Annotated in this window: 45 protein-coding genes, 1 pseudogene and 1 riboswitch (1 of these 47 cut by a window edge); of the genes and pseudogenes, 25 read left to right on the top strand and 21 right to left on the bottom strand. The window is 72.0% G+C overall.

All coding sequences use genetic code 11. The features are described from left to right. Positions 1–136 precede the first annotated feature (136 nt). Both ACWCRA_RS18330 and ACWCRA_RS18325 read left to right on the top strand, forming a co-directional pair. Complete coding sequence (locus ACWCRA_RS18330) at positions 137–1,543, top strand: SLC13 family permease (protein WP_451068052.1); 1,407 nt, start codon at positions 137–139, stop codon at positions 1,541–1,543. An 83-nt stretch (positions 1,544–1,626) separates the two neighbouring features. Beyond that, a complete protein-coding gene (locus ACWCRA_RS18325; protein ID WP_351552492.1) occupies positions 1,627–2,829 on the top strand; it encodes a glycerate kinase family protein in 1,203 nt (400 codons plus the stop codon). Here the strand turns inward: ACWCRA_RS18325 and ACWCRA_RS18320 are convergent. From ACWCRA_RS18320 to ctaE, 6 genes are all read right to left on the bottom strand, one after another. Then, the gene (locus tag ACWCRA_RS18320) at positions 2,781–4,154 is read right to left on the bottom strand and encodes an aminotransferase class V-fold PLP-dependent enzyme (RefSeq protein WP_351552495.1); all 1,374 of its coding nucleotides are present in this window, start codon (positions 4,152–4,154) and stop codon (positions 2,781–2,783) included. The two genes, ACWCRA_RS18325 and ACWCRA_RS18320, sit on opposite strands and share 49 nt — an antisense overlap. 210 nt (positions 4,155–4,364) lie before the next feature. Further along, a riboswitch (SAM riboswitch) is annotated at positions 4,365–4,482 on the bottom strand. Between the two features lie 306 nt (positions 4,483–4,788). After that, entirely contained in the window at positions 4,789–5,853 is a 1,065-nt protein-coding gene (gene trpD / locus ACWCRA_RS18315) for an anthranilate phosphoribosyltransferase (protein ID WP_451068051.1), read from the bottom strand. Between the two features lie 134 nt (positions 5,854–5,987). Beyond that, positions 5,988–7,622 (bottom strand): cytochrome bc1 complex cytochrome b subunit, encoded by a 1,635-nt coding sequence (qcrB, locus tag ACWCRA_RS18310; protein ID WP_351552501.1) that lies wholly within the window; start codon positions 7,620–7,622, stop codon positions 5,988–5,990. Continuing rightward, positions 7,619–8,698: a cytochrome bc1 complex Rieske iron-sulfur subunit gene (qcrA, locus tag ACWCRA_RS18305; protein WP_351552503.1), complete on the bottom strand. Its 1,080-nt coding sequence runs from the start codon at positions 8,696–8,698 to the stop codon at positions 7,619–7,621. The genes qcrB and qcrA overlap by 4 nt, the downstream gene beginning before the upstream one ends. Beyond that, complete coding sequence (gene qcrC, locus ACWCRA_RS18300; RefSeq protein ID WP_351552505.1) at positions 8,695–9,507, bottom strand: cytochrome bc1 complex diheme cytochrome c subunit; 813 nt, start codon at positions 9,505–9,507, stop codon at positions 8,695–8,697. The genes qcrA and qcrC overlap by 4 nt, the downstream gene beginning before the upstream one ends. A 76-nt stretch (positions 9,508–9,583) precedes the next feature. Then, complete coding sequence (gene ctaE, locus ACWCRA_RS18295; protein ID WP_351552508.1) at positions 9,584–10,201, bottom strand: aa3-type cytochrome oxidase subunit III; 618 nt, start codon at positions 10,199–10,201, stop codon at positions 9,584–9,586. 178 nt (positions 10,202–10,379) lie between these two features. Between ctaE and ACWCRA_RS18290 the strand changes: the two genes are divergently transcribed. Next, positions 10,380–10,781, top strand: a complete 402-nt coding sequence (locus ACWCRA_RS18290) for a DNA-binding transcriptional response regulator (RefSeq protein WP_351552511.1) — start codon at positions 10,380–10,382, stop codon at positions 10,779–10,781. A 35-nt stretch (positions 10,782–10,816) separates the two neighbouring features. Here ACWCRA_RS18290 and ACWCRA_RS18285 read toward each other — a convergent pair whose 3' ends face one another. The 4 genes from ACWCRA_RS18285 to ctaC all read right to left on the bottom strand — a co-directional run bounded on the left by ACWCRA_RS18285 (position 10,817) and on the right by ctaC (position 15,326). Then, positions 10,817–12,064 (bottom strand): L,D-transpeptidase, encoded by a 1,248-nt coding sequence (locus ACWCRA_RS18285; protein WP_351552514.1) that lies wholly within the window; start codon positions 12,062–12,064, stop codon positions 10,817–10,819. Positions 12,065–12,229: 165 nt separating this feature from the next. Continuing rightward, positions 12,230–12,628: a cytochrome c oxidase subunit 4 gene (locus ACWCRA_RS18280; protein ID WP_351552517.1), complete on the bottom strand. Its 399-nt coding sequence runs from the start codon at positions 12,626–12,628 to the stop codon at positions 12,230–12,232. Beyond that, positions 12,625–14,364, bottom strand: a complete 1,740-nt coding sequence (ctaD, locus tag ACWCRA_RS18275) for an aa3-type cytochrome oxidase subunit I (RefSeq protein WP_351552520.1) — start codon at positions 14,362–14,364, stop codon at positions 12,625–12,627. The genes ACWCRA_RS18280 and ctaD overlap by 4 nt, the downstream gene beginning before the upstream one ends. Continuing rightward, positions 14,361–15,326 carry an aa3-type cytochrome oxidase subunit II gene (gene ctaC, locus ACWCRA_RS18270; RefSeq protein WP_351552523.1) on the bottom strand — a complete coding sequence of 322 codons (966 nt, stop codon included), beginning with the start codon at positions 15,324–15,326 and terminating at the stop codon, positions 14,361–14,363. Before ctaC ends, ctaD begins: the two co-directional genes overlap by 4 nt. A 379-nt stretch (positions 15,327–15,705) precedes the next feature. Here ctaC and ACWCRA_RS18265 point away from each other — a divergent pair, with 379 nt between their 5' ends. Then, positions 15,706–17,067: an aminotransferase class V-fold PLP-dependent enzyme gene (locus ACWCRA_RS18265; RefSeq protein WP_451068050.1), complete on the top strand. Its 1,362-nt coding sequence runs from the start codon at positions 15,706–15,708 to the stop codon at positions 17,065–17,067. Between the two features lie 617 nt (positions 17,068–17,684). Here ACWCRA_RS18265 and ACWCRA_RS18260 read toward each other — a convergent pair. Further along, positions 17,685–18,659 (bottom strand): carbohydrate kinase family protein, encoded by a 975-nt coding sequence (locus tag ACWCRA_RS18260; RefSeq protein ID WP_351552529.1) that lies wholly within the window; start codon positions 18,657–18,659, stop codon positions 17,685–17,687. A gap of 131 nt (positions 18,660–18,790) precedes the next feature. Between ACWCRA_RS18260 and ACWCRA_RS18255 the strand changes: the two genes are divergently transcribed. After that, positions 18,791–18,997 carry a hypothetical protein gene (locus tag ACWCRA_RS18255; protein ID WP_451068049.1) on the top strand — a complete coding sequence of 69 codons (207 nt, stop codon included), beginning with the start codon at positions 18,791–18,793 and terminating at the stop codon, positions 18,995–18,997. Between the two features lie 115 nt (positions 18,998–19,112). Continuing rightward, a complete protein-coding gene (locus tag ACWCRA_RS18250) occupies positions 19,113–20,612 on the top strand; it encodes a hypothetical protein (RefSeq protein WP_351552535.1) in 1,500 nt (499 codons plus the stop codon). A 126-nt stretch (positions 20,613–20,738) separates the two neighbouring features. On the opposite strand, the gene ACWCRA_RS18245 is transcribed toward ACWCRA_RS18250, so the two are convergent. Further along, entirely contained in the window at positions 20,739–21,095 is a 357-nt protein-coding gene (locus ACWCRA_RS18245) for a HesB/IscA family protein (RefSeq protein WP_266703501.1), read from the bottom strand. A gap of 271 nt (positions 21,096–21,366) precedes the next feature. Between ACWCRA_RS18245 and nadA the strand changes: the two genes are divergently transcribed. Both nadA and ACWCRA_RS18235 read left to right on the top strand, forming a co-directional pair. After that, the gene (nadA, locus tag ACWCRA_RS18240) at positions 21,367–22,569 is read left to right on the top strand and encodes a quinolinate synthase NadA (protein WP_351552538.1); all 1,203 of its coding nucleotides are present in this window, start codon (positions 21,367–21,369) and stop codon (positions 22,567–22,569) included. Positions 22,570–22,838: 269 nt separating this feature from the next. Further along, a complete protein-coding gene (locus ACWCRA_RS18235) occupies positions 22,839–24,023 on the top strand; it encodes a multidrug effflux MFS transporter (protein ID WP_451068048.1) in 1,185 nt (394 codons plus the stop codon). A gap of 740 nt (positions 24,024–24,763) precedes the next feature. Here the strand turns inward: ACWCRA_RS18235 and ACWCRA_RS18230 are convergent. From ACWCRA_RS18230 to ACWCRA_RS18210, 5 genes and pseudogenes are all read right to left on the bottom strand, one after another. After that, positions 24,764–27,885, bottom strand: a pseudogene (locus ACWCRA_RS18230) (efflux RND transporter permease subunit). Between the two features lie 154 nt (positions 27,886–28,039). Continuing rightward, positions 28,040–28,726, bottom strand: a complete 687-nt coding sequence (locus ACWCRA_RS18225) for a response regulator transcription factor (protein WP_351552547.1) — start codon at positions 28,724–28,726, stop codon at positions 28,040–28,042. After that, on the bottom strand, positions 28,723–29,964 hold the full coding sequence (locus ACWCRA_RS18220; RefSeq protein WP_351552550.1) for a sensor histidine kinase: 1,242 nt from the start codon (positions 29,962–29,964) through the stop codon (positions 28,723–28,725). The genes ACWCRA_RS18225 and ACWCRA_RS18220 overlap by 4 nt, the downstream gene beginning before the upstream one ends. A gap of 219 nt (positions 29,965–30,183) precedes the next feature. Next, complete coding sequence (pspAA, locus tag ACWCRA_RS18215) at positions 30,184–30,471, bottom strand: PspA-associated protein PspAA (RefSeq protein ID WP_351552553.1); 288 nt, start codon at positions 30,469–30,471, stop codon at positions 30,184–30,186. Positions 30,472–30,577: 106 nt separating this feature from the next. Then, positions 30,578–31,381, bottom strand: coding sequence for a PspA/IM30 family protein (locus tag ACWCRA_RS18210; protein ID WP_351552556.1), 804 nt, complete (start codon positions 31,379–31,381; stop codon positions 30,578–30,580). A 327-nt stretch (positions 31,382–31,708) separates the two neighbouring features. Here ACWCRA_RS18210 and ACWCRA_RS18205 point away from each other — a divergent pair, with 327 nt between their 5' ends. The 4 genes from ACWCRA_RS18205 to ACWCRA_RS18190 all read left to right on the top strand — a co-directional run bounded on the left by ACWCRA_RS18205 (position 31,709) and on the right by ACWCRA_RS18190 (position 36,242). Beyond that, entirely contained in the window at positions 31,709–32,305 is a 597-nt protein-coding gene (locus tag ACWCRA_RS18205) for a DUF3043 domain-containing protein (RefSeq protein WP_351552558.1), read from the top strand. 137 nt (positions 32,306–32,442) lie between these two features. Next, positions 32,443–33,183, top strand: a complete 741-nt coding sequence (locus ACWCRA_RS18200; RefSeq protein WP_451068065.1) for a class I SAM-dependent methyltransferase — start codon at positions 32,443–32,445, stop codon at positions 33,181–33,183. Between the two features lie 120 nt (positions 33,184–33,303). After that, entirely contained in the window at positions 33,304–35,040 is a 1,737-nt protein-coding gene (locus tag ACWCRA_RS18195; protein WP_451068064.1) for an ABC transporter ATP-binding protein, read from the top strand. An 83-nt stretch (positions 35,041–35,123) separates the two neighbouring features. Continuing rightward, the gene (locus ACWCRA_RS18190; protein WP_351552560.1) at positions 35,124–36,242 is read left to right on the top strand and encodes a S1C family serine protease; all 1,119 of its coding nucleotides are present in this window, start codon (positions 35,124–35,126) and stop codon (positions 36,240–36,242) included. Positions 36,243–36,884: 642 nt separating this feature from the next. Here the strand turns inward: ACWCRA_RS18190 and ACWCRA_RS18185 are convergent. After that, positions 36,885–37,091, bottom strand: coding sequence for a hypothetical protein (locus tag ACWCRA_RS18185; protein ID WP_351552563.1), 207 nt, complete (start codon positions 37,089–37,091; stop codon positions 36,885–36,887). Positions 37,092–37,180: 89 nt separating this feature from the next. Here ACWCRA_RS18185 and ACWCRA_RS18180 point away from each other — a divergent pair, with 89 nt between their 5' ends. From ACWCRA_RS18180 to ACWCRA_RS18170, 3 genes are all read left to right on the top strand, one after another. Further along, complete coding sequence (locus tag ACWCRA_RS18180; protein WP_451068047.1) at positions 37,181–38,380, top strand: bifunctional adenosylcobinamide kinase/adenosylcobinamide-phosphate guanylyltransferase; 1,200 nt, start codon at positions 37,181–37,183, stop codon at positions 38,378–38,380. Between the two features lie 29 nt (positions 38,381–38,409). Then, positions 38,410–39,537 (top strand): nicotinate-nucleotide--dimethylbenzimidazole phosphoribosyltransferase, encoded by a 1,128-nt coding sequence (gene cobT / locus ACWCRA_RS18175; protein WP_351552569.1) that lies wholly within the window; start codon positions 38,410–38,412, stop codon positions 39,535–39,537. 112 nt (positions 39,538–39,649) lie between these two features. Continuing rightward, positions 39,650–41,461: a phosphatidylglycerol lysyltransferase domain-containing protein gene (locus ACWCRA_RS18170; RefSeq protein ID WP_451068046.1), complete on the top strand. Its 1,812-nt coding sequence runs from the start codon at positions 39,650–39,652 to the stop codon at positions 41,459–41,461. Here ACWCRA_RS18170 and ACWCRA_RS18165 read toward each other — a convergent pair. Next, positions 41,458–42,285, bottom strand: coding sequence for a hypothetical protein (locus ACWCRA_RS18165; RefSeq protein WP_451068045.1), 828 nt, complete (start codon positions 42,283–42,285; stop codon positions 41,458–41,460). The two genes, ACWCRA_RS18170 and ACWCRA_RS18165, sit on opposite strands and share 4 nt — an antisense overlap. Positions 42,286–42,323: 38 nt before the next feature. Between ACWCRA_RS18165 and ACWCRA_RS18160 the strand changes: the two genes are divergently transcribed. The 8 genes from ACWCRA_RS18160 to ACWCRA_RS18125 all read left to right on the top strand — a co-directional run bounded on the left by ACWCRA_RS18160 (position 42,324) and on the right by ACWCRA_RS18125 (position 54,679). Next, positions 42,324–43,139: an adenosylcobinamide-GDP ribazoletransferase gene (locus ACWCRA_RS18160; RefSeq protein WP_351552575.1), complete on the top strand. Its 816-nt coding sequence runs from the start codon at positions 42,324–42,326 to the stop codon at positions 43,137–43,139. A 190-nt stretch (positions 43,140–43,329) separates the two neighbouring features. Then, entirely contained in the window at positions 43,330–44,859 is a 1,530-nt protein-coding gene (locus tag ACWCRA_RS18155; RefSeq protein WP_351552578.1) for a leucyl aminopeptidase, read from the top strand. A gap of 515 nt (positions 44,860–45,374) precedes the next feature. Next, a complete protein-coding gene (gene lpdA, locus ACWCRA_RS18150; protein ID WP_351552581.1) occupies positions 45,375–46,763 on the top strand; it encodes a dihydrolipoyl dehydrogenase in 1,389 nt (462 codons plus the stop codon). Positions 46,764–46,852: 89 nt separating this feature from the next. Then, on the top strand, positions 46,853–48,739 hold the full coding sequence (sucB, locus tag ACWCRA_RS18145) for a 2-oxoglutarate dehydrogenase, E2 component, dihydrolipoamide succinyltransferase (protein WP_451068044.1): 1,887 nt from the start codon (positions 46,853–46,855) through the stop codon (positions 48,737–48,739). A gap of 128 nt (positions 48,740–48,867) precedes the next feature. After that, on the top strand, positions 48,868–49,491 hold the full coding sequence (locus ACWCRA_RS18140; protein ID WP_351552587.1) for a GntR family transcriptional regulator: 624 nt from the start codon (positions 48,868–48,870) through the stop codon (positions 49,489–49,491). Positions 49,492–49,888: 397 nt separating this feature from the next. Beyond that, on the top strand, positions 49,889–52,558 hold the full coding sequence (aceE, locus tag ACWCRA_RS18135) for a pyruvate dehydrogenase (acetyl-transferring), homodimeric type (RefSeq protein ID WP_351552590.1): 2,670 nt from the start codon (positions 49,889–49,891) through the stop codon (positions 52,556–52,558). A gap of 166 nt (positions 52,559–52,724) precedes the next feature. Continuing rightward, the gene (locus tag ACWCRA_RS18130; protein ID WP_351552593.1) at positions 52,725–53,549 is read left to right on the top strand and encodes a MerR family transcriptional regulator; all 825 of its coding nucleotides are present in this window, start codon (positions 52,725–52,727) and stop codon (positions 53,547–53,549) included. A gap of 32 nt (positions 53,550–53,581) precedes the next feature. Continuing rightward, positions 53,582–54,679: a helix-turn-helix transcriptional regulator gene (locus tag ACWCRA_RS18125; RefSeq protein WP_451068043.1), complete on the top strand. Its 1,098-nt coding sequence runs from the start codon at positions 53,582–53,584 to the stop codon at positions 54,677–54,679. Here the strand turns inward: ACWCRA_RS18125 and ACWCRA_RS18120 are convergent. Next, positions 54,676–55,596, bottom strand: a complete 921-nt coding sequence (locus ACWCRA_RS18120; protein ID WP_451068042.1) for an SDR family oxidoreductase — start codon at positions 55,594–55,596, stop codon at positions 54,676–54,678. The two genes, ACWCRA_RS18125 and ACWCRA_RS18120, sit on opposite strands and share 4 nt — an antisense overlap. Positions 55,597–55,727: 131 nt before the next feature. On the opposite strand from ACWCRA_RS18120, the gene ACWCRA_RS18115 reads away from it, so the two are divergent. Next, complete coding sequence (locus ACWCRA_RS18115; protein WP_351552643.1) at positions 55,728–56,249, top strand: DUF4240 domain-containing protein; 522 nt, start codon at positions 55,728–55,730, stop codon at positions 56,247–56,249. A 59-nt stretch (positions 56,250–56,308) separates the two neighbouring features. Here the strand turns inward: ACWCRA_RS18115 and ACWCRA_RS18110 are convergent, their stop codons facing one another. Further along, positions 56,309–56,800 carry a GNAT family N-acetyltransferase gene (locus tag ACWCRA_RS18110; RefSeq protein ID WP_351552601.1) on the bottom strand — a complete coding sequence of 164 codons (492 nt, stop codon included), beginning with the start codon at positions 56,798–56,800 and terminating at the stop codon, positions 56,309–56,311. A 43-nt stretch (positions 56,801–56,843) separates the two neighbouring features. Between ACWCRA_RS18110 and ACWCRA_RS18105 the strand changes: the two genes are divergently transcribed. Continuing rightward, positions 56,844–57,671: the 5' portion of a TIGR01777 family oxidoreductase gene (locus ACWCRA_RS18105; protein WP_351552604.1), read on the top strand. The gene runs 69 nt beyond the window's last position; only the first 828 of its 897 coding nucleotides appear in the window; the start codon lies at positions 56,844–56,846; its stop codon lies off the right edge, out of view.

Here is a 57,671-nt window from a genome sequence, read left to right as displayed (position 1 = left end):
GCTGTTCCGCCCGCTTCCGGCCCGGTACCGCCACATGAGCGGGACCGGGCCCGCCCGTCCCCCCGTCGCGTGAAGTTCCTTTCATGAAGTGCTCATGGAGCGCTCACCGCCCGGGTGAAGCCTTTCTCATGTGACCATGAACCTGCGACAAGCGGCGACCCTGTGCGTGGCCCTGAGCATCTGCGCACTGCTCATCGTCCCCGGGAACTTCCCGGGGCTGAGCGGGGACGCCCGTATCACCCTCGCCGTCTTCGCCCTGGCGACCTGCGCCTGGATCGGCACCCCGATCGACGACACCTATATCGCGCTGGGCGCGGGGCTCGCGCTCACCGCGACGGGTGTGATCAGCAGCGATGAGCTGTTCGGGACCCTCGGCGACGACACGGTGTGGCTGCTGATCTGCGCCTTCGTGCTGGCCGCCGCGGTGGCCAGGACCGGGCTCGCCGGGCGGGCCGCGGCCTTCCTCGTCGGCGGCGCCCGCACCGTACGGCAGTTGGTCCATCTGACCACCGCCGCGCTCGTGGTCACCGCCTTCGCCGTGCCGGCCACCTCGGGCCGGGCCGCGCTCGCCATGCCGGTCTTCCTCGCCCTGGCGAAGGCGCTCTCCGACCGCAAGCGGCTGGTCGTGATGCTGGCGCTGCTCTTCCCCACCGTCATCCTGCTCTCGGCGGTGGCGACCCTGATCGGCGCGGGCGCCCATCTGATCACCGTCTCGGTGCTCTGGGAGGCCGCGGGCGAGCGGATCGGATTCACCGAGTGGCTGCTCATCGGGCTGCCGCTGGCCGTGGTCTCCTCCCATCTGGCGGCGGAGGTGGTGCTGTTCACCACCACGGGACGGGAGGACCGCCGGGGTCCCGTGCACATCACCGCCGAACAGATCCAGGAGCACAGCGACAAGCCCGTCATCGGGCCCTGGGAGGCCGCCGAGACACGGTGCGCCCTGCTGCTGGCGACCGTGGTCGCGCTCTGGTGCAGCGAGCCCCTGCACCGGGTGCCGCCCGCCGTGGTCGCGCTGATCGGGGCCATAGTGGCGGCCTCCCCGGCGCTCGGCACCGTACGGCTCAAGGACGCGCTGAAGACCGTGCCGTGGGCGCTGCTGCTCTTCATGGCGGCGACCATGGCGATGGGCGTGGCGCTCGCCGACTCCGGGGCCGCGAAGTGGCTGGTGGGCGGGGTGCCGCTGGATCTGCCGCCGTGGCTGTTCCTCGGGGTGGTGGTCGCGGTCTCCACCGTGGCGCACCTGGTGCTCCAGTCCCGCTCGGCGAGATCCTCCGTCCTGGTGCCGCTGGTGGTCGCCGCGGCCGTGGGCGCCGGGGTGAACCCGGTGGCCGCCGCCCTCGCCTCCACCGCCGCCGCCGGCTTCTGCCACACCCTGCCCGCCTCCGCGAAGCCGGTCACGCTCTTCGCCGAGATCCCCGGTGTCCCCACCTACACCCCGCGCGATCTGCTGCGGCTCTCCGCCGTGCTGGCGCCGCTGACGGCGGCGCTGGTGCTGCTCTTCGCGATCGCCGTCTGGCCGCTGCTCGGGATTCCCGTCAGCTGACGCGAAGCCCCCCGCCCAACGGCGCGCCGTGCCCGCGCCCCGGCTCCCTCACACCCTCTCTTTCTCTGTCAGGAGTTCTCACGATGCTGACCCGATTCGCCATCGCCCCCAGCGGTTTCAAGGAGTCCCTGTCCGCGCAGTGCGCCGCCGAGGCCATCGCCGAAGGGGTGCGCAGGGTGATCCCCGACGCGGAGATCGATCTGATCCCGCTGGTGGACGGCGGCGAGGGGACGGCCCAGGCCCTGGCCACCGCGTCCGGCGGACGGCTGGTGCGGCTGCGGGCCACCGGGCCCACCGGGGAGCCCATCGATACCCACTTCGCGCTCCTCGGGGACCGGGAGGAGACCGCGGTGGTCGAGATGGCCGCCGTCGCCGGGCTCTCCCTCGTACCGCGCGATCTGCGCGACCCCGGCGCGACCACCACCTATGGCGTCGGTGAGCTGATCCGGGCCGCGCTCGACACCGGCGCCCGCCGGATTCTCGTCGGCTGCGGGGACTCCGGCACATCGGACGGCGGCGCCGGGGCGCTCCAGGCCCTCGGCGCCCGGCTGCTCGACGAGGCGGGCGAGGAACTGCCGCGCGGCGGGCGGGAGCTGATCCGGCTGGCGCGCGTCGACATCGCGGAGCTGGACCCCCGGCTCGCCGAGACGGAGATCCGGGTCGCCTGCAACCCCTTCAACGTGCTGTGCGGGGAGCGCGGGGTGGCCAGGGTCTTCGGGCCGCAGAAGGGCGCGACACCCGCGCAGGTGGAGCAGTTGGCGGCGGGGCTGGAGCACTGGGCCGGGATTCTGACCCGGGATCTGAGGGTCCGCGCCGATCTGTGCGGGGGCCCCGGGACCGGGGCCTCGGGCGGTCTCGGCGCGGGTCTCGCCGCGCTCGGCGCGGCGCTGCTGCCGCGCTTCGACGTCCTCCTCGACCATCTGGACCTGGACGCCCGGCTCGCCCGCGCCGATCTGGTCCTCACCGCCGAGGGCGCCCTCGACCACCAGACCCCGCGCGGGAAGGTCCCGGCGGAGGTGGCGCGGCGCGCCAAGCTGTACGGGCGTGAGGTGCTGGCCCTCGCGGGGACCATCGGCGAGGGCGCGCACCTGGTGCGGGCCGAGGGGGTGGACGCGTACAGCGCGATCCTGCCGGCGCCGGTCAGCCTCACGGAGGCGCTCGGGCGCGGCGGGGAGTTCCTCGCCGACGCCACCGAGCGGGCCCTGCGGATGGTGCTGATCGGGACCCGGCTACCGGATCACGCGGAGGCGGTGTCCGGGACGCACCGGCCGTCCTCGGTGCGGTAGTTCCACCGCGCGCCCTGGGAGACCAGCTCCCGCACGGCGCGTACGAAACGCTCCACGTGCTCGTCGGGGGTGCCCGCGCCGAAGCTGACCCGGATCGCGTTCAGGGAGCGCTCCCCCGGCTCGCCCTCCGGCGCGCCGCACTCGCCCGGGTCCCGCGGGTCGCTGCCGAGGAGGGTGCGGACCAGGGGGTGGGCGCAGAAGAGGCCGTCCCGGACGCCGATGCCGTACTCGGCGGAGAGGGCCGCGGCGAAGTGGGAGCTGTTCCAGCCCTCCACCACGAAGGAGATCACTCCGACGCGCGGGGCGTCGTCCCCGAACAGCGAGAGGACTCTGACCTCGGGGACCTCGGCGAGACCGGCGAGGACGGTGGAGACCAGCTGCTGTTCGCGGGCGACGAGGGTGTCGAAACCGGCCTCGGTGAGGGCCTTGCAGGCGGAGGCGATGGAGTAGACGCCGATCACGTTCGGCGAGCCGGCCTCGTGGCGGGCGGCGGTGGTGTGCCACTCGACGTCGACCCCGCCGTCGGCACGGCGGGCCACCTTCCGGGAGGCACCGCCGCCCGCGAGGTAGGGCTCGGCGCCCTGGAGCCAGTCGGCGCGCCCGGCGAGGACACCGGAGCCGAAGGGCGCGTACAGCTTGTGCCCCGAGAAGGCGACCCAGTCGACGTCCAGCTCACGGACCGAGAGGGGGTGGTGGGGGGCCAGTTGGGCGGCGTCGAGGACGATCCGGGCGCCGTGGGCGTGGGCGGCGGCGGTGAGTTCCCGTACGGGCCACAGCTCACCGGTCACATTGGACGCGCCGGTCACACAGACCAGCGCGGGGCCGTGGGGGTCGCGGTCGGCGAGGGCGCGCTCCAGGGTGGTGACGGCCTCGGCGGGGGTGCGGGGGGCGTTGAGGTAGGTGACGCGGGCGTCACGCCACGGCAGCAGCGAGGCGTGGTGCTCGGTCTCGAAGACGAAGACCTCGCAGCCGGCGGGGAGCGCGGCGGCGAGCAGATTGAGCGAGTCGGTGGTGGAGCGGGTGAAGACGACCTGGTCGTCGTCGCGGCAGCCGAGGAACTCGGCGACGGTGGCGCGGCTGTTCTCGAAGAGGTCGGTGGAGAGCTGGGAGAGATAGCCGGCGCCCCGGTGGACGCTGCCGTAGTACGGGGCGTAGGCGGCGACATCGTCCCAGACGCGCTGGAGGGCGGGGGCGCTCGCGGCGTAGTCCAGGGCGGCGTAGGTGACTTCGCCGCCGGTGACCAGCGGGACGGTGACATCGCGGCCGAGGACGGGGAGGGGGGCGCGGAGGGTGGTGTCGGCGGCGGTGTTGGAGCGTGCGGACATGGCGAGATCTCCCGGCGGGACAGGCGGAATGGCTTCTCTGGCGGTACGCGTGGGCGCGCCTCGGGGGCGCTCGGCGTACGGGGGTGCCTCGGCGCACGCGGGGATGTCCGCGTGGGTGGAGGGTGTGCTGAAGAAGGGGCGTTCAGCCCTATCGCATTCGCTTGCTCACGAGACTGCTCCCTTGAGGACCAGGACCCCAGGGCGTGCAGGGGTCCGCGCTTGCCGCGGACCTCGCTGCCCACGGCCTGGTCTTCACCCGGGGCACCCCGCCACGGACGGAGGGTTGCCGGACAGCGGGCCGGGGCCGTAGTCGCTGTCGCTCATGACCTGCGAAGACGTTAAGCCACCCACAGTTCCCGGCGCAACCCTGTCCCGTATCCCGGGATGTCGATGCCTCTGCGCCGAGGCCGGAGTCAGCCGCGCCCGCCGGACCGGCCCACGCCTGGCCCCGCACCCGACCCCGCCGAGCCGGCGGCGGCCCGGCACCGCCGGAGAACCCGGTGGGGGTATCGCGCCGTCGCGGGGGAAAGAAGGGGCAACAGCCCACCACCGGGTGAGCGAGGCCCCCATCCCGCCGCGGCGGGAGACCACCACGACGGCGGGGGCCGGCGGTGCCCGCCCTCCCCCGGAGGGGCTACGCGTTGGTCGCGGTGATCCAGTGGGTCAGGGCGCTCGTCGCCGCGCCCGAGTCGATGGCCTGGGCGGCGCGGGTGACGGCCGCGGCGAGCTGGTCGGTGAGAGCGGCGTCGGTCGGGGTGAGGGCCACCAGCGCCGCCGCCGAGTTCAGCAGGACCGCGTCCCGCACCGGCCCCTTCTCCCCGGCGAGGACCCGCCGCGCGACCTCCGCGTTGTACGAGGCGTCCGCGCCCCGCAGGGCCTCCATCGGGACGAGGGGAATCCCGATGTCCCGGGGGTCGAAGGCCTCCTCCCGCACCGAGCCGTCCCGTACCACCCACACCCGCGACGTCGCCGTCGTCGTCAGCTCGTCCAGCCCGTCGTCCCCCCGGAACACCAGCGCCGACGAGCCGCGCTCGGCCAGCACCCCCGCCAGGATGGGCGCCATCCGGGCGTCGGCGACGCCCGTCGCCTGGGCCTTCACCCGGGCCGGGTTGGTCAGCGGACCCAGGAAGTTGAAGACCGTACGCACTCCGAGCCCCTTGCGGGCTGCCGCCACATGCCGCAGCGCCGGGTGGAACTTCGCCGCGAAGCAGAAAGTGATCCCCGCTTCCTCCGCGACCTCCGCCACCCGCTGCGGCGTCAGCTCCAGATTGACCCCGAGCTTCTCCAGCACATCCGACGCCCCCGAAGCGCTCGACGCCGCCCGGCTCCCGTGCTTGACGACCTTCGCTCCGGTGCCGGCCAGGACGATCGCGGCCATCGTCGAGATATTGACCGTGTTGGCCCCGTCCCCGCCCGTCCCCACGATGTCCACCGTCGGCCCGGGCACCTCGATCAGGTTCGCGTGCCCGTACATGGTCCGTACGAGCCCGGAGATCTCCTCGACGGTCTCGCCCTTGGCCCGCAGCGCCACCGCGAACCCCGCGATCTGCACATCGGTCGCCTCACCGCTCATGATGCGGTCCATCGCCCACGCGGCGGCGGTCTCGCTCAGGTCGCGGTTGTCCAGCAGCGCGTTCAGCACACGGGGCCAGGAGAGGTCCGCCACGCTGTCGCCGCCGACCGGGGTCACAACGTTCATGGTCCGCTCCAGGTCCAGCTGGGAAAGAGGTGGTCTGGCTCCCACCCTATCCAGCCCCGGGGGACAGCGAAGAGCCCCGTCCAGGCAGTGGACGGGGCTCCCGCTGTGGCGATCGTGACGATCAGTTCAGGTGATCAGTGGTGGCCGTGGCCGCTGGTGATCTCCTTGTACTCCTCGGCGGTGGGCTTGGCGATCTGGTTCCCCTCGCCGTAGAAGCCCTGGCTGAGCTTGGCCTGGGTCTTCTTGACGAGCGAGACCTTCCGCCGGACGCCGTTCTCGTCGACCTCCGGGCCGATCTCCAGCGGCTTGTACTGCTCGTGCGAGGTGAGCCGGTACAGCTCGCCCTGGCTGAGCGGCTCGTGGACCTCGACGAACTCACCGTGCGGCAGGCGCTTGATGATGCCGGACTCGCGCCCGTGCAGCACCTTCTCCTTGTCGCGGCGCTGGAGGCCGAGACAGATCCGCTTGGTGATGATGAAGGCGAGGACCGGTCCGGCGAAGAAGAAGATCCGGACGAACCAGGTGATCGCGTTGATCGACAGGTTGAAGTGCGTGGCCACGATGTCGTTGCCACCGCCCAGCAGCATGATGAAGTACGCGAACAGCCAGGCCACACCGAAGGCGGTACGGGTCGGGGCGTTGCGCGGGCGGTCCAGGATGTGGTGCTCGCGCTTGTCCCCGGTGACCCAGGACTCGATGAACGGATAGACCGCGATCGCGCCCAGCACCAGCGGGAAGACCAGCAGCGGGATGAAGACACCCAGGGCCAGCGTGTAGCCCCCGAAGTTGATCTCCCAGCCCGGCATCACACGGATCAGACCCTCGGCGAAGCCCATGTACCAGTCGGGTTGCGCACCCGTGGAGACCTGGTCGACCCGGTAGGGGCCGAGTGCCCAGATGGGGTTCAGCGTGGCGACCGCGGCGACCACCGAGATGATGCCGAAGACCAGGAAGAAGAAGCCTCCGGCCTTCGCCATGTACACCGGCAGGAACGGCATGCCGACGACGTTCTTCTCGGTCTTGCCGGGGCCCGCGTACTGCGTGTGCTTGTGGTAGGCGACCAGGATCAGATGGCCCACCACCAGGGCGACCATGATGCCCGGCAGCAGCAGGATGTGGATCGAGTAGAACCTGGCCACGAAGTCGTGGCCGGGGAACTCCCCGCCGAACAGGAACATCGAGATGTACGTGCCGACGATCGGCACGGACAGGATCGCGCCCTGGACGAAGCGGACACCGGTGCCGGAGAGCAGGTCGTCCGGGAGGGAGTAGCCGGTGAACCCGGTGAACATGCCCAGGACGAGCAGCAGGAAGCCGAAGAGCCAGTTGACCTCGCGCGGCTTGCGGAACGCGCCCGTGAAGAAGACGCGCATCATGTGGACCATCATCGCCGCGACGAAGATCAGGGCGGCCCAGTGGTGGATCTGCCGGATGAGCAGACCGCCGCGGACATCGAAGCTGATCTCCAGCGTCGACGCGTACGCCTCCGACATCCGGACGCCGTGCATCGGCTCGTAGGTGCCGTGGTAGACGATCTCGTTCATCGACGGGGTGAAGAACAGCGTCAGATACACACCCGTGAGGATGATGATCACGAAGCTGTAGAGGCAGATCTCACCCAGCATGAAGGACCAGTGGTCCGGGAAGATCTTCCGCATGTTGGCCTTGGCGAGGCTGTAGATGCCCAGCCGGCCGTCGGCCCAGTCCGCGACCCGCTCACCGGCGGGTGCTTTGCGCTCAGTGCGCTTGTTCTCAGTTGCAGTACTCATCCGCGCTCCCAGAAGGACGCACCGACCGGCTCGTCGAAGTCGCCGAGCGCTTCGAGGTTGCCCTCCGCGTTCACACCGATCCGCAGCTGCGGAAGGGGGTGACCGGCGGGGCCGAAGATGACCCGGGCGCCGTCGGAGAGGTCGAAGGTGGACTGATGACACGGGCAGAGGGCGTGGTGCGTCTGCTGCTCGTACAGGCTGATCGGGCAGCCCACGTGGGTGCAGATCTTCGAGAAGGCGACGATGCCCTCGTGCGACCACTCCAGCTCGCGCTTGTCCTTGATGTCGTCGGGACGAATCCGGACGATCATCAGGGCGGCCTTGCCGATCTGGATCTGGAAGTCGTGCGCGTCGTCCTTCAGGCCCTCGGGCATGGCGAAGACCAGCGAGCCGACGGTGATGTCCTCGGGACGCAGCGGCTCATGCGTGTTCATGTTGATGAGCTGCTTGCCCTTGGCCCAGAGCGTCTCCCGGAGCTTGCGCTCCGGCAGCGGACCGAGGTCGCGCAGAAGCACCACACCGGTCAGCGGGACCAGCGCCAGCGCACCGAACATCGTGTTCCGGATGAGCTTGCGGCGGCCGAGGCCCGACTCCGCGGCACCGGCCGCGAACTCGCGCATGACATGGGCCTTGACCTCGGGCGGCGCCTCGATGGCGTGCCGGTCGTCGGGGACCTCCAGGTCGGACATCAGGGTGCGGGCCCAGTGGACCGCGCCCGCGCCGATGAAGAAGAGGGCCCCGCCGAGCGTCCAGCCCAGCGAGAAGTTCAGCGCGCTGACCCGGCCGAAGGGCCAGATGTAGACCAGCTTGTCGGCCGGGAAGGCGACGAAGGAGGCGATGAACGCGACCGTGGAGAGCATCGACAGCGTGAACAGGAGCGCGACGGTGCGCTCGGACCGCTTGGCGGCCCGCTCGTCGATGTCCTGGATACGCGGCTTGTGCGCCGGCAGCCCCGGGTCGTGGAACGGATCTTCGTCCACCCGCTTGGCCACGGCGGTGCCGCCATGGCCGCCCGCGCCGTGCGCGGTGCCCTGCTCGTCCGGCAGGTTCTCTTCTGGAATGTCTTGGCTACTCATGACTTCTTGGCCTTAGCGGTGTGGGCCGCGACCCAGACGGCGGTTGCGATCAGCGCACCGAGACCGAAGATCCACGCGAACAGACCCTCGCTGACGGGACCGAGCCCGCCCAGCGTGAGACCGCCGGGGCTCGACGCCTTCGTGGACTCGTTCATGGTCTCGACATACGCGATGATGTCCTTCTTCTCCTTCTCCGGCATCACGCCGTCGGGGAAGGAGGGCATGTTCTGCGGGCCGGTCTGCATGGCCTCGTAGAGATGCTTGTTGCTGACGCCCTCCAGCGTGGGGGCGTACTTGCCGTTGGTCAGCGCGCCACCCTTGCCGGTGAAGTTGTGGCACTGGGCACAGTTGGTGCGGAACAGATCGCCACCCTTGGCCACGTCCGCGCCCTTGGGGCTGTACTGCTCCTCGGTGGGGGTGATCGGACCGGCGCCCAGCGAGGCGACGTACGCCGCGAGCTGGTCGATCTCGGCCTGGGTGTAGACGACCTTCTTCTTCGGCACCTGGGCACCGGGCTGCTGCGCCGGCATACGTCCGGTGCCGACCTGGAAGTCGACGGCTGCGGAGCCGACACCGACCAGGGACGGACCGTCTGTGGTGCCCTCACCGCCGGTTCCGTGGCAGCTCGCGCAGCCAACGGTGTACAGCTTCTTGCCCTCCTCGATGGCGAGGGACTGGGAGGTTGGTTCGGCCTGTGCCTTGTCCGCGGGTGCGAACGCGGCGTACAGCCCCCCGGTGGCCGCCAGCGCGAGGAGTAGGACGACGAACGCCGCCAGCGGATGGCGTCGTCGTGCGGAGAGCTTTTTCACGGATTACCCCGGTGTCAGGATTTTCTGCGTCGATGCTTCTGGACTGTGTCTGCTCGGGCGAGGACGCCCGCGCCCGTTACTTGATCATGTAGATCGTGGCGAAGAGGCCGATCCAGACGACATCGACGAAGTGCCAGTAATAGGACACGACGATGGCGGAGGTTGCCTGCTCATGAGTGAATCTCCTGGCCGCGTACGTCCGCCCCAGGACCAGCAGGAAGGCGATCAGGCCGCCTGTCACGTGCAGTCCGTGGAAGCCGGTGGTCAGGTAGAACACCGAACCGTAGGGGTCCGACGAGAGCGAGACCCCGTGCTGGACCAGCTCGGTGTACTCGTACACCTGTCCACCGACGAAGATCGAGCCCATGATGAACGTGATGATGAACCACGTTCGGAGCTTCTTCACATCGCCGCGCTCGGCGGCGAATACGCCGAGCTGACAGGTGAGAGAGGAGAGCACCAGGATCGTGGTGTTCGTCGCCGAGAACGGAAAGTTCAGAAGGTCAGCCCTTGAGGACCAGTACTCGGCACCCGTAACCGAGCGCAGAGTGAAGTACATCGCAAAGAGGGCCGCGAAGAACATCAGCTCGGAACTCAACCAGATGATGGTTCCTACGCTGACGAGGTTCGGCCGATTGACCGACGGGTGCGCGTGCCCGGTTTCTACTGTCGTTGCTGTCGCCACGACCGACATTATGTCGGTCGCTTATCCCGCCCTCACTCCGGGGGGTGCCGTTCGGTGTGTCAGTGGCCCCTGTGCTGCCCGAACGGCCCAGCGGCAGGGAGCCCGAACCGCTGTTTACCGACGGGGTGAGCGAGTAGCATCCGCCCCATCGGTACCTGATCCAGGGCTCCAACGACGCGGAGGAACCATGCAGCCGACCGCCACCGTGCTGGTCTACAGCGATGACGCCAACACCCGCGAACAGGTCCGGCTGGCCTCCGGGCGCAGGCCGGCGGCCGATGTTCCCCCGGTCGAGTTCATCGAGTGCGCCACCCTGCCCGCCGTGCTGGAGCGGCTGGACGCCGGCGGGGTGGACGTCTGTGTGCTGGACGGCGAGACCGTGCCGGCGGGCGGCATGGGGGTCTGCCGGCAGATCAAGGACGAGATCTTCAACTGCCCGCCCGTGCTGCTGCTGATCGGCCGCCCCCAGGACGCCTGGCTGGCCACCTGGAGCCGCGCGGAGGCCGCTGTGACGCTTCCGGTGGAGCCGGTGGAGTTCGCGGACGCGCTGGCCGCGCTGTTGCGCGAGAGGCTCGGTGTGGGCGCCTGAGGGCCCCGGCCCGCACGGACGGGCCGGGCGGGGATCTAGATACGGGGGCGCAGCCGTGCCACGTCGGTGGCGCTGCTGCCGTCCCTGATCTCGCTCACCAGGGAACTGCCCTTGCGCCAGTCGGCCCAGGAGAGGTTCCAGTCGCCGTACCCGTTGCCGAAGGTGTCCATCTCGTCGCCGACGCTGTTGACGACCTGGACCAGGTCGCCCTCCTTGAAGGTCTCGTAGAACCAGGCCGCGTTGCCGGTGGACATGCCCGTGCAGCCGTGGCTGACGTTGGCGTACCCGTGTGATCCGATGGACCACGGCGCGGCGTGGACGTACTCACCGCTCCAGGTGACCCGGGTGGCGTAGTAGACCGGCAGGTCGTACGCCTCCGAGCCGCCGATGCCGACGCTGGAGCCCCGCATCCGCACGAAGTACTCCTTGCCGAGCACCACCTTGACGCCGTTGCGGGTGGAGAAGCCGGGCTTGCCGGTGGTCACCGGGATGCTGTTGATCTCCTCACCGTTGCGGAAGACGGTCATCCAGTGCGAGGAGGCGTCGGTGATGGCCTCCATCCGGTCCCCGATGGTGAGCTTGAGCCCGTCGGACGCGGCGCCGTAGAGCTGGTTGGAGACCTTGACGCCCTGGAGGTTGCTGGAGGCGGTGACCTTCGCTCCGGCCGGCCAGTAGTCCTTGGGGCGGAAGTGGAGGTTCTCGTCGTCGATCCAGTGCCAGGCGCCCTCCACGGAGGGCTTGGACTCGACCTTGAGGGCCTGTTCGACCACGGCTCTGGCCGCGCGGTCCGTCACGGGGAGGCTCAGCTCGGCGATGATCGGCTGGCCGACGCCGTAGGTGCCCGCCTCCGGGCCGAAACCGACCGTCAGGGTCCGCTTGGCCGGGGAGGTCTCGAAGGCGAGCGTACGGGTGCCCGGGGCACCCTTCTTGTCCTCGGTGGCGACCCGGGCGGTGTACTTGGCTCCGGCGGAGAGGGAGCCGGTGGAGCGCCAGCGGCTGCCGTCGGCGGCGAGCTCGCCCGCGAGGTGGTGGCCGGCGTGGTCCACGACCGTGACATCGGTGATCCGGCCCTCGGCGCCCTTGACGGTGACCTCGAAGGGCTTGTCCGGGCTGGCCTTCACGGCACCCCTCGGGGTGTTGAAGGCGATCTGCTCGGCGGCGTCGAAGGGCTTGGTGGAGAGCGGGTGGCTCTTCGATTCGCCGCACGCGGTGGCGACCGCCCCCAGGGTCAGGGCCAGCAGGGTGCAGCGGAGAACTGTGCTGATGCGCGGCGTCTGGTTCATGGCCTCACGGTATGAAAAGCGCATCCCCGCAGCACGCCGAGTGGGTGCAAACGGGCGGGCCCGAATCCCCCGCACGAGTGAAGTGGGGGATTCGGGCCCGGACCGTGTGTGCCGTCGGCGCGGTGTCGGTGCGCCGGCCGTGAGGCGGTCACCGGCTCCAGTGGGTCACTGGTTCTGGTTCTCGCCGCGGTAGTACTCGTACACCCAGCCGAAGATGCCGAAGAGGATCAGCGGCGCGGAGAAGTACATCAGCCACCAGCCCACGGCCACGGCGAGGAAGGCGAACGCCGAACCGATGGCCAGCGAGAGCGGCTGCCAGCTGTGCGGGGAGAAGAACCCCACCTCGCCGGCCTCGTCCGCGACATCGGCCTCGGTGTCGTCCTGGGCCATGGCGTCGACCCGCTTGGCCGTGAAGGCCAGGTAGTAGCCGACCATGACGCTGAGTCCGAACGCCATGAAGAGCGCGGTGGTGCCCGCGGGCTCCTTGGACCAGACGCCGTACAGGATGGCCACAGCGAGGATGAAGACGCTGAGCCACAGGAACATCTTTCCCTGAATCTTCACTTGGCGGCCCCCTTCCCAGTCGTGAGGGCCTTGTCGACCTCGCCGCGGTTCTCGAGCTGGTCGACAACCGAGATCTCAGGGTGGTGCAGGTCGAAGGCCGGGGATTCGGAACGGATGCGCGGAAGCGTCAGGAAGTTGTGCCGCGGCGGCGGGCAGGAGGTCGCCCATTCGAGTGAACGGCCATAGCCCCACGGGTCGTCGACCTCGATCTTCTTCCCGTACTTCGCCGTCTTCCAGACGTTGTACATGAAGGGGAGAACCGAGGCGCCGAGCACAAACGAACTGATGGTGGAGATGGTGTTCAGCGCGGTGAAGCCATCGGCCGCGAGATAGTCCGCGTACCGCCGGGGCATTCCCTCGGCGCCCAGCCAGTGCTGGACCAGGAAGGTGCCGTGGAATCCGATGAACAGCGTCCAGAAGGTGATCTTACCGAGACGCTCGTCCAGCATCTTGCCCGTGAATTTCGGCCACCAGAAATGGAAGCCGGCGAACATCGCGAAGACCACGGTGCCGAAGACCACGTAGTGGAAGTGCGCCACCACGAAGTACGAGTCCGAGACATGGAAGTCCAGCGGCGGCGAGGCCAGGATGACACCGGTCAGACCACCGAAGGTGAAGGTGATCAGGAAGCCGATCGTCCAGAGCATCGGTGTCTCGAAGGACAGCGACCCCTTCCACATGGTGCCGATCCAGTTGAAGAACTTCACACCGGTCGGTACCGCGATCAGGAAGGTCATGAAGGAGAAGAACGGCAGGAGTACGCCGCCCGTCACATACATGTGGTGCGCCCACACCGTCACCGAGAGGCCGGCGATGGCGATCGTCGCGCTGACCAGACCCATGTAGCCGAACATCGGCTTGCGGCTGAAGACCGGGATGATCTCCGAGACGATGCCGAAGAACGGCAGGGCGATGATGTACACCTCTGGATGGCCGAAGAACCAGAAGAGGTGCTGCCAGAGCAGTGCGCCGCCATTGGCCGCGTCGAAGATGTGCGCACCGAACTTGCGGTCCGCCTCCAGCGCGAAGAGCGCGGCGGCGAGCACCGGGAAGGCGAGCAGGACCAGCACACCGGTCAGCAGCACGTTCCAGGTGAAGATCGGCATGCGGAACATCGTCATACCGGGGGCGCGCATACAGATGATCGTGGTGATGAAGTTGACCGAGCCGAGGATGGTGCCGAAGCCCGAGAGGGCCAGACCCATGATCCACATATCGGCGCCGACACCCGGCGAGCGGACCGCGTCCGACAGCGGGGAGTAGGCGAACCAGCCGAAGTCGGCCGCACCCTGCGGGGTGAGGAAGCCGGCCACCGCGATGATCGAGCCGAACAGGTAGAGCCAGTAGGCGAACATGTTCAGCCGCGGGAACGCCACATCGGGCGCGCCGATCTGCAGCGGCATGATCCAGTTCGCGAATCCGGCGAACAGCGGGGTGGCGAACATCAGCAGCATGATCGTGCCATGCATGGTGAACGCCTGGTTGAACTGCTCGTTCGACATGATCTGCGTGCCCGGACGGGCCAGCTCGGCGCGCATGAAGAGCGCCATCAGTCCGCCGACGCAGAAGAAGACGAACGAGGTGACCAGGTAGAGCGTACCGATGGTCTTGTGGTCGGTGGTGGTCAGCCACTTCACCACCACATTGCCCGGCTGCTTGCGCCGTACCGGCAGCTCGTTCTCGTATGAGTCGTCAGCTGCTGCGGCGGCACCCTGGGATTCGTTGAGGATGCTCACAGTTGCTTCTTCTCCGCGTTTTTGGCCGGGTCCGTCTGAGCGATGCCGGACGGGATGTAGCCGGTCTGCCCCTTCTCGGCCAGCTCCTTCAGATGCTGCTGGTAGCGCTCCGGGGAGACGACCTTGACGTTGAACAGCATCCGGGAGTGGTCGACGCCGCAGAGCTCGGCGCACTTGCCCATGAAGGTGCCTTCCTTCGTGGCAGTCACCTCGAAGGCATTGGTGTGTCCGGGAATGACGTCCTGCTTGAACAGGAAGGGCACGACCCAGAAGGAGTGGATCACGTCACGGGAGGTCAGGATGAAGCGGACCTTCTCGCCCTTGGGGAGCCACAGGGTCGGTCCCGGGTTGCCGTTCTGCGGGTTGCGGGTGCCGGGGATACCGGCGTCGTACACACCGCCGGCATTGGCCGGGAGGTCCTTCACGAACTTGTCCGGGATCGCCTTCAGGTTCTTGTCCGTCTTGGCATCACCCGTGGACCCGTCCACGTTCTCGATGTAGTTGAAGCCCCAGCTCCACTGGTAGCCGACCACATTGATGTTGTGGACGGGCTTGTTGGAGAGGGAGAGCAGCCTGGATTCGTCGCGCGCGGTGAAGTAGAAGAACACCGATACGACGATGAGCGGGACCACGGTGTACAGCGCCTCGATGGGCAGGTTGTACCGGGTCTGCGGAGGTACCTCCACCTTGCTGCGGGTGCGCCGGTGGAAGAAGACGCTCCACAGGATCAGGCCCCACACCAGAACACCCGTGACGAGGGCCGCGGCCCACGACCCCTGCCACAGGGAGAGGATGATCGGAGCCTCCTCCGTGACCGGAGTCGGCATGCCGAGGCGTGGGAAGTCCTTGTATGTGTATTCGCAGCCGGTGGCGGTAACCAGGATCAGGCCCGCAGTCAGCACCTGCGGCAGCTTCCGCCGCATCGGGCGCCGCGACGAGCGGTCGGAGCCGTTGGGACTCACGTAGCGCCTTCCCGAGAGTCTCGGCCCGCGCGACGGGCTGCGGCCGTCTCGCTGGTCGGTCGCCGGCCCTGACGCGGGCAGGGGTTTGGATGTTTATGCGGACCAAACCCTACTGGACGCTATTTGGGGTCGCGCGGGGAGGGTGCCCAACGCGCCGTCCGGCCCCCCGAAGGGGTGGAATCCCCCTGGATAACGTGCGGTTTTCTCCGGGAATCGCTCGCGTATTCGCTCGGGTATTCGGGCGCGGGAGGCTCTCGGCGGGGCGGCGGAGGGGGTGGCTCCGGCGAGGATCTGACGGGGCTTCGGCGGGGTGCGCGAGGGCTCCGGGGGCCCTTCGCGGGCCCGCCGCCCGTCCGGGGCCCTGGGCTAGCGTGGCGGCGTGTCCTACTTCGATGCCGCCTCCTCCGCTCCCCTGCACCCCGTCGCCCGGCAGGCGCTCGCCGCCTCGCTGGACGAGGGGTGGGCCGACCCCGCCAGGCTCTACCGGGAGGGGCGGCGGGCCCGGCTGCTCCTGGACGCCGCCCGGGAGGCGGCGGCCGACGCGGTGGGGTGCCGCCCCGACGAGCTGGTCTTCACCCCCTCCGGGACCCATGCGGTGCATCAGGGGGTCGCGGGCGCGCGGGCGGGACGGCGGCGGGCCGGGCGGCGGGTGGTGGTCTCGGCGGTGGAGCACTCGTCGGTGCTGCACGCGGCGGGCGAGGACGCCGCCGAGGTGCCGGTGGAGCGCTCCGGCCGGGTGTCGGTGCCGGCCTTCGCGGAGGCGGTGCGGGAGGACACCGCGCTGGCGTGTCTCCAGTCCGCCAACCACGAGGTCGGCACGGAGCAGCCGGTGGCGGAGGTGGCCGGGGTCTGCCGGGCGGCGGGGGTGCCGCTGCTGGTGGACGCGGCCCAGTCGCTGGGGTGGGGCCCGGTGGCGGGCGACTGGTCGCTGCTCACCGCGAGCGCGCACAAGTGGGGCGGGCCGGCGGGGGTGGGGCTGCTGGTGGTCCGCAAGGGGGTGCGGTTCGCGCCGCGGGGCCCGGTGGACGAGCGCGAGTCGGGCCGCTCCCCCGGGTTCGGGAATCTGCCGGCGATCGTGGCGGCGGCGGCGTCCCTGCGGGCGGTGCGGGCGGAGGCGGCCGACGAGGCGGTACGGCTGCGGGGCCTGGTGGACCGGATGCGCGCCCGGGTGCCGGAGCTGGTGCCCGATGTGGAGGTGGTGGGTGATCCGGTGGACCGGCTCCCCCATGTCGTCACCTTCTCCTGTCTGTACGTCGACGGGGAGGCGCTTCTGCACGGGCTGGACCGGGAGGGGTTCTCGGTCTCGTCGGGCTCGTCCTGTACGTCGAGCACGCTGATGCCGAGCCATGTGCTGCGGGCGATGGGGGTGCTGAGCGAGGGGAATGTCCGGGTGTCGCTGCCGCTCGGCACCCCGGAGGCGGAGGTGGAGCGGTTTCTGTCGGTGCTGCCCGGGGTGGTGGGGGCGGTGCGGGAGCGGATCGGGGCGCCGGGGGGTACGGAGGGCGGGGCGGAGGAAGAGGGGGTGGTGGTGGACGCGGTGGGGAAGCGGTGTCCGATTCCGGTGATCGAGTTGGCGAAGGTGATGGGGAGGGTGCGGGTGGGGGGGGTGGTGACGGTGGTGGCGGATGATGTGGCGGCGCGGCTGGATGTTCCCGCGTGGTGCGGGATGCGGGGCCATGAGTACCTGGGGGAGTCCCCGCGCCCCCGTGGCACCGCCTACCGCGTCCGCCGCCTCCACTAGCCACCCTGCCCCGGGGGCGCCCCGAGCGCCTTCGGCCCGTCGGCCCCCCAGCCCCGTCCGGCACCCCCAGTCCGCCCGGCACCCCCAGCCCATCCGGCGCTTGAGGACGGACCCCGCACCACGGGTGGCCCGAGCAAACCCAGCGGGTCCGGCACACCCAGCCCGTCCGGCGCTTGAGGACGGACCCTGTGCCACAGGACCCCGCATCCTGCGGGCCACGGTCGGGGGCCAGCCCCCGAACCCCCGCTCCTCAAACGCCGGAGGGGCTTGGGTTGCTCAGGTCGCCAGCGGGGCTGAGATGGCGCGGCTCGGTAGCCGGAGGGGCTGGAGTGGCGCAGCTCAATCGCCGGAGGGGCTTGGGTTGCTCAGGTCGCCAGAGGGGCTTGGGTGGCGCGGCTCGGTCGCCGGAGGGGCTGGAGTTGCTCAGCTCGCCAGCGGGGCTGAGGTGGCGCGGCTCGGTCGCCGGAGGGGCTGGAATGTGTGCCTCGGGTCGCCGGAGAGGGTGGAGTGGTGCGGCTCACGCGGCGAAGGGGGAGGGGGCTCCGGGAGGAGGGGTGCGCGGCGGGGTGGGTGAGTGCCCCCTCGGGGCGGGGTGACCGTACCGAGGGGGCGTGCCGTCAGAGGAGGTGGGTCTGGACCTCGGCTCCGGCCTCATGGCCGTACGCCTTCTTGAAGCGGTCCATGAAGTGGGCCCGGCGCAGCGTGTACTCCTGGGTGCCGAGAGTCTCAATCACCAGCGTCGCCAACATGCACCCCACCTGCGCCGCCCTCTCATGCCCCACCCCCCACGACAGCCCCGACAGGAACCCCGCCCGGAAGGCGTCCCCGACCCCGGTCGGGTCGACCTTCGCGTCCTCCTCCGGGCAGCCCACCTCGATCGGGTCCGCGCCGGCGCGCTCGATGCGGACTCCGCGCGAGCCGAGCGTGGTGACCCGGTGGCCCACCCGGGAGAGGATCTCCTCGTCGGTCCAGCCGGTCTTGGACTCGATCAGCCCCTTCTCGTACTCGTTGGAGAAGAGATAGGTGGCACCGTCCAGCAGTATGCGGATCTCGTCCCCCTTCATCCGGGCGATCTGCTGCGAGAAGTCCGCGGCGAACGGAATCCCGCGCGAGCGGCACTCCTCCGTGTGGCGGAGCATCGCCTCGGGGTCGTCCGCGCCGATCAGGACCAGGTCGAGCCCGTCGACCCGCTCGGCCACCGAGTGCAGCTCGATCAGCCGGGCCTCGCTCATCGCTCCCGTGTAGAAGGAGCCGATCTGGTTGTGGTCGGCGTCGGTGGTGCAGACGAAACGGGCGGTGTGCAGGACCTCGGAGATCCTTACGGACTCGGTGTCCACACCGTGGCGGTCGAGCCAGGCGCGGTACTCGTCGAAGTCCGCCCCGGCCGCGCCCACGAGGATGGGCTCGGTGCCCAGCTGGCCCATGCCGAAGCAGATGTTCGCCGCGACACCGCCCCTGCGCACATTGAGGCCGTCGACCAGGAAGGAGAGGGATACGGTGTGCAGTTGGTCGGCGACCAACTGATCGGCGAAACGTCCCGGGAAGGTCATGAGGTGGTCGGTTGCGATGGAGCCGGTGACTGCGATTCGCACGGCGATGCGCTCCTGTGGAGGGGTGTGGATGACGCCTAACGCTACCCGGTTCCGAGTGGATCAGCCGATGGTACGAAACTACCCGATAGTAGGTCTTTTTTACCCTGACTTCCGCTGCGTACGGTGCGGGTATGACAGAGCTCCCCGTCCCCGGCACCGCGCACGAGCCCGATCCCACCCTGGCGCAGCTCCGGAGTGACTGCGTCCGCATGGCACCACATTGGGTGGTTCCGGCCGTGGCGCTGCCCGCCCCCGTGCCTCCCTCGCACATCCATGGTGTAGTCGTCCCGGCGGCCTCGGCGCGGCTGGTCGACGCCATGTCCGAGTACGGCGACTGACAGGAATCTGCCGGTCGTCTCCCCCGGGCGGCGGCGCCCGGGGAACCGTGCGCCGCCGTGCCCCGTCCCATACACACCCCCGGGCCCGCGGGGACGGGAGACGAGGAGCGATGCGGTGAGCGGTACGGAGAGCACCACCCACGACGACGGTCCACCCCGCAGGCGTGCCCCCCTCATCGCCGCCGTGGCGGCGGTGGTGCTGATCGCGGGAGGCGGCGGCGTCTGGCTCGCGACGGCCGGACCGGCCGCCGGCAGCGGCACCGGCGGGACGAGCGGCGGCGCGTCGGACGCGAAGAGCGGCACGGCCGCGGTACCGGCGCCCCCGCCCTCCTCCTCCCCCGGGGACCGGGGGACGGGCGGGATCGCGCCGAGTACCCCGTCCCCCGCGGGCGGGGTGGTCTACCGGGCCCGGGGCGAACTGCCGGACGGCCCGGACCGGGCCCCGGTCCACCGTGCCGCGGGTACGGTCTCCCGGGCCGAGGTGGCCCGGCTCGCCGAGGCGCTCGGCATGGCGGGCGCCCCCGCCGGGAGCGGGGGGCAGTGGACGGTCGGCCCCGTCGGCGACGGCTCCGAGCCGGTGCTGCGGGTGGAGACCGCCGCGCCGGGCAGCTGGACGTACGAACGCGCCCCCCGCGGCCACAACTGCTCCAAGGGCAAGCCCTGTCCCCCGCCGGCCGCGGAGTCCGGGAACGGCCGGGCGGTGGACGAGCGGGCCGCGAGGAGGGCGGCGGAGCCCGTGCTGAGGGCCGTCGGCCAGAGCGGGGCCCGGCTCGGCGCCGCGCAGACGATCGGGTCGGTACGGGTGGTGAACGCCGATCCCGTGATCGGCGGGCTGCCGACGTACGGCTGGGCGACGGATCTCCAGATCGGCCCCGACGGCCGGGTGGTCCGGGGGGTGGGGCAGCTGAAGGCTCCGGTGAAGGGCGAGGAGTACCCGGTGCACTCCGCCGGCGGGACGCTGGAGCGGCTGAACGCGCGGAGCGGCGGGAACTCCGGCGCCTCGCTCTCCGGCTGCGCGGGCAGGCTCCCACAGCGCGATGTCCCCTGCGGCCCGGCGGCCTGTGCCTCGGCGGTGCCGCTGGAGGGCGAGCAGCGGGGCGCCAGGCCGGCGGAGGACCCGTGCGGCACCGGGGGCGCCCCGGCCGCGCCCGCCGAGCCGAAGGAGATCCCGGTCACCGGCGCCTGGTTCGGGCTCTCGGCGCAGTACGCGGACGGGCGGGCGACCCTGGTGCCGTCCTGGATGTTCCGGGCGGAGCCGGGCGGGGGCCGGGACGGGTACACGGTGGCGGAGCCCGCGGTGGAGCCGTCCCTGCTGCGGGAGCCCACGGTGCCGCCGGCGGAGTCGGGCGGCGCCTCGATCGAGTCGTACAGCACGGAGGGCCGGTCGCTGACCGTCACGTTCTGGGGCGGGGTGTGCGGTGAGTACGGCGCCGAGGCGGAGGAGAGCGCCGACCGGGTGGCGGTACGGATCGTTCCGCCGGAGCCGGAGCCGGACGAGGTCTGCATCGCGGTGGCGAAGGAGCTGAGGGAGACGGTGACGCTGGAACGGCCGCTGGGCGACCGGGAGGTCGTGGACGCGGAGTCCGGAAGGGCCGTCGGCCGGTCGGCCGGCTGAGCGCGCGGACCGCGCGAAGCACAGGACACCCGGGAAGCACGGGAAGCACAGGAAGCACGGAGGCGGCGGTCCCGGTCGGGACCGCCGCCTCCGCGTCGTCGCCTCGGCGCGGTGCCGAGGGCTGCTCTAGCTGAAGGAGTCACCACAGGCGCAGGAGCCCGTGGCGTTCGGGTTGTCGATGGTGAAGCCCTGCTTCTCGATGGTGTCGACAAAGTCGATCGAGGCGCCGCCCAGGTAGGGGGCGCTCATCCGGTCGGTGACGACCTTGACGCCGTCGAAGTCCTTGACGACATCGCCGTCGAGCGAGCGCTCGTCGAAGAACAGCTGGTAGCGCAGGCCGGAGCAGCCGCCGGGCTGGACGGCGACGCGCAGCGCCAGATCGTCGCGGCCTTCCTGGTCGAGCAGGCCCTTGACCTTGGCCGCGGCGGCGTCGGACAGGAGGATGCCGTCGCTCACGGTGGTGGTCTCGTCCGATACGGACATGTGCTTCATCACTCCCGGGATGGGGTCTCCCCAGCGAGGCAGGGGAAGTACGGAGACTGCTTGCCGACGATTGCAACCGGCGGGGCCGCGGATTCATTCCGGGCCGTTGGTGTTCTTTCCCTTTCATGCTCGCACACCGCGCCCGCGGGGGGACATGGCGCGACGCCCAGGGGTGCGTCACATCGACGCTATGGCCATCGTCAAAGTGACGTGAAGCGGTTATGATAGATAACGTCAAATAGACGAAAAGGCCCAGCAGAACAGAGAAAGGGTGTGTGTCGTGACCACCGCCCAGCCCCGTACGGAGTCGCAGGACGTGCTCGATGTACAGCCGACGCCACTCGCCCTGCTGTTGCTCGGCCGGGAGGCCGACCCGAGGAGCGAGCGCGGAGTGGAGTGCCCCGGCGATCTGCCCTCCCCCTCGGACCCGGATCTGGTGGAGCGGGCCCGCGCGGCCAAGGAGAAGCTCGGCAGCAGGGTCTTCGTCCTGGGCCACCACTACCAGCGTGACGAGGTCATCCAGTTCGCCGATGTCACGGGCGACTCCTTCAAGCTGGCGCGGGACGCGGCGGCGCGGCCCGAGGCCGAGTACATCGTCTTCTGCGGTGTGCACTTCATGGCGGAGTCCGCGGACATCCTGACCTCGGACGACCAGAAGGTCGTGCTGCCGGATCTCGCCGCCGGCTGCTCCATGGCGGACATGGCGACGGCCGAGCAGGTCGCGGAGTGCTGGGACACGCTGACCGAGGCCGGCATAGCCGAGCAGGTCGTGCCCGTGTCGTACATGAACTCCTCGGCGGACATCAAGGCGTTCACCGGTAAGCACGGCGGCACGATCTGCACCTCGTCGAACGCCAAGCGGGCCCTGGACTGGGCCTTCGAGCAGGGCGAGAAGGTGCTCTTCCTGCCCGACCAGCACCTGGGGCGCAACACCGCCGTCCGGGACATGGGTCTGTCCCTGGACGACTGCGTCCTCTACAACCCGCACAAGCCGAACGGCGGGCTGACGGTGGAGCAGTTGCGCGCGGCGAAGATGATTCTCTGGCGCGGCCACTGCTCGGTGCACGGCCGGTTCTCGCTGGAGTCGGTGGAGGATGTGCGCGCCCGGATTCCGGGGGTGCGGGTGCTGGTGCACCCGGAGTGCAAGCACGAGGTCGTGGCGGCGGCGGACCAGGTCGGTTCCACGGAGTACATCATCAAGGCCCTGGACGCGGCTCCGGCCGGGTCCAAGTGGGCGATCGGCACCGAGCTGAACCTGGTCCGGAGGCTCGCGCTCGCCCACCCCGACAAGGAGATCGTCTTTCTCGACCGGACGGTCTGCTTCTGCTCGACCATGAACCGGATCGACCTGCCGCATCTGGTGTGGACGCTGGAGTCGCTCGCGGCGGGGACGCTGGTCAACCGGATCGAGGTCGACCCGGAGACGGAGAGCTTCGCCAAGCTGGCCCTGGAGCGGATGCTCGCGCTGCCGTAGCCCTGCCGCCGCGTCCCCGGGCGCCCCGGCCGTCGCTGTCGACGGCCGGGGCGCCTCTTGGTTTTCCGCCGGGCCGCCGCTAGCGTGCCGTGCGACGGGTCCGCGGCGCGGCACGGAAAGCGTGTCGCGAACAGCTCCGCCCCGGGCGTTCTGAGCAGGGCCATGGCCGCCCTGCTCCGCCCCCGGCGCCGGACACGGCCCGGACGATCTGGTTCCGCTTCTTCCGCGGACACATCACTGTCTCCTTCCCCGTGGGGGTTCACTCCGTCATGCGCTCGCTCACCGGCGCGCTCGCGCTGCTCTGTGTGGTCGGTCCGCTGTCGACCGACATGTATCTGCCCGCCTTCCCCCGGATGGCCGGGGAACTGGGCACGGACGCCTCCGGGGTGCAGCTCACCCTGACGGCCTTCCTGGTCGGGATGACGGCCGGGCATCTGGTGTTCGGGCCGCTCTCCGACCGGTACGGGCGGCGGGGGCCGCTGCTCGCGGGGGCGGTGGTGTGCGCGGTGGCGACCGCGCTCTGCGCGGTGGCGCCGTCGCTGGGGTGGCTGGTGGCCGCGCGCTTCGTCGCGGGGTTCAGCGGGGCGGCGGGGGTGGTCATCGGGCGCGCGGTGGTCGCGGATGTGGCGCGCGGGGCCGCCGCCGCCCGGCTGCTGGCGCTGCTGATGACGCTGAGCACCATCGCCCCGATCGTGGGGCCGCTGGTGGGCGGGGCGGTGATCGAGGCGCTCGGGTGGCGCGGGGTCTTCTGGGTGCTGGGCGGGGTGGCGGCGGCCGTCGCGGCGGCGGTCGCCCTCTTCGTACCGGAGAGCCTGCCGCCGGAGCGGCGCGTCGGCGGGGGTGTGCGGGAGCTGGCGGCGTCGATCCGGGAGGTGGTGGGGGACCGCGCCTACACCGGGTACACGCTGGCCTTCTCCTTCGGCTTCGGGGCGCTGTTCTGCTACATATCCGGGTCGCCGTTCCTGCTCCAGAACGAGCTGGGGCTCAGCGTCCGGGCATCGTCCGCGGCCTTCAGCGCGGGCGCCGTCATGGCGGCGGCCGGCGGGGTGGTGAGCGCCCGGCTGGTGGAGCGGGTGGGGCCGGAGCGGCTGCTGCGCACGGGGCTGCTCGCGGTGCTCGCGGCGTGTGCGGGGCTGCTGGGGGTGACGCTGGTCGGGGGGCTGACGGTGGTGGTGTTTCTGCCGCTGGTGGCGGTGATGTGCCTGGGGGTGGGGCTCGCGCTGTCGAACGCGGCGGCGCTCGCGATCGGGAGGGTGCCGGGGGCGGCGGGGGTGGGGTCGGCGGTGCTGGGGACGGTGCAGAGTGGGGTGGGGGCGGGGGTGGCGCCGGTGGTGGGGGATGAGGTGGGGAGGTTGTTTGGGGTGATGGGGGTGTGTGCGGCGGTGGCCGTTGTGTGCGCGGCCTTCGCGCACAGGGCGTCCCACCCAGTGGTGCCCGCCTCGTCCACCCCGTGAGCACGCCCTCACCACGAGGTTCCCCACGGGACTCCGTCCCCTCGCCCGACATCCCGGAACCTGTCCGGCACCCCCGGGCCTGTCCGACACCCTGGCCTTGTCCGACATCCCGGAACCTGTCCGGCACCCCCGGGCCTGTCCGACACCCTGGCCTTGTCCGGTATCCCCGGGCCTGTCCGACACCCCCGGGCCTCCGGCACCCTCCCAGCCCGTCCGGCGTTTGAGGACGGACCCTGTGCCACAGGACCCCGCACGGTGCGGGCCACCGTCGGGGACCAGCCCCCGAACCCCCGCTCCTCAAACGCCGGAGAGGCTGAATGGGCGCGGCTCAGCTCGCCGCAGAGGCCGGGGTGGCGCGGCGCAGCTCGCCGCAGTGGCCGGGGTGCTGCCCCAAAGGCCGGAGAAGCTGGGGGGTAATTCAGCCCGCCGGATGGGCTGGGGGTAATTCAGCCCGTCCGGCGTTTGAGGACGGACCCTGTGCCACAGGACACCCGCACGGTGCGGGCCACCGTCGGGGACCAGCCCCCGAACCCCCGCTCCTCAAACGCCGGAGAGGCTGAGTGGGCGCGGCTCAGCTCGCCGGAGAGGCCGGGGGGGTGAGCCTCAGCTCGCCGCAGAGGCGGGGGTGGTGCGGCACAGCTCGCCGCAGAGGCTGGAGTGGTGCGGCGCAGCTCGCCGCAGAGGCGGGGGTGGCCGGGGGCCGGCGGGGCCGAAGGGGGGGCAGCCCCGCCGGGGCTGGGTCAGGCGTTCGCGGGGGTTGGCTGGGGGGTGTCCGGGGACAGCGGGTCCGGCGAGCGCTTCGCCGCCCTCCTCGCCGCCCGCCGCTCCTTGCGAAGCTCCACCATCGCGTACAGCGTCGGCACCAGCAGCAGCGTGAGCAGCGTCGAACTGATCAGCCCGCCGATCACCACCACCGCCAGCGGCTTCGCGATGAACCCGCCCTCCCCGGTGACCCCCAGCGCCATCGGCAGCAGCGCGAAGACCGTCGCCAGGGCCGTCATCAGGATCGGGCGCAGCCGGTGCCGCCCGCCCTCGACGACCGCCTCGACGACCCCGTACCCCTGAGCCCGGTACTGGTTGATCAGGTCGATCAGCACAATCGCGTTGGTGACGACGATGCCGATCAGCATCAGCATGCCGATCATGGCGGGCACCCCCATCGGCGTACCGGTCACGACCAGCAGGCCGATCGCCCCGGTCGCCGCGAACGGGACGGAGACCAGCAGGATCAGCGGCTGCACCAGCGAGCGGAAGGTCGCGACCAGCAGCATGAAGACGATCGCGATGGCCGCGAGCATCGCCAGGCCGAGCGAGGCGAAGGCCTCGTCCTGGTCCTCGGAGACCCCGCCGATGGAGGCCGTGGCGCCCTCCGGCAGATCCAGGGACTTCAGCTTCGACTGGAGCGCGGTGCTGACCGCGCCGGTGTTGTCCCCGGTCGGCTTGGCGGTGACCGTCGCGGCCCTGGCCCCGTCGATGCGGGTCATGGAGACCGGCCCCGGGACCAGCTCGACCTCGGCGATCTGTCCCAGCTTCACCGGTCCGAGCGGCAGCTCCCGCAGTTCCGCGAGGGTCTTGGCGGGCTTCGCCGAGGTGATGACGACATCGCGCTCGGTGCTGTCGAGGATCGCCTTGCCGGCCGGGGTGCCCCGGACCGCCTGGCCGACGGCCATGCCGAGGGTGGTCTCGTTGAACCCGGCCTCGGCGGCACGGGCGTTCCCGGTGACCGAGATCCTGGGGACGCTCTGCGCCAGGTCGCTCTGGACGTCGGTGACGTCGTCGAGCCCGGCGACCTCCTCGCGCACCGCCTCGGACGCCTCCTTCAGCGTCGCCGGGTCGGCGGCCTTCACCACCACGCTCAGGTCCTGGCTGGCGAAGCCGTCCCCGGCGGCGATGGTGGTGTCGCCGACGCCGTCGAGCTTCGCCAGCTCCGCGTCGACGCGGTCGCGGACGCGCTCGTAGTCGCCCGCGTCCCTCAGCGTCATCTGGTACGAGGCCTGATTGGCTCCCGTACCCCCGCCGAAGGCCGCCATGAACCCGGAGGAGCCGACGGTGACCTGGTAGTCCTTGATCTCGTCGATCCCCTTGAGGACCCGCTCGACCTTCTGCGCGGCGGCGTCGGCGGCGTCCAGCGCGGTGCCGGGGGGCAGCTCCTGCTTGATGGACATCACCTCCTGCTCGCCCTGGTCGAAGAAGTTGGTCTTGAGCAGCGAGGCCATGCCGAAGGTGCCGAGGAGGACGACGACGGCGAGGACCACACTGGTGATCCGGCGGCGGGTCGCGAACCGCAGCACCGGGACATAGGCCCGCTGGAGCCGGCTCCGGCCCTCCTTCTCCTCGGCGACGCGGCGCGCCTCGTCCGGGTCCAGGCCGCGGACGTCCTTGGGCGCGCGCAGGAACCAGAACGACAGCACCGGTACGACGGTCAGCGAGACCAGCAGCGAGGCGAGCAGCGCGGCGGTGACGGTGAGCGAGAACGAGCCGAACAGCTCGCCGACCATGCCCCCGGAGAGACCGATCGGGAGGAAGACGGCGACGGTGGTCAGGGTGGAGGCGGTGACCGCCCCGGCGACCTCCTTGACCGCGGTGATGATCGCGCTCTGCCGCTCCTCGCCGTAGCCGAGGTGGCGCTTGATGTTCTCCAGGACCACGATCGAGTCGTCGACGACCCGGCCGATGGCGATGGTGAGGGCGCCCAGGGTGAGCATGTTGAGCGAGAGGTCGCGGGTCCAGAGCACGATCAGCGCGAGGACCACGGAGAGCGGGATGGAGACCGCGGTGACCAGGGTCGAGCGCAGGGACGCGAGGAAGACCAGGATGACGATGACCGCGAAGAGCAGCCCGAGGGCGCCCTCGGTGGTCAGACCGGAGATCGACTTGGAGACCGCGGGCCCCTGGTCGGAGACGACGGTGACATCGGCGCCGGAGCCCAGGTCCTTGCGCAGCCCGGGCAGTTTCTCCTCGACGGCCTCGGAGATCGCGACGGCGCTGCCGTTGTTGTCCATGGTGGCGAGGACGGCGAGGCTCGGCTTGCCGTTGGTGCGGGTGAGCGAGACCGCGGCGGCCGGGGTCTGCTTCACCTCGGCGACGTCGCCGAGGCGGACCGGCTTGCCCTTGGCGGGCGGCGCGGGGGTCAGCCGCACCTCCTCGATCTGCCGCAGCCCGGTGAAGCCGCCGCCGACCTGGACGGTGCGGCTCTTGCCGTCCTCGCTGAAGGAGCCGGCGGGTACGGTCGCGCCGCCCGCGCGCAGCGCCTCGGCGAGGACGGCGGTGGTCAGACCGGCCTTGGCGAGGGCGGCGCCGTCGGGGGTGACGGAGACCTGGAGGTCCTGGACGCCGTCGATGGAGACCTGGGCGACACCGTCGATGTCCTCCAGGGCGGGGACGACGGTGCGCTCCAGCTGCTCGGCGAGGGCCTGGGGGTCCTGGTCGGAGGTGACGGCGAGGACGACGGTGGGGATGTCGTCCGTCGAACCGGCGATGACCTGCGGGTCGACGCTCTCGGGGAGCTGGGCGCGGGCACGGTTGACGGCCTGCTGGACATCGGCGACGAGCTGCTTGGTGCCCTCGCCGTAGTCGAAGCCGGCCATGATCACGGCGTTGCCCTCGCTCGCCGTGGAGGTGATCCCTTGATGCCGTCGACGGCCTCCAGGGAGCTTTCCAGGGGTTCGACGACCTGCTTCTCGACCACATCGGGAGACGCGCCCTCATAGGGGGCGAGCACGGACACCATCGGGAGTTCGATGGTGGGCAGCAGCTGCTGCTTGAGCTGAGGGATGGCGATGGCGCCGAAGACGAGCGCCACGATCGATATCAGCCCGACGAGGGCGCGTTGCGCGAGGCTGAATCTGGACAGCCAGGACATGAGGTCTCTCTTCTGTGGCTTGCGCGGCAGGCAGAGCGGGCAGAGTCAGAGGCCCGCATTCATACGATCAGCCATGAGAAGGGCTCCCCCGTCGGCCCCAGGTCCCGTTTCCTTATGCCGTCCATACCGCAGGCGCAGTACGGGCGGGTGGTCCTCACTCCACTCGTGGGCGTACCAGACCGGACTCGTAGGCGATGACGACGAGTTGGGCGCGGTCCCGGGCGCCCACCTTGGCCATCGCCCGGTTGACATGGGTCTTGACGGTGAGCGGGCTGACCTGGAGGCGTTCGGCGATCTCGTCGTTGGAGTGGCCGCCGGCGACCAGGACGAGCACCTCGCGCTCGCGCACGGTCAGCGCCTGGAGCCGCTGGGAGTGGGCGGCGGTCTCCTCGGTGTCGTCGGTGCCGCCGCCCTGGGCGAGGAACCGGGCGATCAGGCCCTTGGTCGCGGCCGGGGAGAGCAGCGCCTCACCGGCGGCGGCGATCCGGATGGCGTTGAGCAGCTCCTCGGGTTCGGCGCCCTTGCCGAGGAAGCCGGAGGCGCCGGCGCGCAGCGACTGGACGACGTACTCGTCCACCTCGAAGGTGGTCAGCATGACCACGCGCACCCCGGAGAGCCCGGGGTCGGCGCTGATCAGCCGGGTGGCGGCGAGTCCGTCGAGGCCGGGCATCCGGATGTCCATGAGCACGACATCGGCCCGCTCGGAGCGCGCCAGATCGACGGCCTCCGCGCCGTCGGCGGCCTCCCCGACGACCTCCATGTCGGGTTCCGAGTCCACCAGAATCCGGAACGCGCTGCGGAGCAGCGTCTGGTCGTCGGCGAGCAGCACCCTGATCGTCATGCGTCCTCCCCCGTGCGTGCGGTGAGTGGCAGTATCGCCTGCACCCGGAAGCCGCCTCCGTATCGGGGGCCCGCGCTGAGCCGGCCGCCGAGGGCGCTGACCCGCTCGCGCATCCCGACGAGGCCGTGCCGGCCCTCGGGCTCCTCGTCGGCGGGGGGCGGTCCGCCGGTGGTGCCGGCGGTGGCGCCGTTGTCGAGGACGGTGACCTCCAGGGTGCGGCCCACACGAATCACGCTGACCTCGGCCCTGGCCTCCCGGCCCGCGTGCTTCTGCACATTGGTGAGGGCCTCCTGGATGATCCGGTACGCGGCGAGGTCGACGGCCGCCGGCGGGCGCACGCCGTCGTCGGCGCGGGCCACCTCCACGGGCAGTCCGGCCTGCCGGAAGGTGGTGACGAGTTCATCGAGCACCCCGAGGCCGGGGGCGGGCTCGGTGGGGGCCTCCGGGTCGCCGGACTGCCTCAGCAGGCCGACGGTGGCGCGGAGTTCGTTGAGGGCCGAGCGGCTGGCCTCGCGGACATGGGCGAGGGCCTCCTTGGCCTGGTCGGGCCGCTTGTCCATGACATGGGCCGCGACACCCGCCTGCACATTGACGAGGGCGATGTGGTGGGCGACGACATCGTGGAGGTCGCGGGCTATGCGGAGCCGCTCCTCGGCGACCCGGCGGCGGGCCTCCTCCTCGCGGGTGCGCTCGGCGCGTTCGGCGCGCTCCCTGATGGCGTCGACGAAGGCCCGGCGGCTGCGGACGGCGTCCCCGGCCGCCGCGGCCATCCCGGTCCAGGCGAAGATCCCCAGGTTCTCCTGGGTGTACCAGGGGGTGGAGCCGAAGAACATCGCGGTGCCGGTCAGCCCGGTCATGGTGAGGAGTCCGACCCGCCAGGTGGTGGGGCGGTCGGTGCGGGAGGCCACGGTGTAGAGGGCGATCACGGCACACATGGCGACCGGGGCCGAGGGATCGCCGAAGCCCAGTTCGACGACGGAGAGCAGGCTGGTGAAGACGAGGACGCCCATCGGGTTGCGGCGGCGCGGCACCAGGGCGGCGGCGACCAGCACCATCAGGGCCACACTGCGCGCGGCGGGGGTGCGGGTGCCGAACTCCGGCCCGTGCACCCCGTTCACGGCGAAGGAGCCGATGACCATGGCGATGAGCGAGAAGCCGGCGAGCGCGCCGTCGAGGGCCAGCGGGTGCGCGCGGACCCAGCTCTGAGCGCGGGCGAATCCGGTGGCGAGTGAGGTCACGTCGGGCAAGAGTACGGCGTGTCGCGGTGGGGGCGTCCGGCGGTGCGCGGCCCGGGGGCCGGGGCCTCCCGGGGCCCGGGCCGGGTGCGGCCGGTGCGGACCTCGGGTGCGGCCCGGGTGGGTGCGGGAGTGCGGTGCCGCTCTCGGGGCGCGGATGGCCGCGCCCGGTGCGGAGGGGTGCGCAGGGGTGCGCAGGGGGTACGGGGCCGACGGGGCCGGTCAGCCCGGCAGGCCCGGGATCAGGCCCTCGTCGCCGAGCATGGTCCGTACGTCCTCCAGCGTCGCGTCGGGCGCCGGGAGGATCAGCTCGGACGGTTCCAGGGCGTCGTCCGGGAGCGGCTCGCCGAGTGTGTGGACGGTGTCCAGGAGCGCGGTGAGGGTCCGGCGGAATCCCGGACCGTCCCCCCGCTCCATCTCGGCCAGCAGCTCGTCGTCGAGCCTGTTCAGTTCGGCGAGGTGGCGATCGGCCAGCCTCACCTGACCCTCCCCCATGATCCGTACGATCATGACGAGTCCCTACTGCTTGTCCTGCTTGTCGAAACTGCCCGAGGGCCCGGGTGCCGGAGTGTCCGGCCGTCCGGGCGCCTGATGCCAGAGTGACGGACGCCGGCGATTACGGCTTGTCGAAATTGGGCCGGCTGCCCTGCTGCTGCCGGGAGGCGTCCTGCCCGGCGGCGCCGCCGCCCTCGATGGCCTGCTGCGAGGCGCTGCCGCCGCCGGCCAGCTCGGCCTTCATCCGCTGGAGCTCCAGCTCCACATCCGAACCGCCGGAGATGCGGTCCAGCTCGGCGGCGATGTCGTCCTTGGCCATCCCGGACGGGTCGTCGAGCGCGCCGGAGGCCAGCAGCTCGTCGATCGCGCCGGCCCTGGCCTGGAGCTGGGCGGTCTTGTCCTCGGCCCGCTGGATCGCCAGGCCCACATCGCCCATCTCCTCGGAGATGCCGGAGAAGGCCTCCCCGATCCGGGTCTGCGCCTGGGCGGCGGTGTAGGTGGCCTTGATCGTCTCCTTCTTGGTGCGGAAGGCGTCGACCTTGGCCTGAAGGCGCTGGGCCGCCAGGGTGAGCTTCTCCTCCTCGCCCTGGAGCGTCTGGTGCTGCACCTCCAGATCGCTGATCTGCTGCTGGAGCGCGGCCCGCCGGGAGAGCGCCTCCCGGGCCAGGTCCTCCCGGCCGAGGGCGAGCGCCTTGCGGCCCTGGTCCTCCAGCTTGGTGGACTGCCCCTGCAACTGGTTCACCTGGAGCTCCAGGCGCTTGCGGGAGGTCGCGACATCGGCGACTCCCCTGCGTACCTTCTGGAGCAGCTCCAGCTGCTTCTGGTACGAGTAATCGAGGGTCTCGCGCGGGTCCTCGGCCCGGTCAAGGGCCTTGTTCGCCTTCGCGCGGAAGATCATCCCCATACGCTTCATGACACCGCTCATGGGCTTCGCGCGCCCCCTTCTGACGGACTTCGCTCCAGCACTCCAACAGAACCCACAGTACGGGCCCTGCATCCATTACCGCACTGTTCGGACGCGGATGCGCTCATCCCCAAGGACGACTGCGGACAGCCGCCGATCCGGCGCAAGGAGTAGACGACTGTCAGGGAACCCTCAGGAAATGCCCGGCGGCGCCTGCTTCTCGCCCCTTCTGTCCCCCTTGCGTCTCCTTTGCGTCCCCCTTCTGTCGGTGTGGAGGACGCGTGGCGTTGCCGGATCGTTCCCCTCCGGCGTTGGGTCGCCGCGCCCCACCCCGTACCCTTGGGCTTTGTGTTCCGTAGCCGTGCCAAGACAGAGAAGGTCCCCGCCGAGAAGGTGACGGCCGACCTCTCCCAGCAGACCCGCGACCCCGAGGCCCCGAAGGGCCGCCCCACGCCCAAGCGGAGTGAGGCCCAGACCCAGCGCCGCCGTGCGGCCACCCAGCCCCTCGACCGCAAGGCGGCCATGCGCCGCCAGCGGGAGGCGCGCCGGGCGGACCTGGCCCGGCAGCGGGAGGCGCTCGCCAGTGGTGACGAGCGGTACCTCCCGGCGCGGGACAAGGGCCCGGTGCGGAGGTTCGCCCGGGACTTCGTCGACTCCCGCTTCTGCGTCGCCGAGTTCTTCCTGCCGCTCGCGGTGATCATCCTGATCATGAGCATGATCCAGGTGGGTCAGCTCCAGAACATCGCGCTGCTGGTGTGGCTCGGTGTGATCGTGATGATCGTCATCGACTCGATCGGTCTGGGCATCCGGCTGAAGAAGCAGCTCAACACGCGCTTCCCGGACGAGCCCAAGCGCGGCGCGGTCGCCTACGCCCTGATGCGCACCCTCCAGATGCGCCGGCTCCGGCTGCCGAAGCCGCAGGTCAAGCGCGGAGAGCGACCCTGAGTACGGAGGCCCCGACGGGCGTCGCCGACGCGGCGCCGGACGGGCCATCGGGCTTCGACCCGGCCGGCGGCGGGCCCTCGGGCGCCCCTGCGGCCGAAGCGGCGGAGATCACTCCTTCGGCGATCCGCCGGGAGCTGCTGACCCGCCAGCTCGACGAGCAGATCGTGGCCCGCTTCCCCGTGGGCCAGCGGCTGCGGGTGCTGGATGTCGGCATGGGCCGGGGCGGCCAGGCGCTGCGGCTGGCCCGCGCGGGCCATGAGGTCACCGGTCTGGAGTCCGATCCCGGGCTGCTCGGGCAGGCCCGGGAGACGCTGGCGACCGAGCCGGAGGGCATCCGTGAGCGGGTCCGGCTGATCGAGGGCGACTGCCGGGAGACCGGGGTCCACTTCACCCCCGGGAGCTTCGATGTGGTGCTCTGCCACCGGGTGCTGATGGACTCGCCGGAGCCGGACGCGCACGCGACGCTGGCCGGGCTCGCCCGCATGCTGGCGCCGCGCGGGCTCCTCTCCCTCCTCGTCCGCAACGCCGACGCGCTGGCGCTGGGCCCCGGACTGGCCGGCGACTGGGACGGAGCCCTGACCGCGCTGGACGCGGAGGGGGCCACCGACCGCCGGGGCGGTGCCGTGCGCGCCGACCGGCTGGCGGCGCTCACCGCGACCCTGGCCGGGATCGCGGCCCCGCTGCACGCCTGGTACGGCGTGCAGGTCTTCACCGGGCGGAGCTCCGGGACCACCGGAGCGGCCGAGACCACCGGCTCCGGCGCCGGCTCCGGGGACGCGCTGGGGCGGCAGCTCACGGCGGAGGACCGGGCCGGGCGGACCGATCCGTACCGGGGGATCGCGGCACTGCTGCATCTCTGCGGCGCGCGGGACGCGTAGAACTTTCCGCGCCCTCCGCTCAGGCGGCGAGGCGGTTTCCGCGTCCTCACCCCAGTGACGAACGCGGAAACCAAGGAAAAGAACGAGAACGAGAACCGGACAGAGAACGACAGACCCCCGGTGAGACTCTCCGCCGGGGAGACCTGGCGGGCCCTCTACGGGCACTTCCGCCCGCACCGGGGGCTGGTCGCTCTCGGTGCCTTCCTGACCCTGATCGGCGCCGTCACCGGACTGCTCCAGCCGCTGGCGGCCAAGGAGCTGGTCGACCGGCTCGGCGGCGATCAGCCGATCACCTCGATCCTGGTCGCGCTCACCGCGCTGGTGGTGTGCGGCACGGTGATCGAGGCGTTCGGCGGGTTCATCCTCGGCCGCACCGCCGAGTCCGTGGTGCTGGCCGCCCGGCGCACCCTGATCGGACGGCTGCTGCGGCTGCGGCTGCCGGAGATGGAGCGGAGCCAGCCGGGCGATCTGATGTCCCGGGTCACCTCCGACACCACGCTGCTGCGGGCGGTGACCACCCAGTCGATCGTCTCGGCGGCCACCGGCGGGCTCACCGCCATCGCCACCGTCGTGCTGATGGGCATGATGGACCTGGTGCTGCTCGGGGTCACGCTCGGGGTGATCGTGCTGGTCGGCGGGGCCGTCGGAGTGGTGATGCCGAGGATCGCCAAGGCGGCGCAGCGGGCCCAGGAGGCCGTCGGCGAGATATCCACCGGCCTGGAGCGCGCCTTCGGGGCCTTCCGCACCCTCAAGGCGTCCGGCGCGGAGGAGCGCGAGGCCGCCGCGGTGACCGGGGCGGCCGAGGAGGCCTGGCGCCATGGCGTCCGGTCCGCCAAGTGGGAGTCCGTGGCGTGGTCGTCGGTGGGGCTCGCGGTGCAGGTGTCGTTCCTCGCGGTGCTCGGCATCGGCGGGGCGCGGGTGGCCTCCGGGGCGATCTCGGTCTCGACCCTGGTGGCGTTCCTGCTCTTCCTCTTCTATCTGATCGACCCGGTGTCGAAGCTGGTGGAGGCGGCGACCCAGTACCAGGAGGGCTCGGCGGCCATCGCGCGGATCGTGGAGGCGGAGCGTCTGGAGACCGAGGAGCTGGGCGGGGCGGGGCCGGTGGCGGCCGGGGCCGCGTCCGTCGTCTTCGAGAACGTGGCCTTCCGCTACCGGGACGATCTCCCCCCGGTCCATCACGGGGTCTCCTTCGAGGTGCCGGGGGCGGGGATGACCGCCTTCGTGGGGCCCTCGGGAGCGGGGAAGACCACCGTGTTCGGGCTGATCGAACGGTTCTACGAGGCAACCGGCGGGCGGGTCCTCGTCGACGGCAGGGATGTGCGCGACTGGCCGACCGCGCGGCTGCGCGCCGCCATCGGCTATGTCGAGCAGGACGCCCCGGTACTGGCGGGGACCCTGCGGGAGAATCTGGTCTTCGCGGCGCCGGAGGCCACGGACGAGCAGATTCAGGACGTTCTCGTCCGGGCGCGGCTCGACACCCTGGTCGCGCGGCTGCCCGAGGGGCTCGACACGGTGGTGGGCCACCGGGGCTCCAAGCTGTCCGGCGGGGAGCGCCAGCGGGTGGCGATAGCGCGGGCGCTGCTGCGGCGGCCGAGGCTGCTGCTGCTCGACGAGGCGACCTCGCAGCTCGACGCGGTCAATGAGCTGGCGCTGCGGGACGTGGTCACGGAGGTGGCCCGGGAGGTGACGGTGCTGGTGGTGGCGCACCGGCTGTCGACGGTGACGCTGGCGGACCGGATCGTGGTGATGGACGCCGGGCGGGTACGCGCGGTGGGGACCCACGCGGAGCTGGTGGCCGGAGATCCGCTGTACGGGGAGCTGGCGGCGACACAGTTCCTGGCGACGGTGCCGGAGTGAGCCCCGCCGCCGGGTGAGCGGGGGTCACCGGTTCGGCGGCGTACGACATGCCAGCACATCGGGGCGAAAGGGATACTCCGGGCATGGATATATCCCCTCGTCCGCACCCGCCGCGCCGCGCTGCCCGCCGCTTCCGGCGGCGGCTGGCGGCGCTGACCGCCTGGGTCTGCGCCGCGGCCCTCGTGGGGGGCTGCTCGGGCGTTCTCCAGGGCGGTGAGCGGCCGCCGGCGGCGGCGTGGCAGCCGGAGAACTCGACGCGCGCGGTGCCCCCCAAGATGGCGAACGACCTCCAGACCGACTACGAGACCGTGATCAGGGATGTGCTCCCGTCGGTCGTCCAGATCGAGGCCGGGAACAGCCTGGGGTCCGGCATCGTCTACGACAGCAAGGGCCATGTGATCACCAACGCCCATGTGGTGGGCGAGGGGCGGTCCTTCCTGGTCACGGTGGCGACCGGGGAGGAGCCGCTGACCGCGAAGCTGGTCTCGTCGTACCCGGAGCAGGATCTCGCGGTCATCAAGCTGGAACGGGTGCCCGCCGGGCTGAAGGCCGCCCGGTTCGGCGACTCGTCCGAGGTGGCGGTGGGACAGATCGTCCTGGCGATGGGCTCGCCGCTCGGGCTCTCCAGCAGCGTGACCCAGGGCATCGTCTCCGGGATCGGCCGCACGGTGAGCGAGAGCGCCACGAACGGGGGGACGGGGGCGACCATCGGGAACATGGTGCAGACCTCGGCGGCGATCAACCCGGGGAACAGCGGGGGCGCGCTGGTGAACCTGGACAGCGAGGTGATCGGCATCCCGACGCTGGCGGCGACCGATCCGGAGCTGGGGGAAGGGTCGGCGCCGGGGATCGGGTTCGCGATCCCGGTGTCGATGGTGACGACGGTCGCGGACCAGATCATCCAGAAGGGGAAGGTCACGGACTCGGGGAGGGCGGCGCTGGAGATCACGGCGCGGACGGTGCTGGACGACAACTACCAGCCGGCGGGGGCGGCGGTGGTGGAGGTGGTGAAGGGGGGTGCGGCGGACAAAGGGGGGTTGAGGGCGGGGGACATCATCAGGAAGGTGGGGTCGGTGGAGATCACGTCGATCACGTCGCTGGCGGAGGCGCTGGCGGGGGATGAGCCGGGGGAGAGGGTGGTGGTGGGGTTTACGCGTGGCGGGGCGTCGAAGACGGCGGAGGTCACCCTGGGCGAGGTCTGACCCCGGGCCCCGCACCGGGCGAACCCGGCCGGCCCAACGCCTGAGCACGCCCCCGGGCCTCGGGCCCCGATCAAACCCGCCCGCCCCGGCGCGTGGCCCCCGCACCCTGCGGGCGACGGTCGGGGACCAGCCCCCGAACCCCCGCTCCTCAAACGCCGGAGAGGCTGAAAGAACCAGCCCGTCCGGCGCTTGAGGACGAACCCCGGGCCACAGGCAACCCCAGCAAACCCAGCCCGTCCGGCGCTTGAGGACACACCCCGCACCACAGGACCCCGTCACGCTACGACCCACCGTCGGAGACCAGCCCCCGAACCCCCGCTCCTCAAACGCCGGAGAGGCTGAAACAACCAGCCCATCCGGCGCATGAGAACACACCCCGCACGACAGGCAACCCGAGCAAACCCAGCCCGTCCGGCGATTGAGGACACACCCCGCACCACAGGACCCCGTCACCCTGCGGCCCACCGTCGGAGACCAGCCCCCGAACCCCCGCTCCTCAAACGCCGGAGAGGCTGAAAAAACCAGCCCGTCCGGCGCTTGAGGACGGACCCCGGGCCGCGGGCGACCCGCACGGGTGCTGGCCCCTCGGGACGGGGTCCGGGGCGCGGGGCCCCGTGCCGGGCGGGCGGGCGCCGGGGAGGGCTACTCCGGGGCGTCGAGGCTCATGGGGCCGTAGATCTTCGTGGTGTCCTCGGAGAGGGTCACCGCATCCGCACCGCCCTCCTTCAGAGCCCTCCAGTGCTCACCGATCCACGACTCCGCGTCCCCCTGCGTGGTGAACTCCTCCGGCTCCACCGCCGGCCGGACCTCCGTCCCGTCGGACTTCTCGAACCGCCACGTCCATGCCATGTCCGCCTCCAGGGCCCTGAAGTGATCTCTGTCCTGCCCGCAGCGTAGCCGGGCGCGCACGGCTCGCGCCGACGCGGGAGGATCAGGGGGTGGAACTGACTCTGCTCGGCACCGGCTCCCCCGCCGGCCTCCCCCGGCCCGACTGCCCCTGTGCCGTCTGTGCCGCCGCCCGCGGTCCCCGTGCGCGGGCCGCCACCGCGCTGCTGGTGGACGGGGCGCTGCTGCTCGACCTCACCCCGGGGGCCGCGCTCGCCGCCGCGCGGGCCGGCCACTCGCTCGTGGGGGTGCGGCAGGTGCTGTTGACGCACCCCCACGACGGCCCCGCCGTCGATGTCCCGGCGGGGCTCCCCGCGCCGGGCCGGGTGCCCGACGGGCGGGTGCTGACCCTGATCAGCGGCCACCGGGTGCGGGCCGTGGCCATGGACCACCCGGGCACGGGGTACGAGGTGACCTCCCCCGAGGGCGACCGGCTGCTGTACCTCCCGCCGGGGGGCGCCCCGGCCGGTCTCGCCGAGGGCCTCGCGGCGTACGAGATGGTGGTCGCCGATGTGACCGGCCGCCCGGACGCCATCGCCCGGCTGCGCGCCGCCGGCGCCATCGGCGCGACCACCGATGTCATCGCGGTCCATCTGGACCACGACGTCCCGGGCGGCCCGGAGCTGGAGCGCAGGCTCTCCGCGGCCGGGGCGCGGGCCGTGCCGGACGGGACGACGCTGATCGTCGGCGAGTACCACGCCGTACCGGACGTCCCGCGCCGCACCCTGGTCACCGGCGGCGCGCGCTCGGGGAAGTCGGTCGAGGCCGAGCGCCGTCTGGAGACCTTCCCCGATGTGCTGTACGTGGCCACGGGCGGCCGGCGCGCGGGGGACGCGGAGTGGGCGGACCGGGTGCGGCTGCACCGGGAGCGCCGGCCCGCCTCCTGGCGTACCGACGAGAGCTGCGACCTGGCGCCGCTGCTCGGCGATGACGGCCCGCCGCTCCTGATCGACTGTCTCTCGCTCTGGCTGACCGACGCGATGGACCGGGCGGGCGCCTGGGAGGACGCGACCTGGTACGAGGGGGGCGAGCGGGCGCTGCGGGAGCGGGTGGCCGAGCTGGTCGGCGCGGTGCGGCGGACCCCTCGTACCGTCGTCGCGGTGACCAACGAGGTGGGGTCGGGCGTGGTCCCGGCGACCGCGTCGGGACGGCGTTTCCGCGATGAGCTGGGCCGGCTCAACGCGGCCTTCGCGGCGGAGTGCGAGCAGGTGGTGCTGGTGGTCGCCGGGCAGGCGCTGGTGCTCCGGAACTGAGCCGGCGCGCACCCGGTACTGTTCGGCGAATGAGCAGGCTGAATCTCGATGACTTCTCCGATCTGATCGAGCGCCCCGACAGCGGTGTCCGGCGTGACGCCGAGGAACGCAGGGAGCGGCTGATCGTCCCGCCCGGTGCTCTCGGCCGCCTCGACGAACTGGGCGAGTGGCTGTCGGCCGCGCGCGCGGCGGTGCCGGTGAAGCCCATCGAGCAGCCCCGTGTGGTGCTGTTCGCCGGGGACCACGGGGTGGCGTCGCTGGATGTCTCCGGCCGCCCGGCCGGTTCGGCGCATCTGCTGGTGCGGGCCGTGCTGGAGGGCGCGAGCCCGGTCGCGGTGCTGGCCCGCCGGTTCCGGGTGCCGCTGCGGGTGGTGGACGCCGGTCTGGCGTCCGACCCCGGGGAGCTGCCCGGGGAGATCACGCGCCACCGGGTGCGGCACGGCAGCGGCCGGATCGATGTCGAGGACGCGCTGACGGCGGACGAGGCCGAGCGGGCGGTCCGGCTCGGGATGGCCATCGCCGACGAGGAGGCCGACTCGGGCACGGATCTGGTGGTCCTGGGCGATCTGAGCGTCGGCGGGACCACCTCCGCCGCGGTGCTGATCGCGGCGCTCTGCGGGACGGACGCCTCGGTGGTCACCGGGCGCGGCGGCGCGGGCATCGACGATCTGGCGTGGATGCGCAAGTGCGCGGCGGTCAGGGACGCGCTGCGGCGGGCCCGGCCGGTCCTGGGCGACCAGCTGGAGCTGCTGGCGGCGGTGGGCGGCGCGGATCTGGCCGCCATGACCGGGTTCCTGCTCCAGAGCGCGGTGCGCCGGATGCCGGTGATCCTGGACGGGGTGGTCTCGGCGGCGTGCGCGCTGGTCGCGCAGCGGGCGGCGTTCCGGGCGCCGGACTGGTGGCTGGCGGGCCAGGTGAGCGGGGAGCCGGCCCAGGCGAAGGCGCTGGACCGGATGGCGCTCAACCCGCTGCTCGACCACGGCGTCACTGTGGGGGAAGGAACCGGGGCATTGCTCGCACTCCCCCTCGTCCAGGCCGCGGCGGCGCTCGCCGCCGAGCTGCCGGAGCGTCCGGCTCCGGCGGCGGGGACCGCCCGGGAGGAGACTCCGGGGGCCACCCCGGTGGTCCCGGAGCGGGCGGGGAGCGACACGGACTGACGGACGCGCGGGTACGGTCCCGGCACCGGGTGGTGGCCGTACCCTCGCCTCCCCTGGCGAGCGATGCCCTGTTTCGCAGCACGCGCGGCATTCCTCGCGTTCAACGCTCTTCATGGGAGAGGTCCGCTTGTCCAGCAGTGCCGACAGCGCCGGCGGTACCGGCAGTACCGGCGGCTCCGGTTCCGCCCCGGGCGGGGGCACCGCCTCCCGGCGCGGGGCGGCCTTCGCCGTCTGGTATCTGCGGGCGGTCGCGTTCCTCAACATCCTCAGCGCCGTCTGGGTCTCGTTCGGGCAGGATGTCCGCCGCCACAACGAGGACGCCCTCTTCACCCCGTATCTGCTGACCGCGGGGTTCGCGTCCGGGGTCTTCACCCTCTTCCTGGCGATCACCATGCGCCGCCGCAAGCGGGCCGCCTGGATTCTCAATCTGGTCCTCGGCGGGCTGGTCCTGGCGGTCTTCGTCCTCGCCGTGGCCGTCGAGCCGCAGTTCCGGGCGCGCCCTCAGAACTGGGTCTCGCTCGCCCTCACCGCCGCCTTCGTACTGGCGCTGCTGCTGGGCCGGCGGGAGTTCTACGCGGTGGGGGACCGCTCCAACCCCCTCCTCGCCGCCGCCGTCGCCGTCCTCGGGCTGCTGGCCACCTCGCTCCTCGCGGCCCTGCTGGTGACCGCCACCAACACCGCCACCAGCGGCTCCACCTTCCTGGAGCGCTGGCGGTACGGGGTGATGCGGCTGGTCTCGCTCGCCGCCGACGACCGGCACTTCCCGGGCATCGCCACCCCCGGCTGGGTCGATGTCGTCATCAACGCCGCCTCCACCGTGCTGGTGCTGGCGGTGCTGTACGCGGCCTTCCGCTCGCGCCGGGCCGTCGACCCGCTCACCGAGGAGGACGAGGAGCGGCTGCGCGCCCTGCTCGACCGGCACGGCGAGCGCGACTCGCTGGGCTACTTCGCGCTGCGCCGGGAGAAGAGCGTGGTGTGGTCCCCCACCGGCAAGGCCGCGGTCGTCTTCCGGGTCGTGGGCGGAGTGAGCCTGGCATCGGGCGATCCGATCGGCGACCCGGAGGCGTGGCCCGGCGCGATCGAGCCCTGGCTCGGCGAGGCGCGCCGGCACGGCTGGATTCCCGCCGTGATGGGCGCGGGCGAGGAGGCGGGGACGGTCTACGCCCGGCACGGTCTCGACGCGCTGGAACTGGGCGACGAGGCGATCGTGGAGACCGCCGACTTCACCCTGGAGGGGCGGGCCATGCGCACCGTCCGGCAGGCGTACAACCGGGTCCGGCGCGCCGGGTACGAGGTGCGCGTCCGGCGCCACGAGGAGATCCCGGCCGAGGAGATGGAGGTGCTGCTGCGGCGCGCCGACGACTGGCGCGACGGGGCCACCGAGCGCGGCTTCTCCATGGCGCTGGGGCGGCTCGGCGACCCCGGCGACGGCCGCTGCGTGATGCTGGAGTGCACCGACGCCGAGGGCGGGTTGCGGGCGGTGCTGAGCTTTGTGCCCTGGGGCCCGGAGGGCCTCTCGCTCGATCTGATGCGGCGCGACCGGGACTCCGGGAACGGTCTGATGGAGTTCATGGTGATCGAGCTGCTCCAGCGGGCGAAGGCGCTCGGGATCACCCAGGTGTCGCTGAACTTCGCGATGTTCCGCTCGGTCTTCGAGCGCGGCTCACGGCTGGGCGCGGGGCCGGTGCTGCGGCTCTGGCGCTCGCTGCTGACCTTCTTCTCCCGCTGGTGGCAGATCGAGTCGCTGTACCGGGCCAACGCCAAGTACCGGCCGATCTGGGAGCCCCGGTTCCTGCTCTTCGAGAAGAGCGCCGATCTGCTGCGCATCGGGATCGCGGCGGGGCGCGCGGAGGGCTTCCTGGAGGCCCCGGGGCTGCCGAAGTGGCTGCACCGCAGACATCTGGAGGGCCGCCGGGAACCCTAGGGCTCCTTCCGCGCGGAACCGGGACCGGGACCGGGACCGGGACCGGGCGGCGGACCGGGAGGCGGGCCGGGCGGGGGAAGTGGCGGCGGGCCGGGGGTGCCGCCGATCAGGTCCTGGAATCTGCGGCGCGGGCCGTCCCAGCGGCGGTCGTGGCGGTAGGAGCGCAGGGCCGCCCGGGCGCGGGCCCTCGGCCGGTCGCGGTAGCAGCGCCGGGCCCAGGGCGAGGCGGGGCGGGCCAGCCGCAGCGCGCCGAGGACGGCGACGAAGGGGACGAGGGTGCCGATGAGCGCCAGCCGGGGCTTCCCCTTGAGCAGGGTGATCAGCACGAGGAGGAAGTTCAGCACCAGGGTGCCGACGAAGGTGACCCGGTCCTGGCGCTCCCCCGGGCTGAGGGAGTCCACGTCGAGCGGCGAGAACCCGCTGATCACCAGCAGGGCGAGCGCGGTGGCGAGGACGACGACCTCCACGCTCTGCCGCCCCTGCTCGGTCCAGTAGACGTCGTCGACATGGACGATCAGGGCGAACTCGTCGAGCACCAGCCCCGCCCCGACCCCGAAGACGACCGCGCAGACGGCGGCGGTCACCCCGTACCGTCCGCTGCCGACCGCGCCGAAGCCGCCGACCACCATGAGCACCACACCGGGCACCACATGGTGGATATGGGTCCCGCCGGAGCTGCTGAGGTCGCGGAACGGCCCTCGGCCGGCCCGGATCAGCCGGGTGATGGTGCGGGTGATCAGAAAGGTGAGCACGAAGGAGCCGAGCGCGAGCAGCATGGGCAGCTTCCCCGGCTCGATGATGTTGTCGTGGAACCAGCGGCCCATATGCGGTGCTCCCCTTGGATTGCTCCCCTTCGAGCGGTATGCGCAATTTACCGCTTGTGGGAGAGGAGGAGCGGGCTACGCTTCGGCGGGTGACCGGTATACGTTTCGCCTTCGGCACCCTCACCGCCCTGCCCGTCCGGGTCACCCGCTGGGACCGGGACGCGGCCCGCGCCGGGATGCTCTGCGCCCCGCTGGCGGGGCTGGTGGTGGGTCTGTTCGCGGCGGGCGCGGGCGGGCTGCTCACCCTGCTCGGGGCCGGTCCCGCCCTCGCGGCCGCGGCGACCGTCGCCGTCCCCGCCGCGCTGACCCGGGGGCTGCATCTGGACGGTCTTGCCGACACCGCCGACGGACTGGGCAGCGCCAGACCCGCCGAGGACGCCCTGCGGATCATGAAGCAGTCGGACATCGGCCCCTTCGGGGTGATCACCCTGCTGTTCGTCCTGCTCGCGCAGGTCGCGGCCGTCGCCGAACTGTACGGCGAGAGCTGGGCGCACGGCGCGGTGGCGGCCGTGGTCTCCGGCGTCACCGCCCGGCTCGCCCTCACCCTCGCCTCCCGCGCCGGGGTCCCCGCGGCCCGGCCGCAGGGCCTGGGCGCCGCGGTCGCGGGGACCGTTCCCGTACCGCTCGCGCTGGCGGCGGCGGCCGCGGTCACCGCCGGCTGCGCGGGCGCGGGCGCCCTCCTCGGCGGCTGGGGCGCCGCCCACCAGGCCCTCGCGGTCCTGGCCGGACTCCTCGCCGCACAGGCCCTGTTGGGGCACTGCGTCCGCCGCTTCGGCGGGGTCACCGGCGATGTCTTCGGCGGCGTCGCGGAGACGGCGGCGACCGTCACTCTGATCGCGCTGGTCCTCGGGTGACCGGCCGGGCACCCGCGCACCGGCGCGCGCTCCTGAACCCCCGTACAGCCGAAGTGCCGCGCACCGGCACCACCGCCGCCGTGAGCAGCGAAGGTGACCGCGCGTACGCTTTTGCCGGGCGGGGTGTCGACCTATCCCCTCAACGGCCCCCAAAGGCCTTGGAACTCAACGGAAGCGAGATTTCACCACCGTGACTGCTCTCACTCTCAGCACTGCCGGCGCTGCGACGCTGCGCGCCGACGCCCTTGTCGTCGGGGTCGCGAAGGGCGCCAAGGGCCCGGTGGTCACGCCGGGCGCGGAGGCCGTGGACAAGGCGTTCGGCGGAAAGCTCGCCGCCGTACTCGAAACCCTCGGGGCCACCGGCTCCGAGGGCGAGGTGACCAAGCTTCCCTCGCCGGCCGGCATCAAGTCGCCGGTGGTCCTGGCCGTCGGCCTCGGGACCGTACCGGGCAAGGACGAGACCTACGGCGCCGAGACCCTGCGCCGCGCCGCGGGCACCGCGGCCCGGGTGCTCAACGGTTCCAAGAAGGCCGCCTTCGCGCTGCCGATCGAGGCCGCGGAGGACGCCCAGGCCATCGCCGAGGGCGCCCTTCTGGGGGCGTACTCCTTCACCGCCTACCAGGGCGGCGACAAGAAGAGCGCGAAGAGCGGCGGGCCCAAGCTGCCGCTCGCCGAGGTCGCCCTGCTGGGCGCCAAGCCGCGCGACAAGGCGTACAAGGCCGCCGCCGAGCGCGCCATCGCGGTCTCCGAGGAGCTGAACCGCGCCCGCGACCTGATCAACATGCCGCCGAACGACCTCACCCCCGAGACGTTCACCGCGCTGGCCGCGGGCGCGGCCAAGGAGCACGGCGTCAAGGTGCAGATCCTCGACGAGAAGGCGCTCGTCAAGGGCGGCTTCGGCGGCATCGTCGGCGTCGGCCAGGGCTCGCAGAACCCGCCGCGCCTGGTGAAGCTCAGCTACACCGCCGGCAAGGACGCCAAGACGCTCGCCCTGGTGGGCAAGGGCATCACCTACGACTCGGGCGGCATCTCGCTCAAGCCGGCCGGCCACAACGAGACCATGAAGTGCGACATGAGCGGTGCGGCGGCCGTCTTCGCCGCCGTCATCGCCTCCGCGCGGCTGGGGCTCGCGGTCAATGTCACCGGCTGGCTGGCGCTCGCCGAGAACATGCCCTCCGGTTCGGCCACCCGCCCCGGCGACGTGCTGCGGATGTACAGCGGCAAGACGGTCGAGGTCCTCAACACCGACGCCGAGGGCCGGCTCGTGCTCGCGGACGCGCTGTGGAAGGCGTCCGAGGAGAAGCCGGACGCGATCGTGGACGTCGCCACCCTCACCGGCGCGATGATGCTGGCGCTGGGCAACCGCACCTTCGGTGTCATGTCCAACGACGACGCCTTCCGCACGGCCGTCCACGAGACGGCCGAGGAGGTCGGCGAGCAGTCCTGGCCGATGCCGCTCCCGCCCGAGCTGCGCAAGGGCATGGACTCCCCCACCGCCGACCTGGCGAACATGGGCGAGCGGATGGGCGGCGGCCTGGTGGCGGGCCTCTTCCTCCAGGAGTTCGTGGGTGAGGGCATCACCTGGGCCCACCTGGACATCGCGGGACCGGCGTACCACGAGAGCGCGCCGTACGGCTACACGCCCAAGGGCGGCACCGGCTCCTCGGTCCGCACCCTGGTGCGGCTGGCGGAGCGGATCGCGGACGGCGAGCTGGGCTGAGCCCCGCCCTCCGCGTCGCGGCCCGTCGGCCACGGCCCGGCGGCACGACGGCTCGGCAGTGCGGCCCCGGTCCCGCGGACCGGGGCCGCACCCGTGCCCGGGAGCGGGAGTACGGGGGCGTGCTCCCGGCTCCTGCCCGGGACCCGGGCTCGTACCCCTGGCCCGGAGCCCGTGCTCGTACCCCTGGCCCGGAGCCCGTGCTCGTACCCTGGTCCGGGGCCCTCGCCCGGGCGCGCCGCCGGGTCCGTTCGCTGTCGACGAAACGGGTCCGGCGGCGGAATCGGGCGGCGCTCCGGGACGTTTCCCGGGCACGGAGCCCCGGGGGTGACGGATCAGACGCCCGCGGAGACCGGCCCCGCGTCCCGTCTTTCCGCAACAAGTGCGAAGATGGGTCCTCGGCAGGACAGGGCCCCACCAGAGGGCCGACGAGACATCGGCCGCACACCAGCCGAACGGCCGGTTCCCCCCGGGTGAGGGGAGCCCGGCGCCCGGCGCACATGCATGGAGGACGTGACGTGGCGAACGACGCCAGCACCGTTTTCGACCTAGTGATCCTCGGCGGCGGTAGCGGCGGTTACGCTGCGGCGCTGCGCGGAGCCCAGCTGGGCCTGGACGTCGCCCTGATCGAGAAGGACAAGGTCGGCGGTACCTGCCTGCACTACGGCTGCATCCCCACCAAGGCTCTGCTGCACGCCGGCGAGATCGCCGACCAGGCTCGCGAGTCGGAGCAGTTCGGTGTCCGGGCGACCTTCGAGGGCATCGATGTCGCAGCCGTGCACAAGTACAAGGACGATGTGATCGCGGGGCTGTACAAGGGCCTCCAGGGCCTGATCGCCTCCCGCAAGATCACCGTGATCGAGGGCGAGGGCCGGCTGTCCTCCCCCACCTCCGTCGATGTCAACGGCCAGCGGGTCCAGGGCCGTCACCTTCTGCTCGCCACCGGCTCCGTACCGAAGTCGCTGCCGGGCCTGGAGATCGACGGCAACCGCGTCATCTCCTCCGACCACGCGCTGCGCCTCGACCGCGTACCGAAGTCCGCGATCGTGCTGGGCGGCGGCGTGATCGGTGTCGAGTTCGCCTCCGCGTGGAAGTCCTTCGGTGCCGAGGTCACCGTGATCGAGGGGCTGAAGCACCTGGTCCCGGTGGAGGACGAGAACAGCTCCAAGCTTCTTGAGCGCGCCTTCCGCAAGCGCGGCATCAAGTTCAACCTGGGCACCTTCTTCGAGAAGGCCGAGTACACCCAGGACGGCGTCCGCGTCACCCTCGCCGACGGCAAGACCTTCGAGGCCGAGGTGCTGCTGGTCGCCGTGGGCCGCGGCCCGGTCTCCGCCGGTCTCGGCTACGAGGAGCAGGGCGTCGCGATGGACCGCGGCTATGTCCTGGTCGACGAGTACATGCGGACCAATGTCCCCACGATCTCCGCCGTCGGCGACCTGGTGCCCACGCTCCAGCTCGCGCACGTCGGCTTCGCGGAGGGCATCCTGGTGGCAGAGCGCCTCGCGGGTCTGAACACCGTCCCGGTCGACTACGACGGTGTCCCCCGGGTGACCTACTGCCACCCGGAGGTCGCGTCCGTCGGCATCACCGAGGCGAAGGCCAAGGAGGTCTACGGTGCGGACAAGGTCGTCGTCCTGAAGTACAACCTCGGCGGCAACGGCAAGAGCAAGATCCTCAAGACCCAGGGCGAGATCAAGCTCGTCCAGGTCAAGGACGGTGCCGTGGTCGGCGTCCACATGGTCGGTGACCGGATGGGCGAGCAGATCGGCGAGGCGCAGCTCATTTACAACTGGGAGGCTCTGCCGGCCGAGGTCGCGCAGCTCATCCACGCGCACCCGACCCAGAACGAGGCACTCGGCGAGGCCCACCTGGCCCTCGCGGGCAAGCCTCTGCACGCCCATGACTGAGCCCCTCGGGCGCCCCGACCACTTCCGCACTTCTCCTCTGCTCGCGCTTCGCTTGAGCGGGGACCCCATCGTTAGGAGCAACTGAAACCATGTCGGTTTCCGTAACCCTTCCGGCGCTCGGTGAGAGCGTCACGGAGGGCACTGTCACCCGCTGGCTGAAGGCCGAGGGCGAGCGCGTCGAGGCCGACGAGCCGCTGCTGGAGGTCTCCACCGACAAGGTCGACACCGAGATCCCCGCCCCGGCCTCCGGCGTGCTGGCCTCCATCAAGGTCGCCGAGGACGAGACGGTCGAGGTCGGTGCCGAGCTGGCCATCATCGACGACGGCTCGGGCGCGTCCGAGGCGTCCTCGGCCCCCGCCGCCGAGGAGGCACAGGCCCCCGCGGCCCCCGCCCCGGCGGAGGAGCCCGCTCCGGCCGCTCCCGCCGCCGAGGAGGCCGCTCCGGCCGCCGAGGCGCCCACCGAGCCGGCCCCGGTCCAGTCCGAGGCTCCCGCCGCTCCCGCCGGTGGCGCGAGCGGCACGGACGTGGTCCTCCCGGCGCTCGGCGAGAGCGTCACCGAGGGCACCGTCACCCGCTGGCTGAAGGAGGTCGGTGAGTCGGTCGAGGCCGACGAGCCACTGCTGGAGGTCTCCACCGACAAGGTCGACACCGAGATCCCCGCCCCGGTCGCCGGTGTGCTGCTGGAGATCGTGGTCGGCGAGGACGAGACCGCCGAGGTCGGCGCGAAGCTGGCCGTGATCGGTGCTCCGGGCTCGGCTCCGGCCGCTCCCGCCGCCCCGGCCGAGCCCGCTCCGGCGCCGGCCGAGGAGGAGGCCCCCGCCCGGGCCGAGGCGCCCGCCCCGGCCGCCGCTCCCGAGGCTCCCGCCAAGGAGGAGGCTCCGGCCCCCGCTCCGGCCAAGGCCGAGGCTCCGGCTCCGGCTCCGGCTCCGACCCAGGTCGCGCAGGAGGCCCCGGCCGCCCCGGCCCCCGCGCAGGCGCCCGCTCCGGCTCCGGCTCCGGCGCCCGCCGCGCAGGCTCCGGCCGCCCCGGCCTCCGGCGGCGGTGACGCCTATGTCACCCCGCTGGTCCGCAAGCTCGCCGCCGAGAACAGCGTCGACCTGTCCTCGGTCAAGGGCACCGGCGTCGGTGGCCGCATCCGCAAGCAGGACGTCATCACCGCCGCGGAGGCCGCCAGGGCCGCCGCGCAGGCACCGGCCGCTCCGGCCGCCGCCGCCCCGGCCGCCGCCGCGAAGGCGCCCTCCCTGGAGGTCTCCCCGCTGCGCGGCCAGACGGTGAAGATGACCCGGATGCGCAAGCTCATCGGCGACAACATGATGAAGGCGCTCCACGGCCAGGCCCAGCTGACCACGGTCGTCGAGGTCGACATCACCAAGCTGATGAGGCTGCGCGCCCAGGCCAAGGACGGCTTCGCCGCCCGTGAGGGCGTCAAGCTCTCCCCGATGCCGTTCTTCGTGAAGGCCGCGGCGCAGGCGCTGAAGGCGCACCCGATCGTCAACGCCCGGATCAACGAGGACGAGGGCACCATCACGTACTTCGACTCGGAGAACATCGGCATCGCCGTGGACTCCGAGAAGGGTCTGATGACGCCGGTCATCAAGGGCGCGGGCGATCTGAACCTCGCCGGCATCGCCAAGAAGACCGCCGAGCTGGCCGGGGCCGTGCGCTCCAACAAGATCCGCCCCGACGACCTCGCGGGCGCGACCTTCACGGTCAGCAACACCGGTTCGCGCGGTGCGCTGTTCGACACGGTCATCGTGCCGCCGAACCAGGCCGCCATCCTGGGCATCGGTGCCACGGTCAAGCGTCCGGCGGTCATCGAGACCGCCGAGGGCACCGTCATCGGCGTCCGTGACATGACGTACCTGTCGCTCTCCTACGACCACCGTCTGGTGGACGGCGCCGACGCCGCCCGCTACCTGACCACGGTCAAGGCGATCCTCGAAGCAGGCGAGTTCGAGGTGGAGCTGGGCCTCTAGGCCCGCAGCACATGATGTGAGCGGACGCCCCGCCCGGGAAACCCCGGGCGGGGCGTCTCGCGTTCGCCCGGCCCGCCCCCCGGAAGGGGATAATCGGTGGGCTGTACCCGCCCTGAAGGAGCCCCCACATGACCCCGCCCGTCGTCCAATCGCTGCGGGAGCAGATCCGCGCCCACATCGTGGAGGGGATCGTCAGCGGGCGCTGGAAGCCGGGGGAGAGAATCGTGGAGCGGGGCATCGCCACCGAGCTCCAGGTCTCCCAGACCCCCGTCCGTGAGGCGCTGCGGGAGCTGGAGAGCCTGCGGCTGATCGAGTCCGCGCCGAACAAGGGCGTACGGGTGCGGAACCTGACCGCGGCGGACCTGGAGGAGAGCTACCCCGTACGGGCGGGGCTGGAGCAGATCGCCGCCGAGCTGGCGGCCGGCCGGCTGGCCGATGACTGCTCGGCCCTGGAGCCGCATGTGACGGCGCTGTACGCGGCGGACCGCGCGGGCGACTCGGCCGGCCAGGTGCGCCACACCGTCGGCTTCCACCGCGAGCTGGTGCGCGCGGCGGACAACGCGGTGCTGCTGCACACCTGGGAGGGGCTGGGCATCGAGGTCTTCACCGCGCTGTCGATCCGCTGGCTGGGGACGGTGCAGCAGTCGTACGCGGAGGAGCACCAGGCGCTCGTCGAGGCGTTCCAGCGCCGTGACCCGGCCATCGGCCCCCTGGTCAAGGCCCATGTCCTGGGCTGCGCCCCCCGCCCCTGACCACCCCGCCCCCGGCGACCGCCCGCCCGGCCCGCCCTCTGACCGTTCGTACGGCCCCGCCCCGTACGGTCCTCACCGCCCCTGCCGAGGTCACTCGAAGCCCCCCGGGCGCGGCCCGGGACCCCTCGCCCGGCCGCCCGCGAGGCCGCCCCCGCCCGCTCGCACACCCGCTCACACGCCCACTGACCAGCGCATCCGAGCGGCACCGGGTGCCCCCTTTCGGGGCACGGAATGCCAATTTCGCTCTCCGGAGAACTTTTACCTCCGAATACTTTGATCGATCATCGATCAGCGGCTTACAGTCAGTTTCGGGTTCACCCACCCGTCGCCCTGTCCTGCCGGACACGGCCCCCCGATCTTTCTCCACCCCACCCCCTCCAGTCCGGAAGGCGGCGACATGTCCGACCCCGTAGCCAAGCTTCCGAGCGAGCTCGACCAGCTCCCGGACCGCGACACCGAGGAGACCGCCGAGTGGGCGGCCTCCCTCGATGCCGTCGCCCAGCACGCCGGCCCGCACCGCGCCGCGTATCTGATGCGCCGCACCCTCCAGCACGCGGAAGCCGCCGGAGTCCCCGTGCCCCGCCTGCTGGAGACCGACTACGTCAACACCATCCCCACCGCCGCCGAGCCCGCGCTCGACGGCGACGAGGAGATGGAGGCGCGGATCACCGCGTGGAACCGCTGGAACGCCGCCGCCATGGTGACGCGCGGCGCCCGGTTCGGCGTCGGCGGCCACATCGCCACCTTCGCCTCCGCGGCCTGGCTCTACGAGACCGGCTTCAACCACTTCTTCCGGGGCAAGGAGGCGGACGGCAGCGGCGACCAGCTCTACATACAGGGCCACGCCTCCCCCGGCATCTACGCCCGCGCCTTCCTCGACGGCCGCGTCAGCGAGGCGCAGCTCGACAACTTCCGCCAGGAGGCGGGCGGCGCCGGGCTGCCCTCGTACCCGCATCCGCGCCGGCTGCCCTGGCTGTGGGAGTTCCCCACCGTCTCCATGGGCCTCGGCCCGCTCTCCGCGATCTACCAGGCGCGCTTCAACCGCTATCTGCACAACCGCGGCATCAAGGACACCTCGCAGTCGCACGTCTGGGCCTTCCTCGGCGACGGCGAGATGGACGAGCCCGAGTCGACGGCGGCACTCGCGCTCGCCGCGCGCGAGCGGCTCGACAATCTGACCTTCGTCATCAACTGCAACCTCCAGCGGCTCGACGGCCCGGTCCGCGCCAACTTCCGGGTGGTGCAGGAGCTGGAGGCCCAGTTCCGGGGCGCCGGCTGGAATGTCGTCAAGACGCTCTGGGGCTCCGCCTGGGACGAGCTGTTCCAGCTCGACACCACGGGCGCGCTGGTCCGCCGGCTGCGCGCGGTCCCGGACGCCCAGTTCCAGACGTACGCCACCCGCGATGTCGCGTACATCCGCGAGCACTTCTTCGGCGCCGAGCCGGCCCTCGCCGAGCTGGCGAAGCTGCTCCCCGACGCGAAGATCGCCGAGTGCTTCTACACCTCGCGCGGCGGCCACGAGGCCCGCAAGGTGTACGCGGCCTACCGCGCGGCGCTGGCCCACCAGGGCGCGCCGACCGTGGTCCTCGCGCAGACGGTGAAGGGCTACACCCTCGGCAAGGGCTTCGAGTCGAAGAACGCCAACCACCAGATGAAGAAGCTGTCGATCGACGAGTTCAAGGGCATGCGCGAGCTGCTCGGGCTCCCGATCCCGGACAGCGCCTTCGAGGACGGCCTGGTGCCGTACGGCCACCCGGGCGCCGACTCCCCCGAGGTCCGCTACCTCCAGGAGCGCCGCGCCGCCCTCGGCGGCCCCGCCCCGGCCCGCCGGGTGATCGCCACCGCGCTGCCCGCGCCCGAGGAGCGTGCCTTCAAGGCCCTGGAGAAGGGCTCCGGCAAGCAGGAGATGGCCACCACCATGGCCTTCGTCCGGCTGGTGAAGGACCTGATGCGGGACAAGGAGACCGGCAGGCGCTGGGTCCCGATCGTCCCCGACGAGGCCCGCACCTTCGGCATGGAGTCGCTCTTCCCCTCGGCGGGCATCTACTCCCCGATGGGCCAGACGTACGAGCCGGTCGACCGCGACCAGCTGATGTACTACAAGGAGGCCAAGGACGGCCAGATCCTCAACGAGGGGATCACCGAGGCCGGCGCCATGGCCGACTTCATCGCCGCCGCCACGTCGTACGCGACGCACGGCGAGACGATGATCCCGTTCTACATCTTCTACTCGATGTTCGGCTGGCAGCGCACCGGCGACCAGATGTGGCAGCTCGCCGACCAGCTCGGCAAGGGCTTCATCGTCGGCGCCACCGCCGGCCGCACGACCCTGACGGGCGAGGGCCTCCAGCACGCGGACGGCCACTCGCATCTGATCGCGTCCACGAACCCGGCCTCGCTCAACTACGACCCGGCCTTCGCGTACGAGATCGCGGTGATCGTCAAGGACGGTCTGCGCCGGATGTACGGTCCGGACGCCGAGGACGTCTTCTACTACCTCACCGTCTACAACGAGCCCAAGCCGCAGCCCGCGATGCCCGAGGGCGTCGAGGAGGGCGTCGTCCGGGGTCTGTACCGCTTCAAGGAGGGCACCCCGGCGTCCGCCGACGCGCCCAGGATTCAGCTGCTCGGCTCCGGCACGGCGATCCACTGGGCCCTGGAGGCCCAGCGCGTCCTCGCCGACGAGTGGGGTGTCACGGCCGATGTCTGGTCGGCGACCTCCTGGGGCGAGCTGCGCCGGGACGCGCTGGAGTGCGACGCCGCGCTGCTGCGCGGCGAGGAGCGCACCCCGTACGTCCGCAAGGTGCTGGAGGGCGCCCCGGGCCCGGTGCTCGCGGTCAGCGACTGGATGCGCCAGGTTCCGGACCAGATCAGCCAGTGGGTGGAGCAGGACTGGTCCTCGCTCGGCACGGACGGTTTCGGTCTCTCGGACACCCGGGAGGCGGCCCGCCGCCACTTCGGTGTCGACGCGCAGTCGATCACGGTCGCGGCCCTGGCCCAGCTGGCGCGGCGGGGCGAGATCCCGGCCTCCGCGGTGAAGGAGGCACGGGAGCGCTACGGCCTCTGACGGCTCGCTGTGTTTCCCGCACCCCGGGTTGGCTGTTCCTGGCCGCCCGGGGTGTTCCGCTGTCCGGGGCACCCCGTCCGGGCCGCGCGGGGGCCGGCCTTCCGGGAACCCCCGGCCGGAGACGGTTGACCTTGACACCGTGTGAGGCCCCGTACTGAGGGACACCATGTTCACCATCGGAGATTTCGCCCGGCACGGCCGGGTGTCGGCCCGCATGCTGCGCCACTACGACGCCATCGGGCTGCTGCGCCCCGACCACACCGACCCGTTCAGCGGCTACCGCTACTACGCGGCGGCCCAGCTCGCCCGGCTCAACCGGATCATCGCCCTGAAGGATCTCGGCTTCACCCTGGAACAGGTGCGGCGGATTCTGGAGGAGCGGGTGGGTACGGAGGAGCTGCGCGGGATGCTCGTGCTGCGGCGGGCCGAGCTGGAGGAGGCGATGGCCGCCTCGGCGGCCAGGCTGGGCCAGGTCGAGGCGAGACTCCGGTCGATCGAGAGCGAGGGGCGCATGCCCGTCGACGACGTCATCGTGAAGAGCGTCCCGGCCGTGCGGGTGGCCGAGCTGACGGCCGTGGCACCCGGCTTCCAGCCCGAGGAGATCGGGCCGGTCATCGGACCGCTGTACGACGAGCTGTTCGGCCGGCTGAGGGCGGCGGGGGTGGTGCCGGCCGGGCCCGGTATCGCCCACTACGAGGCGGCGCCCGAGGGCGGGGGCGCCGTCCTGGTCCACGCGGCGGTCGCGGTGCCGCCCTCGGTGGAGCGGCGCGACGGCCCGGACTTCGCGGTCGTGGACCTCCCGGCCGTCGAGCGCGCCGCGACGATCGTGCACCGGGGCTCGATGGAGACCGTGCTGGCCACGGCCCAGACCCTGGCCCGCTGGCTCGACGCGGGCGGCCACCGGGCGGTGGGATACGCCCGGGAGGTGACCCTCGAATGCCCCGGCGACCGTGAGGGCTGGGTGACGGAGCTCCAGGAGCGGCTGGCCTGAGGGCGCTCCCCGGGGGCGGTCATGATGGAGGCATGCGCGCTGCCCGGCTGATCAAGATGGTGCTCCTCCTCCAGGCCCGGCCCTCCATGACCGGGGCCGAGCTCGCCCGGGAGCTGGAGGTCTCGGAGCGGACCGTGACCCGGGACGCGCTGGCCCTCTCGGAGGCCGGGGTGCCGGTCTACGCGGACCGGGGCAGGACCGGGGGGTACCGGCTGATCGGCGGCTACCGCACCCGGCTGACGGGCCTGGGCCGCAGCGAGGCCGAGGCCCTCTTCCTCTCGGGGCTGCCGGGCGCGCTCCGGGAGATGGGCCTGGAGGACGCGGCCTCCGCCGCCCGGCTGAAGGTCTCGGCGGCGCTGCTGCCCTCGCTCAGCGACGCCCCGCGCAGCGCGGCGCAGCGCTTCCATCTGGACGCCCCCGGCTGGTACCAGGAACCGGAGACCCCGCCGCTGCTGGCGCCGGTCGCGGAGGCGGTGTGGGAGGACCGCCGGCTCCGGGCGGTCTACCGGGGCCGGCACGCGGACGCGGGGCGCGAGCTGGAGCTGGAGCCGTACGGGCTCGTGCTGAAGGCGGGGGTCTGGTATCTGTGCGCCCGTTCGGGCGGCGGCCACCGGGTGTACCGGCTGGACCGCTTCTCCTCGGCCGAGCCGGACGAGCCGTTCGAGCGGGACGAGGAGTTCGATCTGCCGGGCTTCTGGGAGGAGCGGGCGGCGCAGTTCGCGCGGTCCCTGCTCCGGTCGGAGGCGCTGGTCCGGGTGACGGAGGAGGGCGCGCGCAGGCTGCCGTATCTCACGGACCGGGTGGCGACCCGCCGCGCGCTGGCGGAGGCGGGCGCCCCGGACGCCTCGGGGCGCCTGACGGTGACGCTGCCGGTGGAGTCCCACGATGTGGCGTTCGAGCAGTTGCTGGCGCTGGGGCCCGAGCTGGAGGTGCTGGCGCCGCCGGAGCTGCGGGAGCGGTTCGCCCGGGCGGCGGAGCGCACGGCGCTCCTCTACGGCGACGGCGACGGCGACGACCGCGACCGCGACCGCGACCGCGACCGCGACCGCGACGACAACGACCACGACCGCGCCCCGGACGCCCCGGACGCCCCGGACGCGCCTGTCTCCCCCGCCGCGCCCGGGGCCTAGCGGTACTCCTCCAGGGAAGGGCTCCCCCCGGCCTTCTCCGCGAGGATGTACCCCCAGACGTCGGGCCGGCTGCCGTCGGTGTCCGTGAGCCCGTACTCCCGGGCGAGCTGCCCGCTGTCCAGGGACTGCCCGTTCCAGCGGTGCCGCCCGGGGTCGGCGGCGAGCGCGGCGACCCCCCGGCCCAGATAGCCGGGGGACTCGGAGAGCGCCCAGTGCGGGTGCTCGCCGGTCCCGTCGCGCCAGTTCTCCTCGGTGAGGCCGAAGGCGTCGAGCATCTCCTCGGAGCGGATGAACCCCGGGGTGACCGCGACCGCGGTGCCACCGACGCCCTTCAGCTCCTCGCCGAGGAGATACGCGACGCGGATCGGGGTGTTCTTGGCGAGGTCGTAGTAGAAGTTCTCCCGGAAGTCCCGGTTGGTCCTGGCGGTGCCGTCGGTGACCTCGACGACCAGTCCGCCGCTCCGGCGGACCAGCAGGGGAAGGGCGATGCTGCTGGTGATGATGTGGCTTCTGGTGCCGAGGTCGATCATCCGCAGTCCGCGGTCGAGATCGACGTCCCACATCCGGGTGTCGAAATCGAGGTACTGGTTTCCGCCCCAGACGTCGTTCACCAGGATGTCGAGCCGCCCGTGGTCGCGGTCGACCCGCGCCACCAGCTCCCGCACCTGTCCGGCGTCCAGATGGTCGGTGCGCACGGCGATACCCCGGCCGCCCGCCGCGTCGACCAGCTCGGCGGTCTCCTCGATCGTCTCCGTCGTCCGCTTCATCTCGCTGACCTGGGCACGGGTGGTGCGTCCCGTGACGTACACGGTCGCGCCGAGGGCGCCGAGCTGGACGGCGATGGCGCGGCCCGCGCCCCGGGTGGCGCCCGCGACCAGGGCCACCGTCCCCGCGAGGGGGGTCTGTGCTGTCGTCATGGAACGACCGTCGCACGGATACCCGACATCTTCTGTCCGGCATTCCCGCGACACTCTCTTCCGGCCCGGGAACCGGCAATTCGGCGGCTCCGCGTGCGCGGCCACCCTCCAGCCACGATGCTGGACCCGTGATGGACGAGACGGAGTTCTGGGAGATCGTGGACACCACCCGCGAGGCCGCCGAGGGCGATCCCGAGGACCATGCCGATCTGCTGGTCGAGCGGCTGATGCAGCTCGACCCCGACTCCGTGCTGGACTTCGCCCGCCACTTCGAGGCCCGCTACAACCGCGCGTACACCTGGGATCTGTGGGGCGCGGCGGCCGTACTGCTGGACGGGGCGAGCGATGACGTCTTCGACTACTTCCGCTGCTGGCTGATCGGGCAGGGCCGGGAGGTCTTCGAGGGCGCGGTGCACGACCCGGACGCGCTCGCGGAGCTGCTCGACGACTTCGACGAGGACATCGACGGGGACGGAGAGGAGCTGGGCTATGCGGCGGACGAGGCGTACGAGCAGCTCACCGGTGTGGTGGCACCGGATCTGGGGATCACTCCACAGCCGGCGGAGCCGCTGGGCACTCCCTTCGACTTCGAGGACGAGACGGCGGCGGCGAGCCGGTTCCCCCGTCTGTGGGAGCGCTTCGGACGCGGCTGAGACCCCGCGCGGCGCGGCGCGCGGGAGCCCGCGCGGGACGGCGGCGTCACGGTCCGCCCCTACTCCAGGGCGCGCCCCATGAAGACATCGTCCACATACCGCCCGGCGAGCCGGAACTCGCCCGGCAGCACCCCTTCGACGGCGAAGCCCTCGGACTCGTACAGCCTCCGCGCGGGGGTGTTGTGCCCGAGGACCCGCAGGGTGATCCGGACCGCTCCCTGACGGCGCGCCTCGGCGCAGGCGGCCCGGAGCAGCGCCCGGGCGATGCCGCGCCCGCGCGCCTCGCCGGCGACCGCGAGGCCCTGGATCTGGCGTACGTGCTGATTGCAGGCGAGCGGGGTCGGCGGGGAGACCCGGGTGTAGCCGAGGATCGCGCCGTCGGGCCCCTCGGCGACGAGATAGTCGGCGGGCACCCGGCGGTCCCCGAAGAACGGCGCGTCCGGCGCCGGGCACTCCGTCACCGCGTGCAGGGTCGACCAGGTCTCGCGGTCCAGGCGGGCGAGGGCCGCTTCGTCGTCGGGGCGGCCGTGGCGTATGTGCGACTCGTCCATGGGGCAACTGTGTCATGGGGTGGGCGGGGGGCAGGATGGTTTCATGCGGATCGCGATCACCGGCTCCTCCGGACTCATCGGTACGGCTCTGGGGCGCTCACTGCGCTCGGACGGGCACGAAGTGGTGCGCCTCGTGCGCAGGGCGCCGCGCGGCATCGGTGAGGTGGAGTGGGACCCGCACCGGCAGTGGGTGGACACGGCGGGACTGGCGGGGTGCGACGCCGTGGTGAATCTCGCCGGGGCGGGGATCGGGGACCGGCGCTGGACCGATGAGTACCGCAAGGAGATCCGGGACAGCAGGGTGCTGGGGACGGCGGCCCTGGCCGAGGCGCTCACCGCGCTGGACACCCCGCCGCGCGTGTTCCTGAGCGGCAGCGCGATCGGGTACTACGGCGACACCGGGGACCGGACGGTGGACGAGAGCGCGCCCCCCGGGGACGGTTTTCTGCCGAATGTGGGCGTGGAGTGGGAGGAGGCCGCCGCACCGGCCGAGGAGGCGGGCATCCGCACCGCGTTCGCCCGTACGGGCCTGGTGGTGTCGCGGAAGGGCGGCGCGTGGGCGCGGATGTTCCCGCTCTTCAGGGCGGGCCTGGGCGGCCGGCTCGGCGACGGCCGGCAGTACTGGAGCTTTGTCGCCCTGCGGGACGAGGTGGCGGCGCTGCGGCACATCCTGGACACGGAGTCGCTCTCCGGCCCGGTCAACTGCGTGGCCCCCAACCCGGCGACCAACCGCGAGGTCACCGCCGCGATGGGGCGGGCGCTGCACCGGCCCACCCTCTTCGCCGTGCCGTCCCCGGCGCTGCGGGTGGCGCTCGGGGAGATGGCGAGCGAGGTCCTGGGGAGTACGCGGGCGGTGCCGGCGAAGCTGCTG

This window comes from Streptomyces sp. NPDC001889 (assembly GCF_053594535.1).
This window is presented reverse-complemented; position numbering and strand designations above follow the sequence as displayed.

Bases quoted from the DNA above. Each gene is read 5' to 3' on its own strand.
- ACWCRA_RS18125 (WP_451068043.1), top strand. From the start codon at position 53,582: ATGCGCGCTGCCCGGCTGATCAAGATGGTGCTCCTCCTCCAGGCCCGG.
- trpD (WP_451068051.1), bottom strand. From the start codon at position 5,853: ATGAACGTTGTGACCCCGGTCGGCGGCGACAGCGTGGCGGACCTCTCC.
- qcrA (WP_351552503.1), bottom strand. From the start codon at position 8,698: ATGAGTAGCCAAGACATTCCAGAAGAGAACCTGCCGGACGAGCAGGGC.
- ACWCRA_RS18285 (WP_351552514.1), bottom strand. From the start codon at position 12,064: ATGAACCAGACGCCGCGCATCAGCACAGTTCTCCGCTGCACCCTGCTG.
- ACWCRA_RS18245 (WP_266703501.1), bottom strand. From the start codon at position 21,095: ATGTCCGTATCGGACGAGACCACCACCGTGAGCGACGGCATCCTCCTG.
- ACWCRA_RS18120 (WP_451068042.1), bottom strand. From the start codon at position 55,596: ATGACGACAGCACAGACCCCCCTCGCGGGGACGGTGGCCCTGGTCGCG.
- qcrB (WP_351552501.1), bottom strand. From the start codon at position 7,622: ATGAGTACTGCAACTGAGAACAAGCGCACTGAGCGCAAAGCACCCGCC.
- ACWCRA_RS18320 (WP_351552495.1), bottom strand. From the start codon at position 4,154: ATGTCCGCACGCTCCAACACCGCCGCCGACACCACCCTCCGCGCCCCC.
- ACWCRA_RS18170 (WP_451068046.1), top strand. From the start codon at position 39,650: ATGGGAGAGGTCCGCTTGTCCAGCAGTGCCGACAGCGCCGGCGGTACC.
- ACWCRA_RS18255 (WP_451068049.1), top strand. From the start codon at position 18,791: ATGACAGAGCTCCCCGTCCCCGGCACCGCGCACGAGCCCGATCCCACC.
- pspAA (WP_351552553.1), bottom strand. From the start codon at position 30,471: ATGATCGTACGGATCATGGGGGAGGGTCAGGTGAGGCTGGCCGATCGC.
- ACWCRA_RS18160 (WP_351552575.1), top strand. From the start codon at position 42,324: ATGCGCAATTTACCGCTTGTGGGAGAGGAGGAGCGGGCTACGCTTCGG.
- ACWCRA_RS18140 (WP_351552587.1), top strand. From the start codon at position 48,868: ATGACCCCGCCCGTCGTCCAATCGCTGCGGGAGCAGATCCGCGCCCAC.
- ACWCRA_RS18235 (WP_451068048.1), top strand. From the start codon at position 22,839: ATGCGCTCGCTCACCGGCGCGCTCGCGCTGCTCTGTGTGGTCGGTCCG.
- ctaE (WP_351552508.1), bottom strand. From the start codon at position 10,201: ATGTCGGTCGTGGCGACAGCAACGACAGTAGAAACCGGGCACGCGCAC.
- ACWCRA_RS18225 (WP_351552547.1), bottom strand. From the start codon at position 28,726: ATGACGATCAGGGTGCTGCTCGCCGACGACCAGACGCTGCTCCGCAGC.
- ACWCRA_RS18210 (WP_351552556.1), bottom strand. From the start codon at position 31,381: ATGAGCGGTGTCATGAAGCGTATGGGGATGATCTTCCGCGCGAAGGCG.
- cobT (WP_351552569.1), top strand. From the start codon at position 38,410: ATGAGCAGGCTGAATCTCGATGACTTCTCCGATCTGATCGAGCGCCCC.
- aceE (WP_351552590.1), top strand. From the start codon at position 49,889: ATGTCCGACCCCGTAGCCAAGCTTCCGAGCGAGCTCGACCAGCTCCCG.
- ACWCRA_RS18185 (WP_351552563.1), bottom strand. From the start codon at position 37,091: ATGGCATGGACGTGGCGGTTCGAGAAGTCCGACGGGACGGAGGTCCGG.
- ACWCRA_RS18165 (WP_451068045.1), bottom strand. From the start codon at position 42,285: ATGGGCCGCTGGTTCCACGACAACATCATCGAGCCGGGGAAGCTGCCC.
- ACWCRA_RS18190 (WP_351552560.1), top strand. From the start codon at position 35,124: ATGGATATATCCCCTCGTCCGCACCCGCCGCGCCGCGCTGCCCGCCGC.
- ACWCRA_RS18115 (WP_351552643.1), top strand. From the start codon at position 55,728: ATGGACGAGACGGAGTTCTGGGAGATCGTGGACACCACCCGCGAGGCC.
- ACWCRA_RS18325 (WP_351552492.1), top strand. From the start codon at position 1,627: ATGCTGACCCGATTCGCCATCGCCCCCAGCGGTTTCAAGGAGTCCCTG.
- sucB (WP_451068044.1), top strand. From the start codon at position 46,853: ATGTCGGTTTCCGTAACCCTTCCGGCGCTCGGTGAGAGCGTCACGGAG.
- ACWCRA_RS18130 (WP_351552593.1), top strand. From the start codon at position 52,725: ATGTTCACCATCGGAGATTTCGCCCGGCACGGCCGGGTGTCGGCCCGC.
- ACWCRA_RS18290 (WP_351552511.1), top strand. From the start codon at position 10,380: ATGCAGCCGACCGCCACCGTGCTGGTCTACAGCGATGACGCCAACACC.
- ACWCRA_RS18110 (WP_351552601.1), bottom strand. From the start codon at position 56,800: ATGGACGAGTCGCACATACGCCACGGCCGCCCCGACGACGAAGCGGCC.
- ACWCRA_RS18330 (WP_451068052.1), top strand. From the start codon at position 137: ATGAACCTGCGACAAGCGGCGACCCTGTGCGTGGCCCTGAGCATCTGC.